This window comes from Pseudoalteromonas sp. NZS127_1 (assembly GCF_015864295.1).
GTDB classification, from domain to species: domain Bacteria; phylum Pseudomonadota; class Gammaproteobacteria; order Enterobacterales; family Alteromonadaceae; genus Pseudoalteromonas; species Pseudoalteromonas arctica.
The window spans coordinates 61,962-114,460 of record NZ_JADYXO010000016.1 but is presented as its reverse complement, the minus strand read 5'-3'; the positions used below and the strand labels follow the sequence as shown (position 1 = coordinate 114,460).

Here is a 52,499-nt window from a genome sequence, read left to right as displayed (position 1 = left end):
TGGGTGATTAGCTCAGTTGGGAGAGCATCGCCCTTACAAGGCGAGGGTCACTGGTTCAAGTCCAGTATCACCCACCAAATTACATCAAGCGGTTTATTGATAATAAAGAATTAAATAACAAGCATACCTATTATATGTGGGTGATTAGCTCAGTTGGGAGAGCATCGCCCTTACAAGGCGAGGGTCACTGGTTCAAGTCCAGTATCACCCACCAAATTACATCAAGCGGTTTATTGATAATAAAGAATTAAATAACAAGCATACCTATTATATGTGGGTGATTAGCTCAGTTGGGAGAGCATCGCCCTTACAAGGCGAGGGTCACTGGTTCAAGTCCAGTATCACCCACCACATATAAATACCATCAGACAACCTCTCTAGTAATAACTCTTTCTTCGCATATTAAATACATTTAAGAACTTCATAAGAACTCAATATATAATACCAATCTGCTTATATATGGGGTCTATTTAACGTTAAGAAAATTACGCTAGAACTAGGCAAAAGTTTTTGTATCTAGTTGTTCTAAATAAAAAATTTTTAACGACGTTATAGTGCAATTTAATTCGTTAAATTGATCAAAGATTTATGCAGGTTGGTATAAGTCGTATGTAATTAAGTCACTGGTATCAAGCCAAGTAATCACCCACCACATATAAATACCATCAGATAACTCTTTAAATGACAACTTCTCTAGTAATAACTTTTTTCCCATATTGAATACGTTTAACTCCTCTTTTTACCTTAAATACATTTCATATTTTTATTAAAATCTAAATTTCCATATCAAAGCACTCATCAAATATAGCGTTATCAATTTTACTTATTTAGTTTTTAATTATGTTATTCGGCTCAGTACCTTCGTAGTTAGATAAACGTATTAGGCAAAGTTAACTACCTAATAAATACAGCTATCATTTAAATTCCCTTGTAAGGAGTTAAACTGTTGATTATAGTCTGTGTTAAATACAATCACGCTTAAGCCAATGCCAACTAAGATCTATTCAAAAGCCAAAATACTTATAGTAGAGGAGCAGCCACTTGCTCAAAGCTATATGAAACAATCGTTAGAAAGGCTTGGCTTTCGGCAGTTGCGCTTTGCTGATCATGCAAATTCTGCAAAAGAGCAGTGTTTAAGTGAAGAATTTGATCTAATCGTTTGCTCATTCAACTTAAATAAACACCAAGATGGCTACCAGCTTTATGAAGAGCTACGTGTAAAGCAACTCATAAAAAGCTCGACTGGCTTTATTTTTATCTCAGCAGAAACAAGTGGCTCACTCGTTCATAGTGTTCTTGAGCTGCAACCTGATGACTTTTTAGTTAAACCTTTTACAGTACAAGAGCTTAAAATACGCATTGAACGAATCCTAAAGCGTAAACACGACTTACAAACAGTGTATTCATTAATTGATGATGGTAACGATTCAAAAGCTATTAAGTTTATTGATACCGCTCTGGATAAAAAAAATAATAATTACAGCCCTATCCTACTTCGCTTAAAAGGTGATGCCTTACTTCGCTTAAAGCGCGCTCAAGATGCGAAAGACTTTTTTAAGTCTGTTCTCGACATTCAAAAATTTGCTTGGGCAAAAGTAGGCTTAGTAGAAGCACTTATAGCGAATAACGAACATATTTTGGCGCAGCGAATGCTCAAAACAATGTTAGAGCGCCAAGAAACTCGTTTAGTAGCCCTTGATTTGTTGGGCAGATTAGAAATAAAGCTAAATCAATTTGAGCTAGCACAAAGCTTTTTAAGCCAAGCTGCAGAAATTGCACCGCGAAATATCACACGCCAAAAATCGCTAAGTAATGTGTCGCTAATTAATCACGACTACGAAAAAAGCTATTTAACTCAAAAAGATATAGCCACCTTTGCAAAACACTCAATACACGACCACCCCGATGTATATTTGAATGCAGCACGTGCAGGTATCGACTTTGCGCTAACGACGGATCAAACCGATCAAATACAGCGAATTTCAAGGCAAACTAATCAGTACATTAATGATTTAAAAAAACAGTTTCCTAATAATGCGAATCAAGCTCAAATTGATGTACTTAATGCACGACTCCATTACTTAAAAGACGAGCATCAAAAAGCGAAAAAGCTAATTGAACAACTTGATGATGACGATACTCATATCCGATCGGTTGATGGCGCACTTGATAAAGCAAAAGCATTTCATGAACTGGGGTTTCATCAAAAGGCGCAAACCTTATTCACACAAATAATTAGCCACTGTGAAAGACATCCCGCAGTTAGCGACACAACTTACTTACGTTATATTCAGCAGCAACAAAGTGAGCGACGCGATATTAAAATGGGTCCAAAAGAGCTTAACAACCATGCCGTTAGTCAATTTAATAAAGGCCAATTAAATACTGCGTTGGAAGCTTTTACACAAGCGTTTAGAGTCATGCCTCGTAATCAAAGTATCGCACTTAATTTATTACAGTGCCTATTTGATTCAACTAAGCAATCTGGCAGCTCATTTAATATGGATCTTGCTAGAAGGTGCTACGCCCTTCTTGATAAAACTAAATTACAAGCAGATCAGACGCAGCGTTTAGATAAGATTTTGCACATAGCAAAAGAAATTAATTTAGATATTCAAAGCGCTAGTAAATAAAATATTAGAGCTTTTTCATTGATGCGGCATTAACGCAATAACGTAAACCCGTTGGTAATGGACCATCTGGAAAAATATGACCTAAGTGCGAATCGCACACGTTACAAACCACCTCTATGCGCTCCATACCATGACTTGTATCGCTTACATAGCCAATCGCTTCAATTGTCGCAGGTTGCGTAAATGACGGCCAACCAGTACCACTATCAAACTTCTCATCAGCATCAAACAATAGATTATCACAACAAATACACACATACTTGCCAGGTTCGAGTAATGTACAACTACCCGAGCTACCTGGGCGCTCTGTTCCCTTTTTACGTGTTACGTAATATTCATCTTCTGATAGTTGCATCCGCCACTGCTCGTCAGTTTTGACTACTTTTTTACTTGGGGTAGGATTGCCATTGGTGGCAAAGTTAATAACATCATTCCACTTCAACATAATAGCCTCATTGAATAGTTGATTAGCTATACTTTATAAAGTCATAAAAAGTACGGCTAATTATTACGTTATTTAATACACTAAAGATCAGCTAAGGAGTGTTGACAGTTTAAGACTAAAACTCGTTCAATCTTAAAGGTAATTTTCTTAGCTAAAGGTAATATTTTGTTTTTCTGAGTCGGTAAGTATTCGTTTAATAAAACTATCTAGCTCTGCTTTTTTTACAGGTAAACTAACACTCATTTGGCGCTCGTTATTACTGTAAATTATTAGCTCATCATCCTTTGTCGTTATACGTTCAATACTCTCAATAACTAACCAATCTGGACCATGCTTTTTATCAAAAAATCCCATCAAACTAAAAAGTAATAAGTGCTGGGCGTCTCGCTGAATAAAATCCTCTAACCTGTTTCTTGATTTAAATAAAGGCGTTAACCTATAAACGCTTGAGCAAAAAACAAATACCCATAACCCAAATAACGCTTTAAACCACATAAACTCTAAAAGCTCAGTGCTAATCATTAAAATAATAAGCACAAAGCCTATTATCGATATAGCTATCGCTATTTTTTTATTTACGGCGTCCACAACTAATCCCTTTTAAGTCGCTTTTTTTCTTCTGATGCCTTTTCTGTCGGCTCAGGCCAATCATTAAAGAAAACAGTTAAATAGCGGCTTTTCACCAAATACCATAATACCCATAAAACAATCATCATTTGTACTGCTAAAAATGATGAAAATCGATAATGGCTATGCGCTGCTTGAACACTTAACCATGTTAAATCAACAACTGCACATAAAATAAGAGGCCAGCGCATATGTCGCCATATTCTTGCTAACCTGTTGCTTGCACTGTGTGAATCTCGTGGTCTGCGTAAACAAAATAAAATAGTCGGTATTATTGCAATACTTCCAATCGTTATTGCGATAAAAAAATCATTTTTATTTTTAAAAAATAACGACATTAAATCTAGTTCAGGCCTGCGGCTTAAAGCCGCAATAACCCAAATAAAATAACTGCGTAATAGCACAAGCACACTTAAATGAAATGCAATAGGCGTACGGTAACTTCCGTACTTATCCCAGTATTCTGGCCCATATCGGCTCATTGTCATTTTCCTAACCGTTATGCTTTATAAGCAACTCAATTAATTCATCTTCAGTTAGTATGTCTATGCCTAGGTCTTGTGCTTTTGTTAGTTTTGAACCTGCTTTTTCACCCGCCACTAACGCATCTGTTTTAGCCGATACGCTACCAGACACCTTGGCACCAAGTTGTTGTAATCGTGCTTTTGCATCATTGCGATTAAGTGTATTAAGCGTACCTGTAAGTACATATGTAAGCCCAGCGAGCGGCTGTTCTTCCTCAGAAGGTGCGCTCAACGCTGGCCAGTTTACACCTTGATCTATCAGCGCATTAACAACTGCTAAATTATGCTCTTCATCAAAAAAGCCACGAACATGAGCAGCGACTATTTCGCCTACATCACTTACTTGCGTTAAACTATCAATGCTGGCATTTATTACATTTTCAAGGGTTAGAAAGTGATTAGCTAAATTTTGTGCTGTCGCCTCCCCGGCTTCTCGAATACCTAATGAATATAAAAACTTAGCAAGCGTAGTGCCTTTAGCCTCTTCAAGTGCTGTTACTAAGTTTTTAGCTGACTTAGGTCCCATACGTTCAAGTGACTCAAAATGCCCCTGTTTTAAAATAAACAAATCAGCAGGCGTTTTTATAAGTTCTCTATCGACTAACTGATCAACAATCTTATCGCCAAGACCATCTATATCCAGCGCTTTGCGCGAAGCAAAGTGCTTAATAGCTTGCTTACGCTGTGCAGGACATACAAGTCCACCCGTACAACGGGCTACAGCTTCGCCTTCAACCTTTTCAACATGAGAATCACAGATTGGGCAAGTCGTCGGGAATTCGATATCTCTGGCATCATCAGGTCTGCGTTCAAGTACAACTTGAGTTATTTGTGGGATTACGTCTCCAGCACGGCGAATAATAACTGTATCGCCTACTTTTACGCCTAAACGTGCAACTTCATCACTGTTATGAAGCGTTGCATTTGATACGGTAACGCCACCCACAAAAACAGGCTTTAAACGTGCAACAGGTGTAATGGCGCCAGTACGACCGACTTGAAAATCAACATCAAGTAGTTGGGTTATTTCCTCTTGCGCCGGAAACTTATACGCAATAGCCCAACGAGGAGCACGTGCCACAAAGCCTAAACGCTCTTGTAAGGTCTTTTTATTTATTTTTATTACTACGCCATCAATTTCATATTTAAGCTCACCACGGCGCGTTAAAATATCGCTGTAGTACTCGAGCGCGGCTTTTGGACCTTCAACTAATTTTGTTTCTGGGCACAAAGGTAGCCCCCAATCAGTCAGCTTTTCTAATTGCTGATAGTGATCCTCAGGAATGCTGCCATCAGCAACAAGCCCGGTGCTGTACGCATAAAACATGAGTGGGCGTTTAGCGGTAATTTTAGAGTCGAGTTGACGCAAACTCCCCGCGGCTGCATTACGCGGGTTAACAAATACTTTTTCACCGCGTTTTTGCGCTTCAGTATTCAATTTATCAAAGCCAGCGCTGTCCATAAATACTTCGCCGCGAACTTCAAGCTCTTTTGGGTAATCACCACGGAGCTTGAGCGGTACATTACGAATGGTTTTAACATTTTGAGTAATGTTTTCACCGGTAAAACCATCACCTCGAGTAGCCGCTTGTACAAGCACACCATCGCGATAAATAATTGATACAGCTAAACCATCAAGTTTTGGTTCACAACAAAAAGTAAGCTCATCAGTACTCATTAAACGCTCTTTTATACGGCGATTAAACGCAGTGAATTCTTCTTCACTAAAGGCATTATCAAGTGAGAGCATGGGTACTTGGTGCGCTACTTGTTCAAATTTACTAAGTGCTGCACCGCCTACTTTTTGTGTAGGTGAGTCGGCGGTTAAAAATTCAGGATGCTCGGTTTCAAGTGCGCTTAGTTCGCGTAATAACCTATCGTATTCAGAATCAGGAATACTGGGGGTGTCGAGCACATAATAATTATAATTGTGTTGCTCTAATGTAGTACGAAGATGATTAACTTGCTCACTAATGCTGCTAGACATTTAAACCTCAATAAACATAAAAAAAGCCACTTTGACGATTCACCGTCCAGTGGCTTATAAAAATATAATGTATGCGTTATTTACGCTGAAAAAGAACGAACCTGCTCAACATATTGTCTTACGCGATCTACGGTCATTTCATTTCGCTCAGCATCTAAAATTTGCGCACCAAATTCATCCGCTAACTTTTTAGCTGCGCTGTGCAACATATTAAATGCAGCTAGACCATCGCCGTCGCACGGTAACGTCATAAATAAGCTTACCCCTGCGGTACTAAACTGTTCCATATTATCAATATCAAACGTACCTGGGTTGTACATATTTACTAATCTAAATAAAACAGGGCCTTGACCAGCCGGATCTAAGTGGCGATTAAAAAAGCCTTCCTCAGAATATTTAAAACCTAAAGTGTTAACTGCTGGCAATAATTTACTGCCCTGCATACTAAGCTCTTCCGGCATTTGAATATGTACAATAACAAAGTCAGACATTTGGGCAGGTGCTTCTTCCGCGCTTTGCTCTTTTGCTTCTAGGTCATCAACTATTTCTAGGTCATCTTCAATCGGCACTTCTGGCACGCTTGTATCCATTTGCGGCTCATTTGCATCAAAGTTAAGCTCGCCAAACTGTGGCTCATCACGTTCGTTTTGCATTGGCTCTTTTGGTTCAGCCTCAGTTCGGAACGGTTTAGATGAAGCTGATGCGCTTTCTTGTAATGGTTCAACCCGCTCGTTATCAGATACTTCTGGGCGGTCTTTTTTTCTCACAGACCACAATCCATGTATTAATAAACCACCAATGACAACTACACTGATAATGATTAAAACCCATCTTAATTGTTCGGCCATCCCCTCACCTTTTATTATTTGATATGCCTAAAACCTGTATATTAATTAAAAAATAATACACTTGTTATAAAAATTTATGCATGTGCAAGTTGCACAGCCTGCTCTATATCTACAGCAACCATACGCGATACGCCAGGTTCTGCCATAGTAACACCTGTTAATCTACCAGCCATTTCCATCGCAATTTTATTATGACTAATATAAATAAACTGCACTGATTGTGACATTTCTTCAACCAAACGGCAAAAACGCACAACGTTGGCATCATCTAATGGTGCATCTACTTCGTCCAGCATACAGAAAGGAGCTGGATTGAGCCTGAATATAGAAAACACTAATGATAATGCGGTCAGCGCTTTTTCTCCACCACTTAACAAATGAATTGTTGAATTTTTCTTACCCGGTGGTCGTGCCATTATACTAACACCACTTTCGAGTAAATCGTCACTGGTTAATTCTAAATACGCACTACCACCCCCAAAAACTTTAGGAAATAGCTCTGCAAAGTCTTCGTTAACTTGATCGAACGTCGCTTTAAAGCGTGTTTTGGTCTCACTATCAATTTTACGAATTGCACCTTCAAGGGTACTTAACGCTTTTGTTAAATCATCTAATTGATTATCAAGATAATCACTACGAGCTTTAGCTAAATCAAACTCTTCTATTGCCGCTAAGTTTACTGCACCTAATTTATCTAACTGATTAGTAAATCCGGTTAACTGATTTTGCGCTGCACTTAAATTCAATGAATCAGGTAATTCATCAAGTATTGCTTTTAAGCTTTGCTTTAGCTCTTCTAATGGTTCGAGCGCAACTTGCGCTTTTATTAGTAAGCTTTGCTCTTCAATTGTTAGCTTTTGATGCTGCTCTTGCAAGCCCACCAGCTCACCTTGTGAGTTTTTAAGACTTGCTTGCTTGGTGTTTAAACTTTCTTTAGCGTGAGATAATTCTTTTTGTAGCACTACCAGTGCCTGCTCGCCTTTTTGATGCTGCGATAAAAACTGCGTTATTTTATCGCTAAGCTCTTGCTCTGGTATAAGCAGCTCTTCTATTTCATTGAGTAGTTCTTGCGCACCTTCAGATGCACTAACGTGCTCCTGCTCTGCATGGCTCAATTTGGTTTGGCTTAACTGCCATTCACTGCGTGCCTTTTGCTCTGAGAGCGTTGCCTTATGCGCTTGCGTTTTATATTGCTCAAGCATGCTTAATGCTTCGCTATAACTTTTATCACTTTGTGAGCGCAGGCTATTTGCAACGTCTACCTCATCCGCTAAGTTAAGTTGCTGCTCATTTAACACTTCCAATTGCTCTGTTTGCTCATCAAGCACGTTATTTAATTGCAAAAGCGCAGTGGTTAATTGCTGTTTTTGTTGCTGTAGCTTTTCTAGTTGCAGCTTAAAGTGCGCTACTTGCTGTTTGAGCATATCGCTGCGTGTACCGGCTACTGCTATATTTTGCGCAAGCTCATGTATGGCTTCTTTTAGCTCGCTTTGCTCATTAATTAACTTTATTTGATCAGCTGTATGTTCATCACGAGTGTGTGTTACTTGTTTTAGCTCATCCTCGGCATTGGTTAACTGCTGAGCTTTATCCTGCAATTGCTTATGCTTTAAAAGTAATGAGTTTTCGGCATTGCGATCAGCACTTACATGCCAGTTACGACCATATAAAGCACCGTTTTTATCCATAACGGCTGTATAAAAAGCATCGTTTAACAGCGTTAGATCACCGCTCTCGCTATAAGCAATACGCGATAAATGATCTGGGTACACGCCGCTTGTTATGAATGCCGCTAAGCTATTTTCAGCAATGTGCTTAGTACTAATTGGCCACACACTATTATCAGCTTGCTGCTCACTTACATTTAAGTGCTCTAGCGATTTAAGTGCTTGCTCTATTAAGGGCTCAAAGCCTTCTTTAACACTTAGCTGATTAAACAAACCATTAGTACTTTCACTTTTTTCATCAAGCCCTAATGTACTTTTAAGCCCCGTTATACTGGCTTTTAACTCATTTATTGTTTGAGTAAGCGTCGAATATTGCTTTTGTGAGTTATTAACACGCTCATTTTGCACTTCAAGCTTAGCACTGCACTGCGTGTGCGCTGTTTGTTTAGCAGCAAGTTCTTGGGTTAATGTTTGTGTTTGCTGTGTTTGCTGCGTTAATTGTTGTTCTACATCGCTACTTTGTAAGTCAGTAAGCTGCGCATTTAACTGATCAATTTGCTCGTTAACGTGGCTTATTTGCTGCTGAGTTTGTTTAATGTGACTGCTATGCAGTTGCGCATTATTATTAAGTTGTTGCTGTTGCTCACACAAAGTTTGCCAGTGTGTATTGTGGCGCTGCTTCAGTGCTAATAATTCCTCAAGCTCATGCGTTAACTTCCTAACTTGCTCTTCGCACATTAACGCGTTTTCACTTGCCTCTTGCAGGGCTTCATTTAGTTCCTCGCACACAATTTGCTGCTGCGTTTTAACTTCAGTGCTATGGGTTTGGCGTTGCTGTAATTTAATTAAATTTTGTTTAAGCGTTTGAGTTTGTTGCTTTACATTTATTTGCTGTTGCTCAGCGCGGGTAAGCTCGGTGTGTATTACATGTTGCTGATGCTGTGCATCGCTTAGTTTATCTTGCTTGGCTTGTACTTGCCCTTCTAAGCTTGCAAGTACATCGTCATGCCCTGAGTTAGCAGTTTTAAAAAAAGAAATTTGATCGTTCAGTTTTTTAATTAGAGTACTTTTTTCAAGTTGTTGCTGATGTAACTTTTGCCATTTTAAAACCGCAATTTGCCCTTTTAGCGTTCGCTCTTGCGCTTTTAACTCTCGGTATTTTTTTGCATCAACCGACTGCACAGCCAATTTATCTAACTGGCTTTGCAGCTCTTTACGCACATCTAACAAACGTTCAAGGTTTTCGCGGGTGCTTTTAATGCGTGTTTGTGTTTCGCGGCGGCGCTCTTTGTATTTAGAAACACCAGCGGCTTCTTCTAAAAATACACGTAATTCTTGTGGTTTACTTTCTATTAAGCGCGAGATCATCCCTTGCTCAATAATCGCGTAACTACGCGGACCAAGACCTGTACCTAAAAATATATCGGTAATATCACGCTTACGGCATTTACTGCCATTTAAAAAGTACAGCGATAGCCCGTCGCGCGTTACTAAGCGTTTAATTGCAATTTGGTTTCTGTCGGCAAATGTATTAGAAGGACTACCTTTATCGTTATCAAAAACAAGCTCTACAGAAGCTTGTGATATGGCTTTACGATTAGTTGAGCCATTAAAAATAACGTCGGTCATGGCATCGCCACGCAGGTTTTTAGCAGAGCTTTCACCTAGCACCCATCGTACTGCATCAATAACGTTAGATTTGCCACAGCCATTAGGGCCTACAACACACGTCATTTGATCAGGAAATGGAATTTTAGTGGGCTCTACAAACGATTTAAAGCCCGCTAATTTAATAGTGCTTAAGCGCATCTTATTGTTATTACCAATTTATTATTGTTATTTGTCATAAACAATTTAACCCATAATTTACTAATAGATTAAGCTTGTCGTTTAAAGTTATCTAAAATAATACCGGTCGCCATTGCAACATTAAGTGACTCTGCTCCACCAAAAGCGGGAATGGTGATTTTATTGGTCACTAACTTTGCACATGTCTCGCGTATACCATGCGACTCACTGCCCATTAGCAAAACGCCTGAGCCCGTAAATTGGGTTTTATGTACACTTTGTCCATCTAAAAAAGCACCGTAAACAGGTAAATTTAAAGACTGTAAGTAATCAGGTAAATCTACTTGGCTTACCGATACCCTTACAAATGAGCCCATTGTGGCGCTAATTGTTTTAGGGTTGTAAGCGTCTGCGCTGTCGGTGCTAGTTACTATATGTTTAATACCGTACCAATCAGCTACTCTAATTATTGTGCCTAAGTTACCAGGGTCTGATACGCCATCAAGCGCGAGTATTAAGCCATTTGCTTGTGGTAAAGCTGCCTTTGGCATATCAACAATAGCAATGGCTGCATTATTGCTAACTAGCGTGCTCGCTTTAGTGAGGGTCTCTTCATCCGCTTCAATAAAATTAGCGTGCTGATACTCACCTTGGTACGCATTTATAAATTCGTTTGTAGCAAAAATATTAACCGCATTTAATGGGCTGTTTAATAACTCAAGTACGTTTTTTTCACCCTGTACAAGGTATTGATTATATTGCTTTCGGTACTTTTTTTGGCCAAGTTGGCGAATAAGTTTGAGTTGGTTTTTTGAAATCATAACAGCCCCATAAAATTATCCACTCAGTATAACAGATTTCGTTATAACATCTGAACTCGAAAAGCAGCGAATAGGGCTAATTTATCTTACTCGCACTTCTTTCAAAGGTCAGATTAATGCGAATAAACATCCCTTTTATTGCCTCTAATTGGTTTGAATCACCAACAGATGCGGCTAATTCGTTATAAAGATTATCAGACGCTTGCTTAAAGTTTTCATCAAACTTACCTTTGGTAGCCAGCATAAATGCATCAGCCAACGTGCGTTGCCACTCATTTAAATATTTTAGCTTTGTGTCACCAGCAAGATTTTCGCAAATTGAGTTTAATCGCACTGAGGCATGTCCTAAGTTTAAACCGGTTAGGGCAAGGTCAGTAATGGCGCGTGAGTGTGAGCCCTGATCGTAATTAGTTAAGCGTATTAACCTATCTGCCATGCGGCGGTTGTACCAAATACTCGGAGTTTGATGGGTATTTATTTCGAGTAAATCTTTATAGGTAGCCTTAAAAACACGATGAACAAGTAACTGAACACTTGGTCCTGTAAATAACTGAAAAATCCAAAATAAAATACTCACGCCAGCAAAAATCGCGATTGCAGAGCTGAGTGTATAATCAATTGAAAAAGCTAGGCTCATATCCGTGCTGGGTCTAACCAAAATAGTAAATGGAATACAAAACCCTAAGCCGTATGGCAGCGTTTGTTGATCAGCGAGTAACAGCAAACCCAAAAAATACGGACCAGCTAATACAAGCAACAATATTTCTAATTGCCCACCACTTTGCGACAGTAAATTTAACGCATAAAAAATAGTTACAAAAGTAGCAACAATTATACCTGCCAATAAACGTTTAATTACAACCTGTAAAATAGCCAAGGGTATTCTCGACAGCATTATCGAAAATATGACCGGTAATATCATAATTAATAATGCAGCTGAAGAACCTGTATTAATCCAAATAAATGCGCCGATAGAAAACACCAAAGCAGTTCTAAATCCAACAATAATGCCAGCTAATGGGTCGCGATATGTAAGCATACTGGGTGCATTTAATAATGTTTTATCGCGTTGTTCTAAAGCTCTGTATGCCCGTAGTAAAATTGTTAAGTCCGCTGCCACTTCTAAGCTCACATTGAGCATGTGAGATTCAAATGGCGAATCACACACCGTATTTGCTCTATAGTCGGTTAGCTCTTTACGCAGCGTTTTAACTTGTTCGGCGCAGTAATCAAAATCGTCAGATTCTTTAATTTGCGCGAATACGTGTTTAAGTTTACTTATTAATTTGTCTAATGTGGGAGTAATAAGGTCTGCGTGGTTTCGTTGCAGGCGACCAATTATTTGAATTGAAGCCAGTAAAGAAAGTACTTTTTGCGACAATTGATTTGCAGCACGTGAGCGCCCTGGACCTTTTGGCCCTTCGTACCTTACTGCGCTGGAGTCTTCGTTTATTGATCCTAATGTTGCCATAATGCCATCTATTTGCTGATGGCGATTTTCGTGCGAGCCTTTAGAATCAAGCTCAGTTACTAAATAATCTAACGTTTGGTTTATAACCGACCGCGCTTGTACTTGCAGTAAGTGTTTAACTTTTACAGGCCAAAACAAATGGCTCACAAGGCCTGCACATATTGAGCCTATTACTATTTCACTCACGCGCGCTTGTGCAATATCAAATATGCTTTGGCTGCTCACCATTGCCGGAGTAACCATGACTAAAAGTACAATAATAGCGGCTGTTACACCTGCCATAGCAAACGCATAAACAAAGTTTGCTTGGCGTACCATTGCCGATAACGCAGAGTTTACCCCCAACCATAATGCCAATGCACCGAGCGCTAAATAAGGGTAGAGAATTAACTGAGTTAAAAGCAATATGCCAAATAAACCACCCACTATGGTGCCTATTATTTGGCAAATTGCTTTTTCAATAACCAATCCGCTTTGCGGGCGTAATTGCAAAAATATAGCCGAGACTAACGCCCAATAAGGTCTTTCAAGATTAAGCCACATAGCAATAGTAAGCGCCATTACCATGGCTATAACGCCCTTAGTCGCAAAAATAATTGCCTGTTTTTTAGGAAAAAACAAATTTTGTAATACAACGCCCACTGTCTTCCCCTTAACGTGTAGCGAGATGTATTGTGGCGGTCATTCCTGCGCTTAACTGTGTATCTTCGGGCAATGAATCTAACTTAATATCAACAGGAATACGTTGCGATAAACGTACCCAATTAAATGTTTGTTGTACTTGTGGTAAAAGCTGCCCGTTACTTTGTGTATTCGTATTTGCAATTGCTTTACCTACACTCACTACATGCCCCGTTAATTGCTTACCACCGCTTAGAAGCGCTATTTTAGCTTTTTGATCAGGATAAATAAGCGGTATTTTACTCTCTTCAAAGTAACCCGTTACGTAAAATGAATCTGACTGCACGATAGCAAACACAGGTGTGCCTTGAGCTACATAGTTACCTTGGCGTAAATTCAGATTAATTATTTGCCCCGATGCAGGCGCAACAATTTTAGTTCTATCAACATTTAATTGCGCAATTGTTTGCTCTGTTTTAGCTAGGTTATAATTTGCCTCAGCAATTTTAGTATTGATACGTGTTGATTCTAGCGTTTCTTCACTTATTGCCTGTTGAGTGTTTAGCTCAACACGTCTTTCGTATTTATGTTTAGCAAGCTCCCATGTATATAGCGTATTTTCTGTATTGGCTTTACTTTTATCAAGCGCTGCTTGGTAACGCTTTTGATCAACATTAAAAAGTACTTCGCCTTTTTGTACGTTTTGACCATCTTTAATGTTTAAAGCAGTCACCCAACCCGACACGTCTGGAGCAACTGTAACTATGTCTGCTCGAATGCGACCGTCGCGCGTCCAAGGAGTATGCATGTAGTCAGTCCATACCCAACGCCCAGCAAAAACCGCAGCTATAACAACCAAGATAGTAAAAGTAATACGCAGATATTTAATCATTCAATTTATCTTCCACTTAGTAAATAGACGGCCAGTGCCAAGTAACAAACAAATAGTGACACTTCAAACCAAGCCACTTTCCAAATACGGTCATGCCAATCTAGTCGATGCAAAGCAAAACGAGTCAGCGCTGTTAAAATAAACGCAATTGGGAAGTAAACAATCAGCGGGCTAAACTCTAATCCCCCTAACACGACTGCTTGAAACATAATAAATATCCTAATGTTATTTAAAGCGGTGATAAAAGCTGTAAAACCTAAATAAATTTACATCCTCACTACTCTTACAATCTATTATTTTGGCATATAAATCAATTAGCTTAATTGTACGTAGGTGTGCTTAATACATAATTAATGCCATTACATTTAAGCAGCATTAACTATGTATAGTAGCTAAATCGCATATTAAAAAGCTAAAGATCCCAGTTACCAGCCAAATAAATAAAACCAGCGAGGTTTATTTATAAAAAAGTATTAGAGTATTTAACTCAATACTTAAAACGCCTATTTATGGCTGTTTACAGAAGGGTGAGATAATTATAAACATTGAATTTTGCACTAAAAATGGGTAAATTAACAAAAAAACAACATGGATATAATTTTAATGGAATCAATACACCCTACCCCATCTGAAACAACCCCACCAATAAATGAGCCTGCTGAACCAATTTTTAGCGGAAAAGTGCAGTTTAGTGGTAAAGGCGGTGAGTTTTTTGGAATTTGGATTGTAAATATATTACTTAGCGTTATTACGCTTGGCATATACTCAGCGTGGGCTAAAGTACGTACGCATCGCTATTTTTACGGCCACACCCGTATAGATGGTCATAGCTTTGACTACCTAGCAACGCCAATACAAATTTTAAAAGGTCGGATTTTAGCGGTTATTGTATTTTTTATTTATACATTTTCTATTAGCTTTATGCCTATTTTAGGCCTGTTTATTGCTCTTGGTTTTATCTTTTTAATGCCATGGATTATTAACCAAGGTTTACGTTTTAATCTGCGTATGACCCGCCATCGTAATGTTCGCTTTGCTTTTAAAGGCAGCTATGGCGAAGCCTTTGTTAACTTTATACTTTTACCTATTGCCAGCATATTTACGCTTTATTTATTAATGCCTTACGTTATAAAACGTATTGATAGCTATATCCATAGCAATATTAGTTATGGCGACAAACCGCTTACTGTAAATCTAAAAGGCGAAACCTATTACTTAACAGCGCTTATTTGCTTTGTAGTGAGCTCTATCACCATGGTGGTATTTATGGGGATTTTAGGATTATTTGGCCTCAACTTAGTAGATATTGAAAATCAACAAAATTTAGAAAACTCTGCAGCTATGGTTATGCTTCCTATCTTTATGATGATTGCCTATGTGCTAATGATTGCCATTGTTTCTGCTGTATGGCACGCCGCTATTAGAAATCACATTTTTGATAACAGCTATTTTGAAGGCGTTGCTACATTTAAATCAGAGCTAAAACCAATTCCTTTCGCTGTTTTACTATTAACTAATATGTTGGCTATTGTATTTTCTTTAGGCCTTGCATACCCATGGACAAAAGTACGTACATCAAAAATGCTCGCTGATGTAACTAACGTCACTATTTATCCTGGTGCATTAAACCTAATTGATACCGCGCAAGAACAGCAATCATCATTTGCTGAGGAAGCTGCAAACGTATTTGATATTGACCTTTCTCTAACTTAAGAGCTCACTATGCATGTAAAGGGACATTTTTTCCCCATCGCATCGAGTAACTATCAAGTGTGTGTTGCAACTATTAGCGACACACACATTGAAGTTATCAACGATGAACACGTTATAGCTCGCCACGCAATCTCAAGTCTAAAATTAAGTTCGGGGATGGCAGGACTTGCCGACGAACTAAACTTTGAAGATGGCAGTCGTTTTATTCCTCAAGATGTAAGTTACAGATGGCCATTTAAAGAAAATAACCATCACATAATGGAGCGCCTTGAAAAAAGTAAATGGGCAATTTTAGCTGCAGTCATATTTACACCGCTTTTTATGTGGTTAGTACTTTATAAAGCGGTACCGGCCATTGCTGTTTACAGTGTTGATACCTTGCCACGAAATGTTGTGGAACAAATGGGGGAGCAAAGCTTTACACTAATTAAAAAGATTGCGCTTGACCCAAGCGAGCTGCCCGCAGAGCAACAAGCTAAAGTACAAGCGCATTTTACAAGTATGCTTAATGCGTTATCGCTTGATCAATCGGTTTATAGATTATCGTTTTATAAATCAGACAGCTTTGGTGCTAACGCGTTTGCACTACCCCATGGTCGTATCGTGGTCACAGATGATTTAGCAAATTTACTTGCCGATAAACCCAATGCACTAAAAGCGGTATTGCTACACGAGATGGGCCATGTAGTCCACCAGCATAGCGTACGTATTACAGCACAATCTGCCGCAAGTACGATTGTGCTAGCGGTTGTATTTGGTGATTTAGAAGGGGTTGCAGAGGTTGCATTAGGTACGGGTGCATCGTTTGCTCAGCAAGGGTTTTCACGAGATATGGAACGCGAGGCAGATACCTTTGCACTCATTCAATTAGAGTCGCTTGGGTATTCGAGTAATGATTTTGCTGATGCAATAGAAGCGCTGCAAGAAAGCCATACCAGCGAAAACGAGCACCTCGAAAAAGTAAATGACTTTTTAGAGTATTTATCTAGCCACCCAAGTGCACAAGAGCGTATTAATAATGCTAGGAAATAATCGCGGTTATATTCAACTTGCTCGTTACATAGTGAGTTTAAGTTGGATATATCATGGCTTTTTTCCAAAGCTTTATCATATTGCACCACTTGAAAAATTAATGACTGGCAGTGCTGGTTTTTCAGCAGAAGTGTCTGACTTAATTACACGTTCGGCGGGTTTTGGCGAAATTATATTTGGATTGTGTTTATTTGTGTTTTATAAAAATAAACACTTAGTAATTTTAAATATTTTAGCATTAATTGGCCTTCTACTCGCTGTAGTTGCAGTGCAGCAACAATTGCTTATTGAAGCATTTAACCCTGTAACTACTAACCTGCCTCTTATTGGGCTAAGCGTTATTTGGTTAAAGGAAATTAAGCTGCTGAATAATCGATACCTCTAAGTAAAAAAAGGGTATGCAAGCGCATACCCTTTTTTGTAGTATTTAATTTGTAAAATTAGTACTTATTTTTATGCGTCCACAAATGCAGTAATTCGCTCGCAATGGTTGCTGCGGCAATTGCGGTAAGCTCACTTTGGTCGTACGAAGGTGATACTTCTACCACATCCATACCTACCATGTTTATGCCTTTTAGCGCACGCAGTACTTTAAGTACTTTATCTGACGTTAAACCACCGCACACAGGAGTGCCTGTACCAGGCGCAAACGCAGGGTCTAAACAATCTATATCAAACGTTAAGTAAACAGGTAGGTCACCTACTCGTTCAAGTATTTGCGCTGCAATATCATTTGCATGTAAATCGTTGGCTTGCATTGCATCAATCACAGCAAACTCATGTTTACTTTGATCAAAGTCGGTACGAATACCTATTTGTATACTGTGCTCAACATCAATCAGCCCTTCCATTGGTGCATGATAAAACATAGTGCCGTGATCAAAACGCGAGCCATTGCTATAGGTATCGGTGTGCGCATCAAAGTGCACTAACGCCATTTTGCCATGTATTTTTGCATGAGCGCGTAATAGCGGAAGCGTCACAAAGTGATCGCCCCCTAAACCTAATAGCGTTTTACCTTGGCGAAGTATTTGCTCAGCAGCCATTTCTAGTTGCGCAGTAAAATACTCAGGATCGCCAACAGGGTAAGTAAAGTCCCCTGCGTCTGCCACTTTTAAACGCTCAAATAACGGGAACGTCCACGGGTACTTAGTGTCTTCCCATGCTAAATGAACCGACGCACGACGAATCGCATCCGGACCTAAACGTGCACCAGGGCGACCCGATGTCGCTAAATCAAACGGTAAGCCTAAAACGACTACGTCTGCATCAATTGCATTAATATTTTGCACCATAGGACGACGCAAAAACGTCATCCCATTTGAGTACAATGAGTGATCTGCGTGACCAAACAAAGTCGACATTACTTATAACTCTTCTAAATAAGTGTAGCCATCAAGGCCGCTTTGCAACTCGTCTAAAACGCTTTGCTGTTCGTGTTTTTCAATTTTAGTGCTTACTAACTGCTCGTATGATTGCTGAAAACTTTCAACATCTAAATGTACATAGCGCATCATATCGGCAACAGTGTCGCCTTGGTTTATCTCGGTAATACTTGCAACGCCTTGCTCATCCATATTAACAATTGCGCTGTGCGTATCGCCAAACAAGTTATGCATGTCACCTAGAATTTCTTGATAAGCACCCACCAAGAAAAAGCCCATTAAATAAGGTTTATCAGCGCTAAACTCTGGTACAGGTAGTGTGCTTTCAATGCCTTGTCCATCTACGTAATGCTCAAGTGCACCGTCTGAATCACAGGTTATATCAAGTAATACAGCACGTTTTTTTGGTGCTTCAGTTAAGCCACTTAATGGCAATACCGGAAACACTTGATCAATGCCCCATGCATCTGGAAGCGATTGAAATAACGAAAAGTTTACAAAAAACTTATCGGCTAAACGTACGTTTAACTCGTCAATAATAGGACGATGAAAACGGTTTTTGTTATCCATGTGCTTGTTAAGTTCATAACAAATACGAATATTAATTTGTTCAGCCCACGCACGCTGCGCTAAGTCTAATAAACCGAGTGCAAATTGGTTATGCGCTTCAGCTAAATCACCTTGGCTGTCGTGATAAATTTCAATTAATGCACGGTCATCCGTTAAATCAGTTAATTGCACAAACGATGCCCACATGTTTTTTAATAAAAGTGGTGCATCTGCCGCTGGCGCTACTAACTCTTCTGGCGTGTAACTTTCAGTACCAATAACATTAGAAATAAGCACAGCATGATGCGCTGTAAGCGCACGACCCGACTCAGAAATAATAGTCGGCATTGGTTGCTCATATTGCTTACATGTATCACCAATGGTGTACACAATGTTATTTGCATATTCAGCTAAGCTGTAATTCATAGAGTTATGCGATTGGCTACGTGTGCCGTCGTAATCAACAGCTAATCCACCACCTACATCAAGGCAATCAATTTCTGCGCCTAACTTACGTAGCTCACAGTAAAAACGCGCCGCTTCGCTTACACCTAAACGTACGTCACGAATGTTCGCCATTTGTGACCCTAAGTGAAAATGTACTAGCTGAAGTAAATCAAGCTGGTTTGCGTCTTTTAAACGATTAACTACATGCAAAACTTGCGATGCAGATAGACCAAATTTTGATTTTTCGCCGCCACTCGCTTGCCATTTACCTTTACCTTGCGATGCTAAACGTACACGAATACCAATGCGTGGTTTTACGTTAAGCTCTTTTGCTTGGCTAAGTACCATGTCTAGCTCAGAAAGCTTTTCAAGTACGATATACACTTTATGACCTAGCTTTTCGCCAATAAGTGCTAAACGTACGTATTCTTTATCTTTGTAGCCGTTACATACAATAACCGCGCTGGTTTTTTCAGCCAGTGCTAGTACCGTAAGTAGTTCAGGCTTGCTGCCTGCTTCTAAACCAAGTTGCTTTTTTTCTACTTGTGCTTGGCTTGCTACTATTTCTTCAACCACTTCACGTTGTTGGTTTACTTTTATTGGGTAAACTAATAGGTAGTCTTTAGGGTAACCATAGTTTTCAATCGCAGTATTAAATGCGCCGCATAAGCTGTGTACACGATGGTGTAAAATTTGCGGAAAACGAACTAAAGCAGGTAAGCTTAAACCTTTCTCTTGTAGTTGCTTTGCGATATCTGTTAATGCAATGGTTTGCTCTGGTGCATGAGCCTTGGGTGCAACATACACATCACCTTGATCATTAATACCAAAAAAACCTTGGCTCCAATGACGAACATTGTAGCTCGTACGAGCTTGTTCTAGTGATGTTGTTTCTTTCATTTATCTTTCTCTTTTATTTAATTAATGCCGACTCGGCTAGTGCCGCGCATTAAAAGAAAAATAGACATTCAAGTCCAACAAGTATTTTTACTCGTAACGAGTGATTTTTAATATTGATAAAACGACCAATCACGTATTGCTCTCTAGCGTATATAAAATATGGCGTTGATGACTATTAAAGATAAGGAAAGTTGTAAAAGTGACAATTTTAAAATCACTTATTATAAATTTTATTAGCAAAAATGAGCTGCCCGAGTAAATTAAGGACGTGCAACCTCTTCGCCCGATATTTCTGGCTGTTCAGCCAGTTTATTGTGGTTAAGTAATACATATATATTTTTTTTAATATATGGGTAAATTTGTCCCCCTAAAACGTTCAACGTCAATCTAAAAAAACATAACCGTTCATCAATACTTATAGTGAGTATTCATATCAATAAAAATAAATACAATTTCACCTTCAATACATTTTTGCTGCTGGGGTTTTGGTAGCCTATAAATAAAAAACGCAAAAAAAAGATAGCTAGCTGCTATACATGCAAAAATAATCACAAGACATGAAATGTTCATCTTTTTCCTTATTTGAAAAAAGCGCTAGTTAGGTATTCAAATTAAAACTTTAGAGCATCTTATTACAGTAAATAGATAATTAGCGTGCGGGATTTTGTGACGTTTTAATAAGGGTAAGGTAACCATTCTTGCCAATTAAAGCTTTCGTTATACATCTCATCAACTATATCCATATACTCTGACTTTGTTAGCTAAGAGGTACGCTTGCCTCTCTTTTGGGCTCATATAGGCAAGCCAATAAGGGAGATAACCTGGGTAGTCTACCCCAAACATATCTTCAAAAAATCGGCTTTCAGGAAGCTCAAGGGTGATTTCATTATGAGTAAGCTTTGGCATGTCTTTGAATCAAATAGACTTTGGGGCGAACATAATTATCGCCATACCTAGCAGTGCTACTAAACCACCGATAATATCCCACATAGTAAGCTTTACGCCATCAACAACCCATAACCATAATAGCGCAACACAAATATATACGCCGCCATAAGCTGCATACACGCGCCCTGCTGCAGTAGGATGTAAAGATAGCAACCATGCAAATAGTGCCAAACTTAAAGCCGCTGGAATTAAAAGTAAAATACTTTTATCTTGCTTAAGCCAAAGGTAAGGCAAATAACAACCCACTATTTCTGCTAAGGCTGTAATAGTAAAAAGTGCGATTGTTTTTAGTTCAAACATAATGCTCCACGCTAAGATAACAAGCATAACAATCTATATAAATTGTTATGCTTAGTATTCGTTATGAATCTGCGTTGTTATTCGCTAAGCGCCATGGTGGCAAGTTTCATTGTGCTTTCAAACGACTTGGTACCCGCTATAAATAAACCGTTGTGACAGAACACGGCATCGGCAATACCTGTTTCATCTACAAACGCTTGATCAGATAAACCAGACCACGCTTTAGGCAACGATTTTCTATCTTCAAACGAGCCAGGCTCAACGGGTACTGTTTGTAATATCCATTGCCCAGAATGCGATGGGTAAACCATGTATAGTGCGTCACTTGATAAAATATGCACTGTTTTTTTCCACGGTGTGTATTTTTCAAGCACAATTACTCGGGCATCTTCTGCATTTTCAATTGCTTTAGCAACAATCGCTTTTGCATTTACACTACCGTGAGCTGAAGCGATAAAACGCGTTAGCATACGCGCTGCAAATTCAACGGCTTCATCAAAACAGGCATCAAAGTTACTTTCTTCTTCCCATGTAGGGTTAAACATTGAAATTGTTTGACTCAGCGTTATGCCCTCAACCACACCTTTTACGTAACCGCAGTCAATGGCATCAATAGTCGATACCAGGCCAGAGTCAACTCTATCTGCTACTGCTTGATTATCATTACAAAGCGTTAAACCGTACTTTTTCCAAATTAAACCAAATGATGAATAAGGAGTGCCATTTTCACGCTCACCCGCACCACCGCGTTGATGATGATCAAATCGACCTGTATCTGGGTTATATTCGCCGCCTACATCAACAACAATATCAGCACTTTCTATAAACGCTTTATCGCGAGTACGAACAAGCTTAAACGCTGGCAAAATATGTTTAAGTACCGCAATACTAAAAACGTCGTCTGCATGAAAATTACCATTGTGGGTTACTACTGTTATTTCGCTCATTGGTTTATCGCTACTATTAGAAAAGATAAAAATTCTCGCTTTGTAAGTTAATTACTAATTATCGAGACAGATTTTATACGAAGACAGGTGTTAAAAACAGTGAAGTATTTTTTGCTTATCTATAAAAGGAGTTTTCATAGTGATTAGTTTTAAGAATAGCGTTTATTGCAAGGTAATAATGGGTGATTGTAGGGAAGGATATTTACGACACATTAAACTTTAACATGCCGCAGAGCTAGTTAACTTATTGGCTAAGCCCTAACTCCATAAATACACTTTGTGGATTATCGACATATGAGCCAAAGCTGCCACAACGTTTAAAGCCTAAATTTTCATATAAACTGATCGATTTTATTTGCTTTGGGCCTGTCTCTAAACGTATTAACGGGATTTGCTTTTCACCAGCTTGATGCAATAAAATTTGCATAATACGTCTCGATAGCCCTTTACCACGATGGCTTGGTTTAACGTATAAACGTCTTATTTCGCCATAAGGTTGAGTATCAAATTTCTCGACAATCGCACCGCAGGCAATAATTCCCTCTTCGGTTTTTAAACCAATAGCATATACATTAGGTGAGGTTAATTCGTCTAACTCAAGAGACTGAGCTGTTGCAACAGGGTACAACGAATTTATAAGTCGGTCTATATCGTCAAATACGTTAACTACATCGGGATCACTTGGATTCAAATCAACTAACTGCATAAAGCTTCCATTCATTGTTATAAGTTTATTAAGCTTTAAATAATATATTTAAGCGGACGTAGCTTAGCACTGTTTAACAAAAAAATCTTTAGGGGAGCCCGCATTGTGAAATTTCATCACTAAGAGCAATAAATAATCCAGTACCAAAATGAGTAGTTAGATTATTGCTATTAAATTGCGTTGAGCTTTAAGTAATGAGATCGTGAGGCTTATTTTTAGCGTTATGCCATTTTAAATAGCGCTCCTTATCCATTGGTTTTGCGATTAAATAACCTTGCATCGAATCAATGTTCATTTTTTTAAGTAAATCATATTGCTCAGCGGTTTCTACACCTTCTGCAACAACGGCCAAATTTAAGCTTTTCCCTAAGCTAATAATTGTTTGCGCGATATTAAAACCAATATCATTGTCTAAAATTTTATCTATAAAACTTTTATCTATTTTTAATTCTTTAACGGGAAACGCACTTAAGTAAGCTAAGCAAGAATACCCAGTTCCAAAATCATCAATAGAAAATATAAAACCCGCAGCAATAAGCTCTTTCATTTGTTTAATTGTATACTCTACATCACTTGAGAGCATTGACTCGGTTATTTCTAACTTAATTTGTGAAGCTCGAATATCAAACTCGCTTATAGTACTAAACAGCTCCTTTTTTAAATTTGATGAATTAAACTGACTTTGGCTAATATTAATTGAAACACAGAACGAATCGTCAATAGCGCTGGCTTCTTTAAGTTCATTAATTAAAATACATATATCGCGTAATACTACATTTTGTAGTTTTTGTATAAGTCCGTACTGCTCAGCTATAGGTATAAATTCATTTGGCGCTATAAGGCCTCTTTGCGGATGGTTCCATCTAATTAGCGCTTCAGCTCCAATAATATCTCCGCAAGTATTAACTTGTGGCTGAAAATAAGCACAAAACTCATCAGAAGCAATAGCTCTAACAATGTCGGTTTCAAGCTCGGTTTGCTTTTCAAGCAGTGTTTGCGACGCTGGATCGTAAAAGCTACTGCTGTTTCCGCCTTTCTTTTTAGAGCGATACATAGCAGTGTCGGCAAACTTTAATATATTGTCAGTTTGTGCGTTTACGCTGTCAATTAGGCAAATACCTATGCTGCAACTTACTTGAAAGGCAAGTTCGCCGACTTCAAAATTATCATGAAACACGCTCTGGATTTTTTTTGCCACGGATTCGCATTCATAAATTGCCTGCTTTGTATTTTCACCTATGTCTTCAAGTAAAATAATAAACTCATCGCCACCGGCTCTAGCTAACGTGTCTGAGCTTTTGATTATGGCGTTTAATCTTTTTGATAGCTCTACAAGCACTTCGTCTCCAGCACTGTGCCCCAACGAATCATTAATACGCTTAAAGTTATCTAGGTCTAAAAATAATAAAGCTCCAATATTTTTTATACTTTTGATGCTCTCTACGCACGTATTTAACCTATCGCTAAGCATTCTTCTATTTGGCAAATTGGTGAGTGGGTCATAAAATGCAAGCTTATGAACTTCTTGCTCTGCTTTTTTCCTTATTGAAATATCCCTGGCCATCCATACAATATGCCGTTTTGTCGGGTTCTCAGGATGGTAATGATCTAAAGCAGCGGCTCGTCCTTCAAAAACTATACTCCCCTTCGGGACATTTAATTCATATTCAAATATTTGCATATCGTTAGTCGACAACGTTTTTGCAATGACTGCCATTATCATTTGCGCATCTTTTTGAGGAAGTAAGTCTTTAACATTTTGACCAATAATATCCATGGTCGAATCAAGCAGTAACTCATTAGAAGTACCATAAACATCGGTATATATGCCGTCTTCACTTAAAATGAGGATGAGATCGGGCATTACTTTGGTAAAGGCTTTAAATTTTTCATTACTGTGCTGTAAATTAGCGACAAGCTGTTTTGCCTTCTCAAATTCGTTACTTTTCTCAAGAGCAATACTTGAAAAGTGTACAAAAAAATCTATTAATTCTAACTCTTGCTCTGATGGGGCTTTAGGGCTGCTGTGATAGATAGCAAAGGTGCCTAACAAATCAGCTTGAGTTGACATAATAGGCGTTGACCAACATGACTTAAGATCAAACTTTAACGCTAAGTCTTTAAAATCCACCCACAGTGGTGAAGTTTCAATATTTTCTACAATTATGCGCGATTTCGAAAATGCAGCAGTACCACATGAACCCACTTTTGGCCCTATGTAAACTCCATTAAGCAAACCACAGTACTCTGGATGAATATTAGGGGCTGCACAATGAAAAAGCTGCTCGCCTTTAGCTGATAAAATGGAACACCTAGCAGATTCATCATCCATAATTTTTTCTATCGATAAACAAATTTCAGTAAGCACCTCATTTAAAGGTGCCCCTAATGCAATTTTAGATAAAATGCCTTGCTGGTGAGATAATAACTTTTTTAACCTGTCCGTACCCATTTTCACTTGCTCGCATTATTTATACATATTGATACAACAAAAGCCTCAAGCAGATGCTTTTTTACTATGTAGTAAAGTTCAGTATAGTCATGATTAGTAGGTTATTATTTTACTAATAAAAAACTAATCTGGCCTATTTTGATCAATCATAATTGCATATTACTAAACATCTGTAGTTACCATATAACCAAAATAGCAACATTAAAGCTAACACTTTGTTACCTAAAAATACTGTTTAAAATTACTCAGCTATTTATACAAGTGCAAATGGAAAATATTTTTTGAGGTAGCTGTGCAGATCATACAAGGTATGGAATATTTTTTCGGGATTTAAATTAATTAGCCAAAAAGGGTTAAAGCGTTTTGTACTCATCCCGCTTTTAGTTAATGTTTTAGTATTTGGTAGCTCGTTGTTTTTTATTTTTCTGGTTAAGCGACTGTTTTAGATGCATAAATAATATACTACCCGAGTGGTTAAGCTGGCTTGAGTGGTTAATGTGGCCAATCGCAGTTTGGTCGTATTATTTGGCTACAGCATGCTATTTACTATAATCACTAATTTTATTATACCAATCTGCTTATATATGGGGTCTATTTAACGTTAAAAAAATTACGCTAGAACTAGGCAAAAATTTTTGTATCTAGTTGTTCTAAATAAAAAATTTTTAACGACGTTGTAGTGCAATTTGATTCGTTAAATTGATCAAAGATTTATGCAGGTTGGTATTACAGCCCCATTCAATGCTTTATTAAGCGAAAAAGTTGAGCTTTATTTAACGGGCCAAAAAATTAGCGATATGGCTTTTCTGAATTAGTTAAAGATGTACCTGGAATGCTTGCCCGTGAGTGTACAAAGCTGTGCTACTACCCTCTATGCACTATTGGATTTTTTATATTACTTTGGGTTTTATTAGTCAAGTATTATGGGGTTTATTTACGTGTTGGATGTGTGCGGTGCAATACGAAGACTATGCGTTTGATAACCATAAAATTGACTTTAAGCAGATGAAAGACGATTTAAAAGCTAAGCAAGGTGTATCGTACGGATTTGGTTTTGCTGTTATGTTATTAACCGCTATACCATTTATAAACTTAATCGTTATGCCTATTTGCTGTGTGATTATGCTCACCGAGCCTTTAATTTTAATCCTTGCTTTAACCCTTATTGCTGGTGCTGCTGCACTGCAAAGTTTACTTGGTTTTGGCTTAGGGGTTATTGCTACGCCAATTTTAGTATTGATTAATCCTGCTTTTATACCCGCCCCTATTTTGCTTCTAGGGCTAGGCTTATCGCTATTAAGTACACTAAATAATAAAAAGAACATACAGATTAGTCGTATTAGCATTACTTTATACGGGCGTTTTAGGTAGACGTTACCCTAGCTATAGCCGCGGTGTAACCAACTTAATAACCTCTGATGACAAGCAAGCGTTAACCATTATTTGTAGTTCAAGGGTCGATTTAATACCAATCTGCTTATATACGGGGTCTATTTAACGTTAAGAAAATTACGCTAGGACTAGGCAAAAATTTTTGTATCTAGTTATTCTAAATAAAAATTTTTTAACAACGTTATAGTGCAATTTAATTCGTTAAATTGATCAAATATTTATGCAGGTTGGTATAACTACCTCACTTAAAAGTGATAACAGTTATATGATTAGCGCTGAAAAATTGAAAAAAACAAAAATTACTCAGTTAATCATGGGATCGGAATTGACGAAGATATTTGGCTAAAAATAAATTATCTCGGTATGGGGGTCTTGGTAGAAAACCCCGACCACTCTAGACTCGATGCAGGGGGCGCTAATCTATAAATAAGATTGATTACCTCACGTTGGGCAATCAATCCTTTATTTAGCTTTAATACCTATTGCTTATAAACCTTGCTCAGTAGCCATTTTTTTCGCAATTTGTGGGGCAATCCAAAGTGATGGTAACAACACAAATGATACAGGTACGGCGGTTACTACAATAAACGACTGCAGTGCAGAAATACCACCTGAACCTATCGAAATTAATATTGCTGCCATAACCCCCATCATAATGCCCCAAAACACTCTAACGGGTGTTTGCGGATGATCGTTACCCGTCATTACCATAGATACCGAGTAGGTCATGGAGTCACCTGTGGTTGCTACAAATATTGTGGTTAAAATTAAAAACAACACCGATATAACAAAGCCCATAGGCAGCTGCTCAGTAATAGCCAACAGTGCAGCGGGTAAATTTAAGCCCGCAAAGGGTTCTGAAATAACACCCGGGTTTGCTAACTCAAAAAATATACCTGAACCACCCACTATCGTAAACCAAAAACAAGTAATAACAGGAGCAATTATTGAGATAAGCGTGATCATTTCGCGAATAGTACGACCGCGTGAAATTCGTGCAACAAACATAGCCATTAAAGGTCCATAACCTAAAAACCAGCCCCAAAAGAATACCGTCCACCAGTCTAACCAGGCGGTATCGGCACGAAAAGTGGCCATAGGAATAAAGTTATTAATATAAAGCCCAAACGAATGAATATAGCTATCAAAAATAAAAGCTGTAGGCCCCATCAGCAAAATAAACAGCATTAACGCTACGGCTAAAATTACATTAAAGCGACTGAGTAATTGAATTCCTTTAGTGACGCCACTTACAGCAGATAGAGTATAAATTGCAATTAAACCAAATAAAATAGCCACTTGAGTGGTGTAAGTATCTGGAATACCAAATAGCTTTTCTAAACCAAAACTTACTTGCAACCCTAAAAAACCAATAGGGCCTACCGTGCCTGCTACTACAGCTATAACACAACACGAATCGACAATAGCACCAAATGCGCCTTTCATTACGCGCTCACCAAATACCGGATACAACAAAGTACGTGGCTTAAGCGGTAAACCTTTTTCGTAATGTAAATGCATATAAACTATGCCTGTAAGGCTGCCTAAAATAGCCCAGGCTAAAAACCCCCAATGCATAAAGCTTTGCGCTAAAGCATTAAATGCAGCCTCTTTAATCCCTGACTCACCACCAAAAATTGGCGGCGGCGAAATAAAATGCGCCATGGGCTCAGCAGCAGCCCAAAACACCCCACCACCAGCAAGGAGTGTACACATAATAATGCTGATCCACTTAAAGGTGTTAATCTCTGGCTTTTTTAAACCACCTAATACCACTTTTCCGGTACGTCCAAAGGCTAAAAACAACCCAATTATAAAGGTCGAAAGCAATAATATTTGCCAAAAGGCACCAAACGTCTTAGTAGAAAAAGCAAAGGCGGTATTGATCCAACTCGACATCAAATCAATATCATAAAGTGCTAGCACAGCAAATAGCACAAGAATGCCACCACTGATTAAAAATACCGGTATATCTACCCCTACCAAATACTTTATTGTAGATGAATGCTCATCCTCATGTTGTTTTGTTACTCCAGTAGTGCTCATTTATCGTCTCTTGATGGATTTTTAGTTACCGACATAGCGACATACCACAACACCCACCCTAAATACGAAATGAAGCGACGCGAATCAAAAGGTTAAATTATCTTTCGATCTTACTTTATTCCGAGTTTAGAAAATGCCATAACAAATATCTTAACTGCCAACTTGTAAATATTTTACCCTTTTCAGCCACCTAATCCAACGGTACTCTAATTATTAATAGTGAATTTACACAATAGTAAAGCCTTGCTTACAGCTATTTTTAATAATAAACAAATATAAAACAACAATTTTGAAGGGGTTAGGAAAACAGAAATAGCAATATAAATAAAGAGATGGAAAATACAGCGATAGAACAAGATACATAAGGCTAAGTATATTAATAGTCAAATGCATAATTAATCTCGCAATATATTTAATATGTATTGATAGTATTTTTGTAAAAATAACTAAGATAATATTTTGGGTAAATTTATTGATAGTTTTTAAATTATTAGCAACGCGTATAACACACATAAAAAAGCGCTTAATAAGCGCCTATTACTTTAATAAATACGATACTTACACTAATACTTGACGCGTGTTTGCTATAAAGTGATGTACTTCGCGCTCAATTTTAGGGTCAACAGGCTCATCTGGTCGACGATCATTCGGGCAAGGCATTCTTGGCGTAGTACCAAATAAGCGACAAATTAATGGGCGCTCATCATATACAGTGCAGCCATTGGGGCCAAGATGCACACAATTGAACTCGTTTAACGCCGCTTCATGCTCCGCATCTGTTTTTACCGGTAAGCGCGACATTTCCTCTGAAGACGTTGTTACTGGCCCGCAGCAGTCGTGGCATCCTTTTACGCATTCAAACGCTGGAATATTAGCGCGCAATCGTAAAATTACTTCCTGATTTTTGTACATCACTATTTATACCCTTTATTTTTGCAACGCACTGACGCAGCAACTTTACTAATTTCTCCACAATGCATCAAAACGATGCCTAAGCCTAGAGTGGCTAGATCAGCTATAGTACGCTTTGCACTACCAAAAAATCAAGGTAAGTTAGCGCCTGGTTACGCCATAGAGCCAATGTATAAAGCTTGTAAACTAATTGTCGCTTATTAAGCTGGGAGAAAAAAATAGTAAACTGGCCGTTGTTATTACTTAACTTAAACACTTTGTTACCTAAAAATACTGTTTAAAATTATTAAGCTATTTATACTGTCACTAATGGTGAATATTTTTTGAGGTTACAGTGCAGATCACACAAGGTATGGAATATTTTTTTTCAGGATTTAAATTAATTAGCCAAAAGGGGTTAAAGCGTTTTGTACTTATCCCGCTTTTAATTAATATTTTGCTGTTTGGTAGTTCGTTGTTTTTCTTGTTTGGATGGTTAAGTGATAGCTTTAGCTACATTAACAACATGCTACCAGAATGGTTAAGCTGGCTTGAATGGCTAATGTGGCCAATTGCAGTATTAGTCGTGCTATTTAGCTATAGTATGCTCTTTACAGTCATCACTAATTTTATTGCAGCCCCCTTTAATGCTTTATTAAGCGAAAAAGTTGAGCTTTATTTAACGGGTCAAAAAATTAATGATGACGGCTTTGCCGATTTATTAAAAGATGTGCCTAGAATGCTTGGCCGTGAGTGGAAAAAATTATGTTATTACCTTCCTCGCGCTATTGGTTTTTTCATACTACTTTGGGTTTTACCTGTCATTGGCCAAATACTATGGGTTTTGTTTACCTGTTGGATGTACGCGGTGCAGTATGAAGACTATGCGTTTGATAACCATAAAATTGGCTTTAAGCAGATGAAAGACGATTTAAAATCTAAGCAAGGTTTATCATACGGGTTTGGTTTTGCTGTTATGTTATTAACGGCTATACCCTTTGTAAACTTAATAGTTATGCCTGTAGCTGTGTGTGGTGCAACACGTTTGTGGGTCGATAATTATCGACCAAAATACCGTAGTTAATTAAGAGGTTGCTGACTTTTCAATATTCAAAGGACACCGCACCCGAGATAAAAAAGCACCTAAGGTGCTTTTTTAATCTATTTTTAAAACAATAAACTCAAGCGATGCACGCCTTGGTAATGCGACGCTTTGTTTATCTACTTCTTCAAATTTTTTAATCAAAATACTAAAGCGCTGATTGTTAAAATTAACGGCTGTAACTTCACCAATTTTTATACTGTAGTTTTGCTGCTGATCAAACAGCTTTAGTGTTCGCCCTTTTATACGCTCTACGAATAAGTAAGGTGTTTGGTCTGGCATCTTTAAACGGATAACATTGATTTTACTTAACTCATGTACCGCCACCCAATTTTGACTCTGCATTAACGTATTATAACTACTAATGCCTTCAGGCTGATAAACAACATCTTGGCTTACAACGCATGCCTTACAGCCCTTTACTGATTCAACTCGCCAGTCAATAGCTGTATTTTTGTAATATAAATTGTCATTTTTTAGTAACCATTCACGTGCATTGTTAGTATCGCTACACGCTATTAGTAAGCTTAAAAAACTACTACCAACAATAAACTTAATACTTAACCCTAGTTTCATATTAATGCTCTTTAATTGCTTTTAACTCAGCAATAATTGCACTACTTGGCTGCGCTTCTTTTATATAACTGGGCAGCGTTTCAATATTAGTAGGTGAGCTTTGTAAATTATACACCTTACTATTATTAGTATTTGGCACGCCAAACCGATTACCTGCACTTTGCATATAAAACTGCAAATTAAGCATGCTCCACTCATTTACATCACTAAGCATTGATATTGTATTATCTTGATTAGTATCAAAGCTGGTTAAGCTTTCGGTGTTAATTGCATTACAGTTAAAATCAACAGGTAGTGAGGCATTTCGATTTAACCCCTGTGCTTCAAGTATTGTACTCTCATTTAAATCTGCTGAACTACCACTTGAATAATCAATAATAAAATCATCTGTAGAGCCTAAATGACTATTAGTATTTGGTGTAATATCGCAGCTAGCATTGCCTGGATAAAAACGCACATAATAACGATCGCCTTCGTTATTACCTATTGTTGATAAACCCGCTAATTGATATAAATAATTCATAGAGCTTAAATGATTAGGCTTAAAGTTAACCTCTTCATCGCCACCATGGTATAAGCCTAAGTTATGGCCTAGCTCATGAAAGATAGTTGATGCTTGATAATTATAAGTTACATTGGTTGCTATTTGCGTATCGAGCGTTAAGCCCCAGCCCCCCATGGTTACCATTAAATCATTACCGCTGATCTCAGCAATACCCGACCCACTAATACTGCCATCTTCATTTCCACTACTTGCCATTAATAAGTAATGAAAAATGGGTCTGCGGGTTATATCGGTATATTCCATTTTATAAGCAAATAAATTAGGGCTACTTAAATCGTACTCAAACGGAGTATAACTATTAAAAGGGACAACATTTCCGCCACCTAAATCAAAGTTTTGCAGCGCAATATCGCTATTTTGATCAAATAAGTCACCTACATCAAAATGAACGGTATAGCCTTTACTTGCAAATACACTAACAATTTTTTCAAGTGCTGTTCGATGAGGCGTTATTCCAACATCACTACTATCCATATAATCTATTTCAATAAATATATCTTTTTGTGAAGTACGCGCTCCCCATTCATATAAAGGCAGTCCACCAAATGTTGCCCCCTCTACCTCTGCGCAATCTGGAATACCGTCTTCATCATCATCTATTGAGCAAGTTATATCATTAGGCCCTGCCGGAGTATTGAATACTGAGTAGTTCCAGTCTGTATTTTGGTTAGTATCGGTTGCGCCGAGCGTACGCTTTAAGCTGGCGCCCTGCTCTGGCGGTATTTGTGCAGCATTTTCGCCTTGCCACTGCGAGGCTGTTACAGGCTCTTGGGTTGAATTTCCAAACTTAACAAAGTCGATAGTTTGTGTACCCGCACTATTAAGTAATTCTGCAAAACCATTTATGTACCAATAAGGCCTAATTTGATCATTCGCGCTACCAACAAGCACAAGCTTAGTGTTATTTAATGACGCACTTGCTAAAAAGTCATCGCCAAAGCGGCTTTGTAAAATAATATAGGCGCCATTTAAAAGCTCTTTATTAGGCAGCGTAAATATTTGCTCACCACTCAACGTACTATCAGACATATTAATACTGCGAGCTTTAAGAGAGTAGTCTTGTAAATTTACTGTCGCACCGGTGCCGTTATAAAGTTCAATCCAAGGTAAGTCATTACTAAATTGCACAGATGAAAGCTCTGTTATTTTTATATCTTGGCTAGAAGTTGTAAACGAGGTGGCAGTTTGCGCCAAAATAGTTGTGCTATCAAAATTAGCTAAATCAGCTGTAACACGAACAATATATTGAGTGTCTTCATCAAAGCTTGCGCTTAAATTTACAGTATGAAAATAAGTACTTGTGTCGCTGGTAGTACCCGACAAACTTTCAATAGTTAAGGCCAAGCAAGTAGTAAAATTATCTGCTGACACTTGTACGCTTCCAGTACAAGTACCACTGCTAGAGTTAACGGCTAAAGTACTCACGAGCATAATATCTGAAAATGTAATGCTAACAGGGCTATCTACAAATACTGGTTCATTACTATTTTGGGGCGTTACATTACTAATTGTAGCGGGCGTTGAATCAACAACGGTAACATTCAATACAAATTCAGTTGTGTCTTTTGTATCAGTCGCCGTTAACGTATAGCTTTGTGGAGTGATACTGTTTGCAGGAGGTGTGTAACTAAAACGTAAGGCTTGGTCATCAATAACACTGATTTGCGCTCCATTTAAATCATCACCAAAGTCAATCTGTACGCTATCGTTATCTGCGTCGCTAACCACTAAGCTAAATTCTGTGGCTTGGTTATATTGCACATTTATATTTACATCATCGGCAGTCGGTGGGTTATTTGGGGCTAATATTACAACTATTTTCTGGGCGTTATTTGTAGCGTTATCGTCATCGGTAACAGTTACTACAAACGTAACATTGGTATTTTGTGCAACAGTAGGCGCATTAAAACTAATACTTGTTTCTGTTTGGGTAAGTTCAACTACAGGGCCACTTGTTTGCTGCCAGGTTATGCTATTAATACTACCATCGCTGTCTTGTGCATCTGCAACTAGGGTTACACTGTCATCTTTTTCAGCTTCTTCTGGGCCTGTAACAATGACTGTTGGCGCGCTATTTACTTGATTAATTAAAACCGTTTTACTCGCTTGAGCGCTTTTACCGGCATTGTCAGTTACGGTTACGCTAAAGCCTAGCGTTGTATTTTCAGATACATTGGGGGCAGTAAAACTAAGTACACCATCTGATTGGCTAAAATCAACATTATCTCCCGCAGACTGAATCCAACTAATAGTGCTTATGGTTCCATCTGTATCTTGAGCGTTAGCAACTAAGCTTACTTGTGTGTTAGCAAGTGCACTACTTGGGCCTGTAATATTAACTGTAGGTGCATTATTTTGAGAAGTGATAGTGCCTGAAAATACTTGTTGTGCAGTAGCACCTGAATTATCAGTAACAGTAACTGAAAAACTAAAGGTCGTGTCAGTGGTTACACTCGGTGCAGTGGCTGTAAGCGTATTGCCATTAACAATAAATGTAAATTCAGGACCACTAAGTTGTTGCCATTGATAATTGGCTATTTGCCCGTCACTATCACTTGCAAGCGCAGTAATAGTAAACGATTGGTTAGAGACAATAACGTTACTACTAACAGAGAGCGTAACACTGGGCGCAGCGTTACCAGAGGGCGTAGTTGAATCACTACCATCTCCGCCGCCGCCACAACCTGTGATTAAAAGTGATAAAAAAAGTAAACTTAGCCATTTATTAATATTGTTTTTTACCACTTTTAGCCTCTACATATTAACTATACAAATTTTGTGGCACCTTAGTAACGTTTAAATGAACGGTTATTTCCTCACGATCATGATAGAGATGTTTAGCTTGTAACTCGTAATTAATGCTATGTTTCTCAAGCTCTTTTCTTATCATCGAAAGACATTCATAAACACTATCAAAGCGTTTTTTCATAGGTAGTTTTAAGTTAAATATAAACTCTTTTGCGTATGCATTTACTGCCCAGTCAATCATTAGCGTAGTCACTTTGGTTGGTTTTTCCACCATATCGCACACTAACCAAGTAATATTTCTTTTTTCTGGGCGATATTTAAAACCATCTGCTCTAAAATGTTTAACTTGACCCGTTTGCATTAAATCGTCATTCATTGGGCCGTTATCAATCGCACTTACAAACATACCACGGCGTACAAGCTGATAAGTCCAACCACCCGGGCATGCACCTAAATCAACACTGCGCATACCTGCTGCCACGCGTGATTCACGTTGTTGCTCAGGAATAAATACATTAAACGCTTCGTCGAGTTTTAACGTTGAACGACTAGGTGCATCGCTTGGCATACGAAGGCGTAAAATACCCATGAAAAATGGAGAATTATTAAAGCTATACGAGTAACCAACATAAGCCGTATTGTTTGTTAAAAACATGACATGCATTACTGGGCGGTTTGCTTTTGGCTCACGCAGTACTGTATTTTGTTTTTCGAGGGCTTTTTTAAGCGGCGTTGATATTTTTTTACAGAACGTTAAAAGCTCTTTGCCTTCATTTGTATCTGGCGTTTCTACGCGCAGCTCTGAGCACAATGTAAAATCTTTAGCAGCTTCAACTACTGCACTTACACGGTCCTCTACTGGCATGTTTTCAAGTAATGTACCGGCAAACCATTGGCGTGCGAACACCATATTTTTAAAATCGACTTTTTTGATTATTTCGTCGCTGTGATGCGCTTCAAAACATTCGTAAACAACATAACCTGTATTTGGCTTTGCTTTTACATACCCTGCAAAACCCTGCTCTGCAGCATGAAACGTTATTTCAGCAGCGGCATCGCTTTCAAAACCACTACGACAATAAATCACAACACTAGACATATTAACCCTTAAACTCTTTAAAACTTAAATCGTGCGACTTGCACTAAAATAACAATCCAACCAATAATAAAGCACAATCCACCAAGCGGTGTTATCGGCCCTAGCCACTTCATATCTGTTAGAGCGAGTAAATATAAACTGCCACTAAAAAGTAGTGTGCCCGTTATAAAAAAGCCACCAGCCCAACTCAGGTTTATGCCCCATTTAATTAAAATAGCCACCGCAATAAGTGCAAGGCCATGCACCATTTGATACTCAGCAGCTGTTTTAAAAACCCCTAATGAATACTCCGATAAACGGCTTTTTAAACCATGGGCAGCAAATGCACCTAACATAACCGAGAGCATACAAAAAATACTGCCGGCCATTAAAAATAATTTAATCATCTAATCCCCTAATCGAGTCTTAACACATCTCTACTTGTTGCTTAATAAATTCAACGGCACTTAACGCTGCTGTTTCTCTATTTTTCAGTTCAGTTACGCCACTTTTTTTACGTGGTTTTAATGAATGATCGCCATCAGTCAGCCATGTGAGTAAAGGCTGTTTTGGCATTTCCATAGTAAGCAGTTCTTCACGTGTACCAAATGTATCTCGCTCGCCCTGTAATACTAAAAAAGGGCAAACAATATCAGCAAAATGATCGGTGCGTAACTTTTCTGGCTTACCCGGCGGATGAAATGGATAACCAAATGCAATAACACCCGAAAGTCTTTGCTCTGTGCTGCACGCAAGCATTGATGCCATGCGTCCGCCCATCGATTTACCGCCTATAAATAACGGTAAATCTGGCTGCGCCTGACCAAGCACTTGCTCATAATAAGTAAGTAGCTTTGGCGCTCGCTCTGGAGGCCTACGTTTATTAGTTTGTTTAGCAATTTGCATATATTCAAAATCAAATAAACCAACATCAACACCTTGCTCGCTTATTAATTTTGCCATATGTTGCATAAAGTCAGAATCGCTACCGGCACCTGCACCATGCGCAAATATAAACTGTGCAATTGCAGGTTGTGCGGTGCTTTTAAACCATTCAATCATTATTAATACTCATGTTCTTGTTCATGCTCTACTAAGCTCAGCATCCACTCTTTAAACGAAACTATTTTACCAAGCTCTGTTTGCGATTCGCGAAGCACTAAGTAATATGCATTTTTACTTTCTAGACTGTGATTAAACGGAATAACCAAACGCCCTGCATCTATGTCGGGTTTAGCTAATACACTATTACCAATTGCCACACCTTGCCCATGTACTGCAGCTTGTAACACCATTGATGAGTGACTAAATATAGGTCCTTGATTTACCTGAATGTTACGCACGCCTGCAGTTTTCATCCACGTTTTCCAGTTTTTACGTGTGGTATCATGCAATAAAGTGTGATGCGCTAAATCACTAGGTTGATCAAGCGGCTTTAATCCGCTTAATAACATAGGACTACAAAGTGGTACTAAATACTCGGTATGAAGTTTGTACGCTTGTACGCCATTCCAATGACCTCTTCCATAGTAAATAGCAATATCTACGTCATCAGTCAGTGAGTTTTCATCTTGATCTTGTGCTTTTATTCGCACGTCTATCTCTGGGTGTAACTCATTAAACAAACTCAAACGAGGCACTAACCACTGAATAGCAAAACTGGGTGTTAGACTAACCGTTAATGAGCCCTTAGCACCACGGGCTAATAGCTTTTCAGTTGCATCAATAAGCTGAGTAAAAATCTCTTTTATATCTAAAAAATAGCCTTGGCCTTCTTCAGTTAATAATAATGAGCGGTTTTTACGTAAAAACAACTTTAAACCTAAATGCTCTTCAAGTGTTTTTATTTGATGACTTACTGCCGCCTGCGTTACATAGAGCTCTTCTGCAGCCTTAGTAAAACTTAAATGACGCGCAGCCGCTTCAAAGGCTTTTAATGCGTTTAATGGAGGTACCCGTCTTGACATAATAACCAAGCTTAGAATTAGTTTTTCTTATGCGTGAGATTATATACATCATATAAGTTTGTGTATATTAAAGGCATAAAAAAAGCGACCTGAGTCGCTTTTTAATAAACATCATGCTTAATTATAAATCGCTTGCACTTGTATCAAGTGGGGCAAAGCTTTTAATTAAATCATCAACCGCTTTCATTTGCGTTAAGTATCCTTCTAACTTACTAAGCGCTAGCGCACATGGGCCATCGCATTTAGCTTCGTTAGGGTTTGGATGCGCCTCAATAAATAAACCTGCAATACCTAGCGCCATACCGCTACGTGCAAGCTCTGCAGCTTGTGCACGACGACCATCAGCAGAGTCAGCTCGTCCACCAGGGCGTTGTAGCGCATGTGTTGCATCAAAAATAACAGGCGCCATTGCTTTCATGTCATCCATACCCAGCATATCAACCACTAGGTTGTTGTAACCAAAGCTAGAACCACGCTCACAAAGTGCGATGTTATTATTACCCGCTTCATTAAATTTAGTAATGATGTGGCGCATTTCATGCGGCGCTAAAAACTGTGGTTTTTTCACGTTAATAATTGCACCTGTTTTAGCCATCGCCACAACTAAATCTGTTTGACGTGCTAAAAAGGCTGGTAACTGAATTACATCAACAACTTCAGCAACAGGTGCTGCTTGATGCGGTTCATGTACATCAGTAATAAGCGGTATGTTGAAAGTCTTTTTAATCTCTTCAAATATTTTTAAACCTTCTTCCATACCAGGACCACGGTACGAATTGATTGAAGAACGGTTAGCCTTATCAAATGACGCTTTAAATACATAAGGAATATTGAGTTTCGTCGTAACTTCTACGTAATGCTCTGCAACACGCATTGCTAAATCACGAGATTCTAATACGTTAATACCACCAAACAATACAAACGGTTTGTTGTTTGCTAGTTCAATTTCATTAATTTTAATAATTTGGTCTTTCATTTAAATTCCTTACGGTGCAACTGCTTGCATCATTAATCCACAAATATAAGCCATATAAGTACCCACACCATAGCCCAGTACAGCTAACAGGACACCAACAGGCGCAAGCGAAGGGTGAAATGCTGATGCTACAACAGGTGCAGACGCTGCACCGCCCACATTAGCCTGCGAGCCCACAGCCATATAAAATAACGGTGCTTTAATTAGTTTAGCTACTACTAACATTATGCTTGCATGCACTAACATCCAAATGGCACCAACTAAAAATAACCCTGGGTTATTAAAAATAGCGGTTACATTCATATGCAAACCAATCGATGCAACTAAAATATACAAAAAGCTAGAGGCTACTTTTGAAGCGCCAAACGCTTCTATTTGTCTCACTTTAGTAAACGATAAGCCTATGCCAATCGTTGTTGATATAACAATTAGCCAAAAGAATTTACTGTTTAAGCTGTACTCTTTTGCCCACTCATAAGTAGTGCCAAAGTACGGACCTAAAAAGTCAGCACAAAAATGCGCTAAACCGGTTATACCAAATGCAATTGCAAGCAGCGTCATGTAATCGTTAAGAGTAGGAATACGGGCATGTTCAGCGTGATAGGCTTCAACACGTTTTTTTAAATCTTCAATTGCGCTTGTATCAGCACCCGTAGCTGCATCAATCTTTTTATGGTTTGCTGCCATTAACAATAAAACAGCCATCCAAATATTCGCGACTATTACATCTACTGTAATCATTACAGAAAATATATCACCACCAACTTCAAACATCTCTTTCATTGATGCTTGGTTAGCACCACCGCCAATCCAGCTACCCGCAACGGTTGTCATACCGCGCCATACTGCATCGGGCCCATGACCACCAACAATACTTGGGTCAAATGCACTCACGACTAAAATAGCTAATGGCCCACCAATAACAATGCCCAATGTACCCACTAAAAACATAATGAGCGCTTTAGGGCCTAAGTTAATAATAGCTTTTAAATCAATACTAATGGTAAGCAGTATTAAACAAGCAGGCAGTAAGTAGCGCGAAGCCACATAATAAACATTGGATTTATTACCATCTACAATACCAAAGGTATTTAATAACGAAGGTAAAAAGTAACACAGTAGTAAAGCAGGTACGTATTTATAAAATCGTTTTAAAGCTGGACGCTCACTGTTTGAGGTTTTAAAAATAAACCCCAAAATAATAGCAAGCAAACCAAGCACAACGGCATCATTTGTAATTAATGCGCTTTGAGTTTCAACCATAATTATTCCTATTCTTAATGGTGCGTTTTATTATTATCTTCTAGTTCTTCTATTTGGTGTTGAATAATCTCTATTGCAGGATCGTCCGGACACTCATCGACAAAAAACTGTAAATCATCACGTGCCATTTTAGGGCAACCGAGCTGATTTAATAAGTAACCTCTGTCGCGTCTCTCATACGGGTCGTCGCCTATTAGCTCCATTAGCATCTCTACACAGGTCAAAGCATGACCAAATTTGTTTTCGCTAATGAAAGACCACTTTTGCTGAGCTAAAAATAGCTTATATACTTCGTCATCAAAAATTAACTCTAAAGGCTCTTGTTCTTGCCCATCATCTTCATCTGCGTTTTCAGGGATGATATACCAGCTTTGTTGCCCGCTGCTTGGCTCAATTATGTAGCCCTCTTCATCACTTATCGCCACATGAACACCAACATCACCCAGCGTAAGACTAAGATTTGCATCAAAGTTAGCTTGTTGTAAAAAGTGACAAAGTATAATTGCAAGCGTTGTTGGTGAGCCACTACGCATAGAAAGCGTATAGCTTAATGTATTTAATTTGTATTCTGGCACTTTTAAGCCTGAGGCACTAAATAGCCAATCGCTGTAAAACATATCTAATAATTTTTCGAAGCAATCGTGCTCATCACTCACTTTTAAACACAGCGCTGAAATTTGCTGTTCAAAGTCAGTTAAAGTTTCATAACATGGTGTTAAATCTATCTGAGGGTCCCATTTTGACTCTGCTTTAATACAGCGGTAAATCGCTGGAGGTGTAAATTCATCGTAAGCATCATCAAGATAAGATTCATCGTGTTCGTCAAACCCGAGGGTAGTCATTAATACTGCAACATTTTAGAAAACGAAGGCGTAGTTTACCTAACTTTAAAGCTATATACCAATATAGAGATTTTTTTGAATATTTTCTGAGAGGGAGTCGTATTTGAGCTTTATAAAACAACTATAAAGCTCAAATAGTCAGGTATTACTTAAAGCAAAAAAGCTGATTTAGACGTCGCTAAATAACCTATCGCTAAAATAACAGCAGTGTTAACTAAAACGTAAGCAACTTTAGCCGTCATTTTAGTTTGTCTGGCGCTTTTAGCCCCAATACCAATATATATAACCACTAAAACTATTTTTTCTAATAGCCAATATTGTTCAAACGGGTTAATTTTAGCCATAAATATAAGCGTAAGTGCCGACACTAATAACAAAGTATCTATACTATGACTACCAATCATTACCGCTTTATTTTTTGCTAATTTACCACTGCCCATTCGCGAAAATGCGCGAACATAAAATAAAATCACACTCAACATCGCAATTGCCATGTGTGAATGCTTTACTGCTAAATAATCCATATGCCCCTGTACTTCTGTTTTATAAAAATTTAATCAGGAAAACGGTTAAGAACCGCTTCTAACTCATCAAGCTTCTCGTTAAATACTTCAACCAATTTTGGTTCAAAGTGTGTGCCTTTTTGAGCGTTAATTTCATCAACTACGTTTTGCAGTGTCCAAGGTTCTTTATAGCATCGTTTATGGCGAAGTGCATCGTATACATCAGCAAGTGCAACTATACGACCAAATACATTAATTGCGTTTCCGCTTAAACCTTGTGGGTAACCAGAGCCATCCCATTTTTCATGATGCTCTTTTGCAATAATTGCGCCTGCACTAACAATCTCATGCGGCGAGTCTTTTAAAATAGTATAGCCTTTATCAGTATGGGTTTTCATCACTTCCCATTCTTGGGCGTCTAACTTTGCTGGTTTATTTAATACCGCATCAGGAATGCCCACTTTGCCTACATCATGAAGAGGCGACGCCAACCTTACTAAATCAGCATCATGCTTAGATAAGCCATACCCTTGTGCCAATATATGACAAATATGTGCTACACGCTTAACATGATTACCCGTTTCTGTTGAGCGTTGCTCTACCGCTTCACTTAACCTGTAAACAAGCTCTTGTTGCGTTGCTTCTATTTCAGACTGAAGTTGTACATTTTCAAACGCAAGTTGCACGTTTTGAGAGAAAATCTTAATTAAATGGCGCTGAGTATCCGTTAAATCCTTTGGAATACCTGATATAAATAGCATCGAATTATGATTGTACTCACTGCTACAATACGCAAATAAGTAGTTATCTTTATAAATAATGCTTTTTTCATTAAGCGCCTGATGACATGCACTTAATTGTTCAGCTTGTAATACCTCATCGAGCTCTTTACCTTCACTTTTTTCAAAGTCACCGGTACCCGAGCAAACAATTAATTTTTTATTATTTTGTGCTTCAGGATTTTGCGCAACTAAAGTAGTTGCATACATAGCTTGATCAGCAATACCGAGTAAAGAAGTTAACTGCTGCATAACGCCTTCAATAAAGTGCTCTATTGAATGCGCAGAAAAAATATCACGGGACGCTATAATTATTTTCTCAAGCCCTTCGCGTGACTGCTCAATCGAAATAATATCCCGATACGAACGCAGGCTCGACATAATAACAGTAAATAACTTTTGAGCCGTTAGCTCTGTTTTAGATTTGTAATCGTTAATATCATAATTAATAATTACTTGTCGTTCAGGTGCTTGACCAGGTTGACCCGTTCTTAAAATAATTCGAATATGATTATTTTTAGCTTCTTCACGAATAAACTTAGCAACTTGCAAACCGGCATCATCGGTCTCCATTACTACATCAAGTAGTACAATGGCTGCATCTGGATGCTCTTTCACAAGCTCTTTTGCTTCAGCACCTGAGTACGCACTAATAAATTCTAAGCGTTTATTTTGAAACTCAAAATCACTCAACGCTAGTTTTGTAACAGCATGAACTTCAGGTTCATCATCAACGATTAATACTTTCCAGGTACCGAGTTCAATCTCATTGATTGCTTCTTCTGGCTCATCTGAAAATAAAAAATCACCCATCATAGTCGAAATTCCTTCATGGCATTATTTAACGCACTAGCAGGCAATTATTATTCTTTAGGGCCACTGTGCAAACGTTACACGGTCATTATCACCAAAGTCTTTCACTGTTTTAATATCCACAAATGCCATTTTTTTGAAGAAATGACGAACAGCTTCACCTTGCTCAAAACCGTGTTCTATTAAAAGATAGCCACTAGATAACAAATAGTCACGTGATTGTGTAATTATTTGTTTAATATCAGACATTCCACAATCATCAGCCACTAATGCCGACAAAGGCTCAAAGCGCACATCGCCCTGATTTAAATGTATATCACTGCTTTCAATATAAGGCGGGTTGGTAACAATTAGGTTAAACTTTTCGCCATGTAACTCGCTAAACCAATTACTTTGCTTAACGCGCACGTTATTAATTGCCAGTCGCTGCTGATTACGTGTAGCAAGTGCAACTGCATCGCTTACTCTATCTACTGCAATAATTTGCCAGTTAGGCATTTCACTACCCAATGCCAACGCAATTGCACCAGTACCCGTGCCTAAATCAAGCACTTTAGATGTAGCAGGTACAGCCACTTCAAGTGCTTGCTCTACTAACGTTTCAGTATCTGGTCGAGGTATTAAAGTTGTTGCGTTAACTTCAAGCGATAAGCTCCAAAATTCACGTTGCCCCGTAATATGTGCAACAGGTTCACCGTTTAAACGTCTTTGGCAAAATGTATTAAATTGCTGTTGTTGTTCGGCATTAAGCGCATGCTCTGGCCAAGTAAAAAGGTAACTGTGAGGTTTTTGAAGAATATGTAGAAGTAAAACTTGTGCGTCTAATTTAGCACTTTCGCTGCTAGGTGCTAATAAATTAGCGCCTGCAGCAATAGCTTGTTCAAGAGTTTGGCTCACGATTACTCGTCGCCCATAGCCGCTAATAAGTCAGCTTGATGTTCTTGCATTAATGGGTCAATAACGCAGCTTAAATCACCCGCTACCACTTCATTCAAACGATAAAGTGTTAAGTTAATACGGTGATCGGTAATACGACCTTGTGGGTAGTTATAAGTACGGATACGTTCAGAACGATCGCCACTACCTACTAAGTCACGACGTTCAGATGCTTCTGCCGCATGGCGCTTTTCATCTTCAGCCTGTTGTAAACGTGCTGCAAGTACTGACATCGCTTTAGCACGGTTTTTATGCTGTGAACGTTGATCCTGACACTCAACCACAACACCGGTAGGTATATGTGTAAGTCGAATAGCAGAATCTGTTTTATTAACGTGCTGACCACCTGCGCCTGATGCACGAAATGTATCAACTTTTAAATCTGCGGTATTAATTTGTATCGCTTCTGCCTCTGGTACTTCCGCCATTACCGCAACAGTACACGCAGAGGTATGAACTCGCCCTTGTGACTCAGTTTCTGGCACACGTTGTACGCGGTGTACACCTGATTCAAACTTTAATTGACCGTAAACGCCTTCGCCACTAATATTTGCAATAACTTCTTTGTAACCACCGTGCTCACCTTCATTGGTGCTCACAACTTCTACTTTCCATTTTTTAGTTTCTGCATAGCGGCTGTACATACGGAATAAGTCGCCAGCAAAAATAGCCGCTTCATCACCGCCTGTTCCAGCGCGTACTTCAACAAACACGTTGTTATTATCTCGCGGATCTTTTGGCAACATTAATACTTGAATTTGATCTTCAATTGCCAAAATTTGTGCTTTAGCTTCTTTATATTCTTCTTGCGCCATTTCACGCATTTCAGGGTCAGAATCTTTAAGCATTTCTTCTGCACTGGCTAAATCATCTTGCGTTTCTTTGTAAGTTAAAAACGTTTTTACAATCTCTTCAAGCTCAGAGTATTCTTTTGAAAGCCCACGAAAACGATTTTGATCACTAATGACCGACGGGTCGCTTAGTAGCGCTTGTACTTCTTCGTAACGCTCTACTAAGGTTTCTAATTTATTATAAACAGACTCTTTCATTTAACGGTTATTCCTGATCAATACCTAACATTTTTTTCAACTGGTTTAGCTGCGCCACTTCACCTTTTTTCGCTGCGTCTTGTATTGCACGGGTAGGCGCGTGCATTAAGCGATTGGTTAATTTATTGGCGAGCTCTAATATAATTTTTTCTGCATCTTTACCTGTATTTAGCTGACTAACAGCACGCTCTACAAGTTCTGACTTAATTGTTTGTACATCATTTCGATAATGGCGGATTAAATCTACCGAATCGAGTGAGCGCATCCACATTGCAAATTCTTTGGTGCGTTCAGTAATAATTATTTGCGCTTGCTGTGCAGCTTGCTCACGCGCTGCCATATTCTCGCTTACAATGGTTTGTAAGTCATCAACGGAATATAAATAGGCAGCATCTAGCTCACCTACTTGGCTTTCTATGTCGCGCGGAACCGCAATATCTATAAATAGCATAGGCTTGTGACGGCGCTGCTTAAGCGCTTGCTCAACCACCCCTTTACCAATAATAGGTAAAGTACTGGCGGTAGAACTAATGACTATATCGGCTTTATGTAAACGCTCTGGCAATTGCGCTAAAGCAATTACATCCGCCGACACCTCATCAGCTAAGCTTCGAGCTCGCTCAATAGTTCGGTTCGCAACGGTGATATTTTGTGGCTCATTTTGATATAAATGTTTAGCAACTAACTCTATGGTTTCGCCGGCGCCAATTAATAATACGTTTGTTTTATCGAGCTTACCGTAAATATGCTTCGCTAAATTAACAGCTGCAAATGCAACCGATACAGCGCTTGCGCCAATATTTGTTTCGGTTCTAACTTGTTTCGCCACCGAAAATGTTTTTTGAAACAATCTATCAAAAGTAACACCTACAGCATCATGGGTTTTAGCGCTAAAAAACGATTGTTTTATTTGCCCTAAAATTTGCGGCTCCCCTAATACCAAGGAATCTAAACCGCAAGCTACGCGCATTAAGTGGTTAATGGCGTCATTACCTTCATGGCAGTATATATTGCTGCTCAGTTCATGTTCATCCAAACCATGGAAACTGGCAAGCCAAGTCAACAGTGTTTGGGAATTTTGCTGAGCGAGGCTACAATAGATCTCGGTTCGATTGCAGGTAGACACAATAACCGCTTCATTAAAGTCGGCATGGCCGCTTAATTGTTGCAACGCCTCTGAAATTTGCTCAGGCGAAAAGGCCACTTTTTCACGTAATTCTACGGATGCGGTTTTGTGATTTATACCTAGTGCTATTATGGTCATATTTGCCAAATATTGCTGAGCCCTACTTCAAAGGCGGTAATTTTACCAAAAATCAGCGGAATATGGAAAGTAAGGAACAACATTTGATTCGACAATATTTGATTTTATTCATGTTTTTTTTGTTTTTAGGTGGCTGTGCTCATCAAATTGATACAAAAACAACACTTTATGATGATTGGAAACCACGTTTAGCTGCTCAAAAAACTTGGCAGGTCGAGGGTAAACTCGCGTTTATTAGCCCACAAGAGCGTCAATCTGCAAACTTAAATTGGCAGCAAACAACAAATTCCAATAATTTAATACTGACTACCTTTATTGGTACGCGTATTTTGTCGCTTAAACAAACAGCAAACGGTGCTGAATTAGAATTTGACGGCGATGAGTACTTTGATACTAACGCTTCAGAGCTTTTAAAGCGCTTAACGGGTTTTACACTCCCTGTTGATAATGCCGATAATTGGCTTAAAGGGACTATTGATGACCAAAGTTTAGTTGTTGATGAGTTAGGCCGCGCAAAGCAAGTATTATGGTTTGATAATACAGGCAAAAAATGGCAAATAGATTACGGCACTTACGTACAAAACGCAGGTTACTGGTTACCAACTAAACTGACGCTAAAGCATCAACAAATAAAAATTAAGATTCAACTCTACGATTGGCAATTTAAATAAACATGAATAACAAAACCTCTTTTTCCCTTATTGCTCCGGCAAAACTCAATTTATTTTTACATATAAATGCTCGCCGAGAAGATGGCTATCATGAACTAGAAACCTTATTTACTTTTTTAAATTTTGGTGATGAATTGCATTTTGAGCTAACAACAGACGGTGGTATTTCTGTCGGGGGTGATACTAAAGACATACCCCTAAATGATAATCTCATCTATAAAGCGGCTTTATTATTACAAACACACTGTAAAACCTCTTTAGGTGTAAAAATAAATTTAATTAAACGCTTACCGATGGGCGGAGGTGTTGGAGGTGGTTCATCCGACGCCGCAAGTACTTTATTAGCGCTAAATAAATTATGGAAATTAGAACTAAATTTAGAAATTCTAGCCCAATTAGGACTTAAATTAGGGGCTGATGTTCCGGTGTTCATACAAGGGCAAAGCGCCATAGCGCATGGTATTGGTGAGAAATTACACCAGGTAAAACTTGAACAAAAATGGTACTGCGTTGTACACCCAAACCAACATGTAAGTACTGCAAAAATATTTACACATCCAGATTTAAAACGCGACACACCAAAAATAATAGGCGATTGGAAACACCATACTTTAACCAACGATTGTGAGCCTTTAGTTAAAAAGCTTTGCCCCGAGGTTGAAAAAACCCTCCAGTGGTTGCTAAAATACGCACCGTCGAAGATGACCGGAACAGGTTCATGTTGTTTTGTCGAATTTGCTAGTCAAGTTCAAGCACAAGATGTACTTGAAAATCTCCCCCATACTTGGCAGGGTTTTGTGGCTTCAAGCGCAAATGTCTCACCTGCTCATACGGAGTTAACCGCCATATTCGATCAATGAAGTAACGTACAAGTAATCATAAGTTAACTCGCAGTGGTATTTATCATTGCCCGTTAGTCCAAATATTCAGTGCCTGAGGAACCCTACCGTGCCTGACATGAAGCTCTTCGCTGGTAACGCAACACCTGAGTTAGCTCAAAAAGTTGCAAAACGTTTATATATTGAATTAGGCGATGCTGTTGTTGGCCGTTTTAGCGACGGTGAGATCAGTGTTCAAATAAATGAAAATGTTCGTGGCTCGGACGTTTTTATCTTGCAATCAACCTGTGCCCCTACAAACGATAACCTAATGGAACTTATCGTTATGGTTGATGCTCTACGTCGTGCATCTGCAGGTCGTATTACTGCCGTCATTCCTTATTTTGGTTATGCGCGCCAAGACCGTCGTGTACGTTCTGCCCGTGTTCCAATTACCGCTAAAGTTGTTGCCGATTTCTTATCAAGCGTTGGTGTTGACCGTGTTCTTACGGTTGATTTACACGCTGAACAAATCCAAGGCTTCTTTGATGTACCAGTAGACAACGTATTTGGCAGCCCTGTATTACTTGAAGATATGAAAGAACGCGACTTTGAAGACGTCGTTGTTGTATCTCCAGATATTGGTGGTGTTGTACGCGCACGTGCAATTGCAAAACTACTAAACGATACCGATTTAGCAATCATTGATAAACGTCGCCCTCAAGCAAACGTTTCTCAAGTAATGCACATTATTGGTGACGTTGAAGGTCGTGATTGTATTATCGTAGATGATATGATTGATACCGGTGGTACGTTATGTAAAGCCGCAGAAGCACTTAAAGAACATGGCGCTAAACGCGTATTTGCATACGCAACGCACCCTATTCTTTCAGGTAAAGCAGCAGAAAACTTACGTGACTCGATGATTGACGAAGTAATTGTAACTGACTCAATTCCGCTATCTGACGAGCTTAAAGCCCTTGATAAAATTAAGGTACTTACGCTTGCTGACATGTTAGCAGAGACTATTCGTCGTATTAGTAACGAAGAATCTATCTCAGCGATGTTTGAACACTAAAATTAAACATTCCTGAGTATAAAAGCGCCTTTTGGCGCTTTTTTTGTAAGCGATGTTTATTTTGTCTGGGCGTGGTGGTATGATAGCGCGCCTTTTGGCTAGGGACCTTGGTCGCAAAGGCCCTACACATTTTAATAACTGGAGACATCATGTCTAACAAAACTTATACATATAACGCTGAACTTCGCGTAGAAACTGGTACTGGTGCGAGCCGCCGCCTACGTCGCGAAGACAAAGTTCCTGCAATCCTTTACGGAGCTGACAAAGAAGCTTTATCTCTTACTTTTGCTCATAAAGATATGATCAAAGCACAAGAAGACGAAGGTTTTTACACGCATATCCTTACGCTTAACGTAGATGGCGAAGCTGTTGAAGTAATCTTAAAAGATATCCAACGTCACCCATTCAAGCCTAAGCTTACTCACCTTGATTTCCAACGTGTAGATGCTACTCATAAATTTCAAACTAAAGTTCCTCTTCACTTCATCGGTGAAGATATTGTAACTAAAGCTGGCGCAACTGTTGTTCACCAGTTAACTGAAGTTGAAATTACGTGTCTTCCAAAAGCACTTCCAGAATTCATTGAAGTAGATGTTTCTAAGTTTGTTGTTGGCGATTCTGTTCATATTTCTGACCTTACTTTCCCTAAAGGCGTTAGCTCTGTAGATTTAGGTAAAGGCGAAGGCCATGATCAGTCTATCCTGACTATCAAAGCAAACAAAGCAGCTCCAGTTGAAGACGACGCTGCAGCAGCAGAATAATTTTTAAGGTCTCGCAACCTTGAATTCTATTCAAATGCTTGTGGGCCTGGCTAATCCAGGCCCCGAATACGCAAACACACGCCACAATGCAGGTGCTTGGTTCATCGAGCAAATCGCTGCACGCTACAACTGCACCCTAAAATACGATCCTAAATATCACGGCCTTACAGGCAAAGTGATCATTCAAGGCCAAGAATTCAAATTATTGATCCCCACTACTTACATGAATTTAAGTGGTAAAGCGGTCGGTAGTTTAGCTAATTTTTTCAAAATCCCTGTCGAGGACATTTTAGTTGCCCATGACGAATTGGATTTAGACCCAGGCGTTGCCAAGTTAAAAAAAGGCGGCGGGCATGGCGGTCATAATGGTTTAAAAGACATTATTGCAAAAATGGCAAATCAAAAAGACTTTATGCGCTTGCGCATTGGTGTAGGTCATCCGGGGCATCGTGAAATGGTTACTGGTTGGGTGCTTGGAAAAGCGGTCAAAGCAGACCAAGAAAAAATGGATGCTGCTGTTGATGAAGCAGTTCGTTGCATGGAAATACTTGCAAAAGATGGTGTGTTAAAAGCACAAAACAGACTACATTCGTTTAAACCCTAGTAACTTGGGTCCAAGTACACCGTTTAAACGAATTCTAAACAAGGTATCTTACTATGGGTTTTAAATGTGGCATCGTTGGCTTGCCTAACGTTGGTAAATCAACGCTTTTCAATGCACTAACTAAAGCGGGTATTGAAGCCGCTAACTTTCCTTTTTGTACCATTGAGCCTAATACAGGTGTGGTACCTGTGCCAGATCCTCGTCTAGACGAACTTGCTAAAATAGTTAATCCTCAACGAGTTCTTACCACCAGTATGGAATTTGTAGACATTGCTGGCTTAGTAAAAGGCGCATCTAAAGGTGAAGGCCTTGGTAACCAGTTTTTAGCTAACATTCGTGAAACCGATGCAATTGGCCACGTAGTTCGCTGTTTTGAAGATGAAAACATCATCCACGTAGCAGGCACTATTGACCCTGCTGACGATATTGACGTAATCAACACTGAGTTAGTACTTGCTGATATGGATAGCGCTGAAAAAGCCCTTTTCCGTAATTCAAAAAAAGCAAAAGGTGGCGATAAAGACGCTAAAGAGCAAAATGCTGTACTTGAAAAAGTAAAAGTGCATCTTGACGAAGGCTTAACTTTACGTGGTCTAGCACTAACTAAAGAAGAAAAAGCAGCAATCAGCTCTATTAACTTCTTAACGATTAAACCAACAATGTATATTGCAAACGTTGCTGAAGATGGTTTTGAAAATAACCCATACCTTGACCGCGTACGCGCTATTGCCGCAGCTGAAGATGCGATTGTTGTTCCTGTATGTGCCGCTATCGAGTCTGAGCTTTCAGAACTAGATGACGAAGACAAGCTAGAGTTTATGGCTGATCTTGGTCTAGAAGAGCCAGGTCTTAACCTTGTTATTCGTGGTGGTTATGAATTACTACAATTACAAACTTATTTCACAGCTGGCGTAAAAGAAGTACGCGCATGGACAATCCCTGTAGGTGCAACAGCACCACAAGCAGCGGGTAAAATCCATACCGACTTCGAGCGTGGCTTTATCCGTGCGCAAACTATTGCTTTTGACGACTTTGTTGCCTTTAAAGGTGAGAGTGGCGCAAAAGAAGCAGGTAAGATGCGTCAAGAAGGTAAAGAGTACATTGTTAAAGATGGCGATGTAATGAACTTCTTGTTCAACGTATAAGTACAAATTAAACCAATTTCACTTGGTAATAATTTTTAAAGGCTCGTTTTTACGAGCCTTTTTTGTATTTAAGCATTATAAAAATAATAATTAGCCTCAACTAGTCTATCTTTGTAATATCGCTTAATTAAAGAAGTACAGGGTTAATTAAGATTCCGCGCCTTAAAGGCAGCTAAAAAAACAGCATTTTTATTAAATTTTAGCCTGTTAGCTTAATTTTCCTGCAAACAAACACAGTTAAGTGTTTTTTTGCAAAAAAGGTGTTGACGAATTTGGGTCATATCAGCATAATACGCCCCGCACTCAGCGATGAAGTGCTAACAAAAAAAGATGGCTAAGTAGCTCAGCTGGTTAGAGCACATCACTCATAATGATGGGGTCACAGGTTCAAATCCCGTCTTAGCCACCATTATTTTTTTGTTGCTCAATGAAGAGTTTAAAATAACTACCTGTACTTTATTGTACAAATGATGCGGGAGTGGCGGAATTGGTAGACGCGCTGGATTTAGGTTCCAGTATCTTAGGATGTGAGAGTTCAAGTCTCTCTTTCCGCACCATAATTCTTGATAAGAATTAAAACTATCAATTGTTATTGTTGGGATATCGCCAAGCGGTAAGGCACCAGGTTTTGATCCTGGCATTCCCAGGTTCAAATCCTGGTATCCCAGCCAACAATGGCTAAGTAGCTCAGCTGGTTAGAGCACATCACTCATAATGATGGGGTCACAGGTTCAAATCCCGTCTTAGCCACCATTTCTTCTTTTAGAAATGGCTCTGCAAGAGTTAAATTGCAGCTCAATGAAGAGTTTAAAATAACTACCTGTACTTTATTGTACAAACGATGCGGGAGTGGCGGAATTGGTAGACGCGCTGGATTTAGGTTCCAGTAACTTAGGTTGTGAGAGTTCAAGTCTCTCTTTCCGCACCAT

At 38.8% G+C, this 52,499-nt stretch carries 44 protein-coding genes, 8 tRNA genes and 2 pseudogenes; 21 read left to right on the top strand and 33 right to left on the bottom strand.

Going from position 1 to position 52,499, the window contains the following annotated elements; all coding sequences use genetic code 11:
- Nucleotide 1 precedes the first annotated feature (1 nt).
- The 3 genes from I6F50_RS14655 (at nucleotide 2) to I6F50_RS14645 (ending at nucleotide 351) form a co-directional block, all read left to right on the top strand.
- Nucleotides 2-77: transfer RNA gene (locus I6F50_RS14655), tRNA-Val, on the top strand.
- Nucleotides 78-138: 61 nt separating this feature from the next.
- A tRNA-Val gene (locus I6F50_RS14650) sits at nucleotides 139-214 on the top strand.
- A gap of 61 nt (nucleotides 215-275) precedes the next feature.
- Nucleotides 276-351: transfer RNA gene (locus I6F50_RS14645), tRNA-Val, on the top strand.
- Nucleotides 352-586: 235 nt separating this feature from the next.
- On the opposite strand, the gene I6F50_RS20445 is transcribed toward I6F50_RS14645, so the two are convergent.
- The gene (locus I6F50_RS20445; protein WP_269435061.1) at nucleotides 587-715 is read right to left on the bottom strand and encodes a hypothetical protein; all 129 of its coding nucleotides are present in this window, start codon (nucleotides 713-715) and stop codon (nucleotides 587-589) included.
- A gap of 271 nt (nucleotides 716-986) precedes the next feature.
- On the opposite strand from I6F50_RS20445, the gene I6F50_RS14640 reads away from it, so the two are divergent.
- Nucleotides 987-2,633 (top strand): tetratricopeptide repeat-containing response regulator, encoded by a 1,647-nt coding sequence (locus I6F50_RS14640; protein WP_197176565.1) that lies wholly within the window; start codon nucleotides 987-989, stop codon nucleotides 2,631-2,633.
- A 4-nt stretch (nucleotides 2,634-2,637) separates the two neighbouring features.
- Here the strand turns inward: I6F50_RS14640 and msrB are convergent, their stop codons facing one another.
- The 10 genes from msrB to I6F50_RS14590 all read right to left on the bottom strand — a co-directional run bounded on the left by msrB (nucleotide 2,638) and on the right by I6F50_RS14590 (nucleotide 14,533).
- Complete coding sequence (gene msrB / locus I6F50_RS14635; RefSeq protein ID WP_007584021.1) at nucleotides 2,638-3,078, bottom strand: peptide-methionine (R)-S-oxide reductase MsrB; 441 nt, start codon at nucleotides 3,076-3,078, stop codon at nucleotides 2,638-2,640.
- A 147-nt stretch (nucleotides 3,079-3,225) separates the two neighbouring features.
- Nucleotides 3,226-3,666 carry a hypothetical protein gene (locus I6F50_RS14630; protein ID WP_007584019.1) on the bottom strand — a complete coding sequence of 147 codons (441 nt, stop codon included), beginning with the start codon at nucleotides 3,664-3,666 and terminating at the stop codon, nucleotides 3,226-3,228.
- Nucleotides 3,667-3,668: 2 nt separating this feature from the next.
- The gene (locus I6F50_RS14625) at nucleotides 3,669-4,187 is read right to left on the bottom strand and encodes a DUF2919 domain-containing protein (RefSeq protein ID WP_007584017.1); all 519 of its coding nucleotides are present in this window, start codon (nucleotides 4,185-4,187) and stop codon (nucleotides 3,669-3,671) included.
- Nucleotides 4,188-4,197: 10 nt separating this feature from the next.
- Nucleotides 4,198-6,216 (bottom strand): NAD-dependent DNA ligase LigA, encoded by a 2,019-nt coding sequence (gene ligA / locus I6F50_RS14620; RefSeq protein ID WP_165734827.1) that lies wholly within the window; start codon nucleotides 6,214-6,216, stop codon nucleotides 4,198-4,200.
- A gap of 80 nt (nucleotides 6,217-6,296) precedes the next feature.
- Nucleotides 6,297-7,064, bottom strand: coding sequence for a cell division protein ZipA (zipA, locus tag I6F50_RS14615; protein WP_197176564.1), 768 nt, complete (start codon nucleotides 7,062-7,064; stop codon nucleotides 6,297-6,299).
- Between the two features lie 74 nt (nucleotides 7,065-7,138).
- Entirely contained in the window at nucleotides 7,139-10,540 is a 3,402-nt protein-coding gene (locus I6F50_RS14610; protein ID WP_197176563.1) for a chromosome segregation SMC family protein, read from the bottom strand.
- 68 nt (nucleotides 10,541-10,608) lie between these two features.
- A complete protein-coding gene (locus tag I6F50_RS14605) occupies nucleotides 10,609-11,340 on the bottom strand; it encodes an RNA methyltransferase (RefSeq protein WP_010555372.1) in 732 nt (243 codons plus the stop codon).
- A gap of 76 nt (nucleotides 11,341-11,416) precedes the next feature.
- Nucleotides 11,417-13,453, bottom strand: a complete 2,037-nt coding sequence (locus I6F50_RS14600) for an FUSC family protein (RefSeq protein WP_165740833.1) — start codon at nucleotides 13,451-13,453, stop codon at nucleotides 11,417-11,419.
- Nucleotides 13,454-13,463: 10 nt separating this feature from the next.
- Nucleotides 13,464-14,324 (bottom strand): HlyD family secretion protein, encoded by an 861-nt coding sequence (locus I6F50_RS14595; RefSeq protein WP_007584004.1) that lies wholly within the window; start codon nucleotides 14,322-14,324, stop codon nucleotides 13,464-13,466.
- A 5-nt stretch (nucleotides 14,325-14,329) separates the two neighbouring features.
- Nucleotides 14,330-14,533, bottom strand: a complete 204-nt coding sequence (locus tag I6F50_RS14590) for a DUF1656 domain-containing protein (protein WP_008171772.1) — start codon at nucleotides 14,531-14,533, stop codon at nucleotides 14,330-14,332.
- A gap of 394 nt (nucleotides 14,534-14,927) precedes the next feature.
- Between I6F50_RS14590 and I6F50_RS14585 the strand changes: the two genes are divergently transcribed.
- From I6F50_RS14585 to I6F50_RS14575, 3 genes are read left to right on the top strand one after another with little or no spacing between them, the layout of a single operon-like run.
- Nucleotides 14,928-16,037 (top strand): YjgN family protein, encoded by a 1,110-nt coding sequence (locus tag I6F50_RS14585; RefSeq protein WP_007584000.1) that lies wholly within the window; start codon nucleotides 14,928-14,930, stop codon nucleotides 16,035-16,037.
- A gap of 9 nt (nucleotides 16,038-16,046) precedes the next feature.
- Nucleotides 16,047-17,069 carry a M48 family metallopeptidase gene (locus tag I6F50_RS14580; RefSeq protein ID WP_165741354.1) on the top strand — a complete coding sequence of 341 codons (1,023 nt, stop codon included), beginning with the start codon at nucleotides 16,047-16,049 and terminating at the stop codon, nucleotides 17,067-17,069.
- The gene (locus I6F50_RS14575; RefSeq protein ID WP_165728888.1) at nucleotides 17,056-17,454 is read left to right on the top strand and encodes a DoxX-like family protein; all 399 of its coding nucleotides are present in this window, start codon (nucleotides 17,056-17,058) and stop codon (nucleotides 17,452-17,454) included. The genes I6F50_RS14580 and I6F50_RS14575 overlap by 14 nt, the downstream gene beginning before the upstream one ends.
- A 55-nt stretch (nucleotides 17,455-17,509) precedes the next feature.
- Here I6F50_RS14575 and speB read toward each other — a convergent pair whose 3' ends face one another.
- The 6 genes from speB to I6F50_RS14545 form a co-directional block, all read right to left on the bottom strand.
- Nucleotides 17,510-18,433, bottom strand: a complete 924-nt coding sequence (gene speB, locus I6F50_RS14570) for an agmatinase (RefSeq protein WP_007583987.1) — start codon at nucleotides 18,431-18,433, stop codon at nucleotides 17,510-17,512.
- Nucleotides 18,434-18,436: 3 nt separating this feature from the next.
- Entirely contained in the window at nucleotides 18,437-20,350 is a 1,914-nt protein-coding gene (speA, locus tag I6F50_RS14565) for a biosynthetic arginine decarboxylase (RefSeq protein ID WP_165728889.1), read from the bottom strand.
- Nucleotides 20,351-21,265: 915 nt separating this feature from the next.
- Complete coding sequence (locus tag I6F50_RS14560) at nucleotides 21,266-21,598, bottom strand: YnfA family protein (RefSeq protein ID WP_039489462.1); 333 nt, start codon at nucleotides 21,596-21,598, stop codon at nucleotides 21,266-21,268.
- A 77-nt stretch (nucleotides 21,599-21,675) separates the two neighbouring features.
- Nucleotides 21,676-22,545, bottom strand: a complete 870-nt coding sequence (locus I6F50_RS14555) for an MYG1 family protein (protein WP_197176562.1) — start codon at nucleotides 22,543-22,545, stop codon at nucleotides 21,676-21,678.
- A gap of 244 nt (nucleotides 22,546-22,789) precedes the next feature.
- Nucleotides 22,790-23,251 carry a GNAT family N-acetyltransferase gene (locus tag I6F50_RS14550; protein ID WP_165728892.1) on the bottom strand — a complete coding sequence of 154 codons (462 nt, stop codon included), beginning with the start codon at nucleotides 23,249-23,251 and terminating at the stop codon, nucleotides 22,790-22,792.
- 187 nt (nucleotides 23,252-23,438) lie between these two features.
- Nucleotides 23,439-25,703: an EAL domain-containing protein gene (locus tag I6F50_RS14545; RefSeq protein ID WP_197119609.1), complete on the bottom strand. Its 2,265-nt coding sequence runs from the start codon at nucleotides 25,701-25,703 to the stop codon at nucleotides 23,439-23,441.
- A gap of 292 nt (nucleotides 25,704-25,995) precedes the next feature.
- On the opposite strand from I6F50_RS14545, the pseudogene I6F50_RS20330 reads away from it, so the two are divergent.
- A pseudogene (locus I6F50_RS20330) lies at nucleotides 25,996-26,269 on the top strand (EI24 domain-containing protein); the annotation flags it as partial.
- A 159-nt stretch (nucleotides 26,270-26,428) separates the two neighbouring features.
- Nucleotides 26,429-26,816: pseudogene (gene cysZ, locus I6F50_RS14540) on the top strand (sulfate transporter CysZ); the annotation flags it as partial.
- A gap of 765 nt (nucleotides 26,817-27,581) precedes the next feature.
- Here cysZ (I6F50_RS14540) and I6F50_RS14535 read toward each other — a convergent pair.
- Both I6F50_RS14535 and I6F50_RS14530 read right to left on the bottom strand, forming a co-directional pair.
- On the bottom strand, nucleotides 27,582-29,141 hold the full coding sequence (locus tag I6F50_RS14535; RefSeq protein WP_197176561.1) for a BCCT family transporter: 1,560 nt from the start codon (nucleotides 29,139-29,141) through the stop codon (nucleotides 27,582-27,584).
- 558 nt (nucleotides 29,142-29,699) lie between these two features.
- Nucleotides 29,700-30,053 (bottom strand): YkgJ family cysteine cluster protein, encoded by a 354-nt coding sequence (locus tag I6F50_RS14530; protein WP_011327756.1) that lies wholly within the window; start codon nucleotides 30,051-30,053, stop codon nucleotides 29,700-29,702.
- A gap of 334 nt (nucleotides 30,054-30,387) precedes the next feature.
- Here I6F50_RS14530 and cysZ (I6F50_RS14525) point away from each other — a divergent pair, with 334 nt between their 5' ends.
- A complete protein-coding gene (cysZ, locus tag I6F50_RS14525) occupies nucleotides 30,388-31,116 on the top strand; it encodes a sulfate transporter CysZ (RefSeq protein WP_165742180.1) in 729 nt (242 codons plus the stop codon).
- 72 nt (nucleotides 31,117-31,188) lie between these two features.
- Here the strand turns inward: cysZ (I6F50_RS14525) and I6F50_RS14520 are convergent, their stop codons facing one another.
- The 14 genes from I6F50_RS14520 to hemA all read right to left on the bottom strand — a co-directional run bounded on the left by I6F50_RS14520 (nucleotide 31,189) and on the right by hemA (nucleotide 46,493).
- The gene (locus tag I6F50_RS14520) at nucleotides 31,189-31,710 is read right to left on the bottom strand and encodes a hypothetical protein (RefSeq protein WP_165728896.1); all 522 of its coding nucleotides are present in this window, start codon (nucleotides 31,708-31,710) and stop codon (nucleotides 31,189-31,191) included.
- A gap of 1 nt (nucleotide 31,711) precedes the next feature.
- Nucleotides 31,712-35,020, bottom strand: a complete 3,309-nt coding sequence (locus tag I6F50_RS14515) for a hypothetical protein (protein ID WP_197176560.1) — start codon at nucleotides 35,018-35,020, stop codon at nucleotides 31,712-31,714.
- A 16-nt stretch (nucleotides 35,021-35,036) separates the two neighbouring features.
- Nucleotides 35,037-36,122 carry a 23S rRNA (cytidine(2498)-2'-O)-methyltransferase RlmM gene (rlmM, locus tag I6F50_RS14510; RefSeq protein WP_007583974.1) on the bottom strand — a complete coding sequence of 362 codons (1,086 nt, stop codon included), beginning with the start codon at nucleotides 36,120-36,122 and terminating at the stop codon, nucleotides 35,037-35,039.
- Nucleotides 36,123-36,139: 17 nt separating this feature from the next.
- On the bottom strand, nucleotides 36,140-36,508 hold the full coding sequence (locus I6F50_RS14505) for a DUF423 domain-containing protein (RefSeq protein WP_007583972.1): 369 nt from the start codon (nucleotides 36,506-36,508) through the stop codon (nucleotides 36,140-36,142).
- Between the two features lie 19 nt (nucleotides 36,509-36,527).
- Nucleotides 36,528-37,163 (bottom strand): alpha/beta family hydrolase, encoded by a 636-nt coding sequence (locus I6F50_RS14500; RefSeq protein WP_197141589.1) that lies wholly within the window; start codon nucleotides 37,161-37,163, stop codon nucleotides 36,528-36,530.
- 2 nt (nucleotides 37,164-37,165) lie between these two features.
- Nucleotides 37,166-38,068, bottom strand: coding sequence for a transcriptional regulator GcvA (locus I6F50_RS14495; RefSeq protein WP_002958561.1), 903 nt, complete (start codon nucleotides 38,066-38,068; stop codon nucleotides 37,166-37,168).
- A gap of 121 nt (nucleotides 38,069-38,189) precedes the next feature.
- On the bottom strand, nucleotides 38,190-39,044 hold the full coding sequence (gene kdsA, locus I6F50_RS14490) for a 3-deoxy-8-phosphooctulonate synthase (RefSeq protein WP_007583968.1): 855 nt from the start codon (nucleotides 39,042-39,044) through the stop codon (nucleotides 38,190-38,192).
- A 9-nt stretch (nucleotides 39,045-39,053) separates the two neighbouring features.
- Entirely contained in the window at nucleotides 39,054-40,307 is a 1,254-nt protein-coding gene (locus I6F50_RS14485; RefSeq protein ID WP_007583967.1) for a DUF819 domain-containing protein, read from the bottom strand.
- Nucleotides 40,308-40,321: 14 nt separating this feature from the next.
- Nucleotides 40,322-41,149: a tetratricopeptide repeat protein gene (locus I6F50_RS14480; RefSeq protein ID WP_165734818.1), complete on the bottom strand. Its 828-nt coding sequence runs from the start codon at nucleotides 41,147-41,149 to the stop codon at nucleotides 40,322-40,324.
- A 149-nt stretch (nucleotides 41,150-41,298) separates the two neighbouring features.
- Nucleotides 41,299-41,673, bottom strand: coding sequence for a SirB2 family protein (locus I6F50_RS14475; RefSeq protein WP_007583965.1), 375 nt, complete (start codon nucleotides 41,671-41,673; stop codon nucleotides 41,299-41,301).
- Nucleotides 41,674-41,702: 29 nt separating this feature from the next.
- The gene (locus tag I6F50_RS14470; RefSeq protein ID WP_007583964.1) at nucleotides 41,703-43,247 is read right to left on the bottom strand and encodes a response regulator; all 1,545 of its coding nucleotides are present in this window, start codon (nucleotides 43,245-43,247) and stop codon (nucleotides 41,703-41,705) included.
- 54 nt (nucleotides 43,248-43,301) lie between these two features.
- Complete coding sequence (gene prmC / locus I6F50_RS14465) at nucleotides 43,302-44,141, bottom strand: peptide chain release factor N(5)-glutamine methyltransferase (RefSeq protein ID WP_197176559.1); 840 nt, start codon at nucleotides 44,139-44,141, stop codon at nucleotides 43,302-43,304.
- 2 nt (nucleotides 44,142-44,143) lie between these two features.
- Complete coding sequence (gene prfA / locus I6F50_RS14460; RefSeq protein ID WP_024593863.1) at nucleotides 44,144-45,229, bottom strand: peptide chain release factor 1; 1,086 nt, start codon at nucleotides 45,227-45,229, stop codon at nucleotides 44,144-44,146.
- 7 nt (nucleotides 45,230-45,236) lie between these two features.
- The gene (gene hemA, locus I6F50_RS14455) at nucleotides 45,237-46,493 is read right to left on the bottom strand and encodes a glutamyl-tRNA reductase (protein ID WP_197176557.1); all 1,257 of its coding nucleotides are present in this window, start codon (nucleotides 46,491-46,493) and stop codon (nucleotides 45,237-45,239) included.
- 83 nt (nucleotides 46,494-46,576) lie between these two features.
- Here hemA and lolB point away from each other — a divergent pair, with 83 nt between their 5' ends.
- From lolB to I6F50_RS14400, 11 genes are all read left to right on the top strand, one after another.
- Nucleotides 46,577-47,164, top strand: coding sequence for a lipoprotein insertase outer membrane protein LolB (gene lolB / locus I6F50_RS14450; RefSeq protein ID WP_197141581.1), 588 nt, complete (start codon nucleotides 46,577-46,579; stop codon nucleotides 47,162-47,164).
- Between the two features lie 2 nt (nucleotides 47,165-47,166).
- Nucleotides 47,167-48,024, top strand: a complete 858-nt coding sequence (gene ispE / locus I6F50_RS14445) for a 4-(cytidine 5'-diphospho)-2-C-methyl-D-erythritol kinase (RefSeq protein WP_010554716.1) — start codon at nucleotides 47,167-47,169, stop codon at nucleotides 48,022-48,024.
- A gap of 88 nt (nucleotides 48,025-48,112) precedes the next feature.
- Nucleotides 48,113-49,060 (top strand): ribose-phosphate pyrophosphokinase, encoded by a 948-nt coding sequence (locus I6F50_RS14440; protein WP_007583957.1) that lies wholly within the window; start codon nucleotides 48,113-48,115, stop codon nucleotides 49,058-49,060.
- 149 nt (nucleotides 49,061-49,209) lie between these two features.
- Nucleotides 49,210-49,821 (top strand): 50S ribosomal protein L25/general stress protein Ctc, encoded by a 612-nt coding sequence (locus I6F50_RS14435; RefSeq protein WP_008171830.1) that lies wholly within the window; start codon nucleotides 49,210-49,212, stop codon nucleotides 49,819-49,821.
- Between the two features lie 19 nt (nucleotides 49,822-49,840).
- The gene (pth, locus tag I6F50_RS14430; protein ID WP_165740491.1) at nucleotides 49,841-50,425 is read left to right on the top strand and encodes an aminoacyl-tRNA hydrolase; all 585 of its coding nucleotides are present in this window, start codon (nucleotides 49,841-49,843) and stop codon (nucleotides 50,423-50,425) included.
- 53 nt (nucleotides 50,426-50,478) lie between these two features.
- A complete protein-coding gene (gene ychF, locus I6F50_RS14425; RefSeq protein WP_007583951.1) occupies nucleotides 50,479-51,570 on the top strand; it encodes a redox-regulated ATPase YchF in 1,092 nt (363 codons plus the stop codon).
- Between the two features lie 332 nt (nucleotides 51,571-51,902).
- Nucleotides 51,903-51,979 (top strand) — tRNA-Met (locus I6F50_RS14420).
- 63 nt (nucleotides 51,980-52,042) lie between these two features.
- Nucleotides 52,043-52,127 (top strand) — tRNA-Leu (locus I6F50_RS14415).
- 39 nt (nucleotides 52,128-52,166) lie between these two features.
- A tRNA-Gln gene (locus tag I6F50_RS14410) sits at nucleotides 52,167-52,241 on the top strand.
- Nucleotides 52,242-52,246: 5 nt separating this feature from the next.
- Nucleotides 52,247-52,323, top strand: a tRNA-Met gene (locus I6F50_RS14405).
- A gap of 90 nt (nucleotides 52,324-52,413) precedes the next feature.
- Nucleotides 52,414-52,498, top strand: a tRNA-Leu gene (locus tag I6F50_RS14400).
- The last annotated feature ends 1 nt before the right edge of the window (nucleotide 52,499 follow it).

Excerpts from the sequence above, each read along its gene's own strand:
- I6F50_RS14640 (WP_197176565.1), top strand. The coding sequence starts at position 987 with ATGCCAACTAAGATCTATTCAAAAGCCAAAATACTTATAGTAGAGGAG.
- ychF (WP_007583951.1), top strand. The coding sequence starts at position 50,479 with ATGGGTTTTAAATGTGGCATCGTTGGCTTGCCTAACGTTGGTAAATCA.
- I6F50_RS14550 (WP_165728892.1), bottom strand. The coding sequence starts at position 23,251 with ATGCAGTTAGTTGATTTGAATCCAAGTGATCCCGATGTAGTTAACGTA.
- I6F50_RS14520 (WP_165728896.1), bottom strand. The coding sequence starts at position 31,710 with ATGAAACTAGGGTTAAGTATTAAGTTTATTGTTGGTAGTAGTTTTTTA.
- I6F50_RS14590 (WP_008171772.1), bottom strand. The coding sequence starts at position 14,533 with ATGTTTCAAGCAGTCGTGTTAGGGGGATTAGAGTTTAGCCCGCTGATT.
- I6F50_RS14595 (WP_007584004.1), bottom strand. The coding sequence starts at position 14,324 with ATGATTAAATATCTGCGTATTACTTTTACTATCTTGGTTGTTATAGCT.
- speA (WP_165728889.1), bottom strand. The coding sequence starts at position 20,350 with ATGAAAGAAACAACATCACTAGAACAAGCTCGTACGAGCTACAATGTT.
- speB (WP_007583987.1), bottom strand. The coding sequence starts at position 18,433 with ATGTCGACTTTGTTTGGTCACGCAGATCACTCATTGTACTCAAATGGG.
- I6F50_RS14435 (WP_008171830.1), top strand. The coding sequence starts at position 49,210 with ATGTCTAACAAAACTTATACATATAACGCTGAACTTCGCGTAGAAACT.
- I6F50_RS20445 (WP_269435061.1), bottom strand. The coding sequence starts at position 715 with ATGGGAAAAAAGTTATTACTAGAGAAGTTGTCATTTAAAGAGTTATCT.
- I6F50_RS14535 (WP_197176561.1), bottom strand. The coding sequence starts at position 29,141 with ATGAGCACTACTGGAGTAACAAAACAACATGAGGATGAGCATTCATCT.
- I6F50_RS14625 (WP_007584017.1), bottom strand. The coding sequence starts at position 4,187 with ATGAGCCGATATGGGCCAGAATACTGGGATAAGTACGGAAGTTACCGT.
- I6F50_RS14605 (WP_010555372.1), bottom strand. The coding sequence starts at position 11,340 with ATGATTTCAAAAAACCAACTCAAACTTATTCGCCAACTTGGCCAAAAA.
- ispE (WP_010554716.1), top strand. The coding sequence starts at position 47,167 with ATGAATAACAAAACCTCTTTTTCCCTTATTGCTCCGGCAAAACTCAAT.
- kdsA (WP_007583968.1), bottom strand. The coding sequence starts at position 39,044 with ATGAAAGACCAAATTATTAAAATTAATGAAATTGAACTAGCAAACAAC.
- I6F50_RS14555 (WP_197176562.1), bottom strand. The coding sequence starts at position 22,545 with ATGAGCGAAATAACAGTAGTAACCCACAATGGTAATTTTCATGCAGAC.
- I6F50_RS14470 (WP_007583964.1), bottom strand. The coding sequence starts at position 43,247 with ATGATGGGTGATTTTTTATTTTCAGATGAGCCAGAAGAAGCAATCAAT.
- I6F50_RS14505 (WP_007583972.1), bottom strand. The coding sequence starts at position 36,508 with ATGATTAAATTATTTTTAATGGCCGGCAGTATTTTTTGTATGCTCTCG.
- ligA (WP_165734827.1), bottom strand. The coding sequence starts at position 6,216 with ATGTCTAGCAGCATTAGTGAGCAAGTTAATCATCTTCGTACTACATTA.
- prfA (WP_024593863.1), bottom strand. The coding sequence starts at position 45,229 with ATGAAAGAGTCTGTTTATAATAAATTAGAAACCTTAGTAGAGCGTTAC.
- rlmM (WP_007583974.1), bottom strand. The coding sequence starts at position 36,122 with ATGTCTAGTGTTGTGATTTATTGTCGTAGTGGTTTTGAAAGCGATGCC.
- I6F50_RS14545 (WP_197119609.1), bottom strand. The coding sequence starts at position 25,703 with ATGGGTACGGACAGGTTAAAAAAGTTATTATCTCACCAGCAAGGCATT.
- zipA (WP_197176564.1), bottom strand. The coding sequence starts at position 7,064 with ATGGCCGAACAATTAAGATGGGTTTTAATCATTATCAGTGTAGTTGTC.
- I6F50_RS14500 (WP_197141589.1), bottom strand. The coding sequence starts at position 37,163 with ATGATTGAATGGTTTAAAAGCACCGCACAACCTGCAATTGCACAGTTT.
- I6F50_RS14480 (WP_165734818.1), bottom strand. The coding sequence starts at position 41,149 with ATGACTACCCTCGGGTTTGACGAACACGATGAATCTTATCTTGATGAT.
- hemA (WP_197176557.1), bottom strand. The coding sequence starts at position 46,493 with ATGACCATAATAGCACTAGGTATAAATCACAAAACCGCATCCGTAGAA.
- I6F50_RS14495 (WP_002958561.1), bottom strand. The coding sequence starts at position 38,068 with ATGTCAAGACGGGTACCTCCATTAAACGCATTAAAAGCCTTTGAAGCG.
- I6F50_RS14475 (WP_007583965.1), bottom strand. The coding sequence starts at position 41,673 with ATGGATTATTTAGCAGTAAAGCATTCACACATGGCAATTGCGATGTTG.
- I6F50_RS14585 (WP_007584000.1), top strand. The coding sequence starts at position 14,928 with ATGGAATCAATACACCCTACCCCATCTGAAACAACCCCACCAATAAAT.
- I6F50_RS14530 (WP_011327756.1), bottom strand. The coding sequence starts at position 30,053 with ATGTACAAAAATCAGGAAGTAATTTTACGATTGCGCGCTAATATTCCA.
- I6F50_RS14485 (WP_007583967.1), bottom strand. The coding sequence starts at position 40,307 with ATGGTTGAAACTCAAAGCGCATTAATTACAAATGATGCCGTTGTGCTT.
- I6F50_RS14575 (WP_165728888.1), top strand. The coding sequence starts at position 17,056 with ATGCTAGGAAATAATCGCGGTTATATTCAACTTGCTCGTTACATAGTG.
- msrB (WP_007584021.1), bottom strand. The coding sequence starts at position 3,078 with ATGTTGAAGTGGAATGATGTTATTAACTTTGCCACCAATGGCAATCCT.
- I6F50_RS14610 (WP_197176563.1), bottom strand. The coding sequence starts at position 10,540 with ATGCGCTTAAGCACTATTAAATTAGCGGGCTTTAAATCGTTTGTAGAG.
- I6F50_RS14580 (WP_165741354.1), top strand. The coding sequence starts at position 16,047 with ATGCATGTAAAGGGACATTTTTTCCCCATCGCATCGAGTAACTATCAA.
- I6F50_RS14560 (WP_039489462.1), bottom strand. The coding sequence starts at position 21,598 with ATGTTTGAACTAAAAACAATCGCACTTTTTACTATTACAGCCTTAGCA.